Origin of the sequence: Aeromonas sp. s6, assembly GCF_040907815.1 — a bacterium.
GTDB classification, from domain to species: domain Bacteria; phylum Pseudomonadota; class Gammaproteobacteria; order Enterobacterales; family Aeromonadaceae; genus Aeromonas; species Aeromonas caviae.
Genome location: NZ_JBFOCN010000095.1, coordinates 188968 through 243842 on the forward strand (window position 1 = coordinate 188968; position 54875 = coordinate 243842).

Below are 54875 nucleotides of genomic sequence, written 5' to 3' on the forward strand. Positions count from 1 at the left end.
TGCCCCGGCCCCGGCGCCGCTGCCCAGGGCGACGACGCAGGCATCCGCTGCTGCGGGAGAGTTGCAGGCCGTGCCGCTCTATCGCCAGGACGAACTGCTCAACTGGATAGAGCAGGGGCGCCATCTGGCCCGGGTGAAACAGGACAGGTGCCAGCTCACCCAGGATATCGAGGCGCGGGCCTCGGTGATGAAGATCCCTGCCTATCAGTTCCTCTGGGGGGACATGCTGGCCTGGGGAGTTTGCACCAAGCCGGACGCCCAGATCGGGGTGCAGTACATGTGGGAGGCCGCCAACCAGGGGCTGGCACCGGCGCTGGAACAGCTTGGCCGCTATTACTGGAAGGGGATCCTGGTCCAGAAAGATCTGGTGCGGGCCGAGACCCTGATGCGGGAAGCCGCGAGCCTCGGCTTCTTGCGGGCACAGATGGAGTGGGTGGAGATGTTGCTGCAGGGCATGGGGAGTCCCCTGGATTACGAGGAGGCGTATCACTGGCTGCACGGCGCCGTCATCGGCGACAAGGCCATGCACCAGAAGGCGGCGAGCCTGCTCAGCCGGCTCGGCAACCGGATGCCCGCCAATGCCATCGCCCGTGCCAAGGCGATGCACTGAGTGCTGGTAGCCCGCTTTGATATTACAAGGCCCACGAAGCTGTGCTTGTGGGCCTTGTGCATTTTCCCGGTCAGGGGAGGGATCAGAGGCCCTGATGGGGGCCGAAGACCTCGTAGTGCATCCGCTCGGCAGGCACGCCCACATTCTCCAGCTGAGCTTTGACTGCCTTCATGAACGGGACAGGGCCGCAGAAATAGTAGTGGGCGTCGGCCGGAATGAGGTCGGTGACCTGCTCCAGTGCCAGAGTGCCACTGAAGTCGTAATCCTCTCCTTTGACATCCTGCTCCCCCGGCTCCCGATACCAGATCCGGCTCTCCAGTTTCCCGTGTTGCCTGCTCTTTGCCCGGATCTCGTCCCTGAACGCGTGGTGGGCGCCATGTTCGCAGGCGTGAAGCCAGCGAATATCCATATCCGGGCCATCGGCCAGCAAGTGGTTGAGCATGCTCAGCATGGGGGTGAGGCCGACCCCGGCGGAGATCAGCACCACAGGCGTGTCTGTCTCCTCTTGCAGGAAAAAGTCGCCGGCCGGCGGCATGATGTCGAGCGTGTCACCGATGTGAAGATGATCATGCAACAGGTTGGAGGCCTGACCCCTGGGTTCTCGCTTGACGCTGATGCGGTAGTCGCGGCCATTGGGGGCGTCCGAGAGGGAATACTGGCGGATCTCCTGATGCTCGAGGGCGGGATGAACCAGCTTGATACTGAGATATTGCCCCGGTTTGAAACGCAACACGGGGTTGCCATCGAGGGGGGCCAGGACGAAAGAGGTGATGAGTTCACTCTCCTGACGCTTCTCCTTGATGATGAAAGAGCGGGTTCCCTGCCAACCACCGTCCTGGCTTGCCTTCTCCCGATAGAGCTCGCTCTCCCGGCCGATAAAGATGTCGGCCAGCACACCGTACGCCTTGCCCCAGGCGGTAAGGACCTCCTCCGTGACAGCGTTGCCACCCATTTCTTTGAGCGTGGCCAAGAGATGACTACCCACAATGTGATATTGTTCCGGCTGGATCAGGAAACCCGTGTGTTTGTGGGCGATGCGTTCAACGGCTCCGGCCAGGGCCCCCAGATTGTCGATGTTCCTGGCATAGGCCGCCACCGCACTGAACAGTGCCAAGGGTTGCCCCCCGCTACGCTGGTGAGCCAGGTTGAAGACATCCTTCAACTCGGGATTGTGGCTGAACATGCGCTGATAAAAGTGCCGTGTGAGGTCAGGGCCCGCCGATTCGAGCAAAGGAATGGTGCTCTTGATGACGGCGATGGTGGCTTGGTCTAACATAGGAGGTCCTTTCTAATTGAACATCTGGAATGTCATTTATTAAGTTGCATCCTAAATGTTTAATTGATCTGGATCAATCATCAATTCTTCGCGCTAGGCGCTACAGGCACTATGAGACTAACGAGCTATACCGATTTTGGATTGAGAGCCCTGCTCTATCTGGCCACCCTGCCGGAGGGGGAACTGTCGAGCGTGGCCAAGGTATCCGCCTTGTACGACGTATCCCGCAACCACATGGTGAAGGTGGTGAACCAGTTGGTAAAACTGGGCTATCTGCAGTCACAACGCGGCAAGAATGGTGGCATCCGCATGGCGCGCTCCCCCGACGAGATCAATATCGGGCAAGTGATCCGGGCGTTGGAAGGCAATCTGGACGGGATCGACTGCAGCTCCCCGGTCTGCCATATCGTCTCCGTCTGTCTGCTCAAGAGTGCCTTGAAGGAGGCGATGAACGCCTTCCTCGCGGTGATGGATGGTTATACGCTGCAGGATTTGCTGGCAAACCGTGACGAGTTGCAGCAGGTGTTCGGTGAGCTCATCCCCACTCTGGTGCTGGAGCCGGATGACGAGAGCGAGTGAAACAAAAAGGCTGCCATTGGCAGCCTTTTTTCAATCCTCGTACCCTGAATCGTCCCGGTACAGGTGCGGCATGATCCTCGCCATCTTCACCATGTTGTTCTCCACTTCGAGAATCTCGATAGGGTAGCCCGCCAGCCTGACACTGATGTTGGGTTGGGGGATCTCCTCAAGGTACTCCAGGATTGCGCCATTGAGGGTCCGTGGGCCGTCCATGGGCAGGTGCCAGTCCATCTCCTTGTTCAGCTCGCGGATGCTGGCGGAGCCTTCGACCAGGAAGGAGCCGTCCGGCTGGGGATGGATCTCGTCACTCGGGGTCGGTGTCATGGAGGTGGTGAAGTCACCGACAATCTCTTCCAGGATGTCGTCCAGGGTGATCAGCCCCTGAATATCGCCATATTCGTCGACGATAAGGCCAATTCGCTCCTTGTTGCGCTGGAACTTGGCCAACTGCACGTTGAGGGGGGTCCCCTGGGGGATGAAATAGATGGGGTCGACTTCCCGCAGCAGGCTGGACTTGCTGAACTGATCCCGGGCGACCAGTCTCAGGGCATCCCGTGAGTGCAGGAAGCCGACGACGTCATCGATGTTGTCGCGATAGAGCAGGATCTTGGTGTGGGCGCAGTGGGCCAGCTGGCGCAGTATGATCTTCCAGTCGTCATTGATGTCGATGGCGGAGATCTCGCTGCGCGGGACCATGATGTTCTCCACCGTCATCTTGTCGAGATCCAGGATGCTTATCAGCATCTCCTGGTGGTGCTTGGGAATGAGATTGCCCGCCTCGTTGACGATGGTGCGCAGCTCTTCGGAATTGAGGGAATCATCCTTGTTGTGCTCGAGACGCAAGAGTTTCAGCAGCAGGTTCGTGATGCTGTTGATGAGCCAGACAAGGGGGGCGAACGGCACCATCAGCCCCTTGAGGATCCAAGAGGCAGGGTAGGCTATCCGCTCGGGGAACATGGCCGCCAGTGTCTTGGGGGTGACTTCCCCGAATACCAGCACCACCAGGGTCAGCCCGAAGGTGGCAATGGCGACGCCGAGATCCCCGAACAGCCGGATGCAGACGATGGTCGCGATGGCGGAGGCCAGGATGTTGACCAGATTGTTGCCGATGAGAATGAGGCCAAGCAGGCGGTCCGGCCTGGCCAGCAGCTTCTCGACCCGGCGGGCAGCCTTGTGCTTGGTCTGGGCCAGATGCCGCAGCTTGTAGCGGTTGAGCGACATCAGACCTGTTTCGGAACTGGAGAAGAAGGCTGACAAAAGGATCAAGATAACGAGAACAATCAGCAATGTACTCGTTGAGATACTGTCCAAGAAGGGCTCCTGTAAGGATGGTTGGGGAATGTTCGTGTGTCAGCTAAGCAGCACTTCCTTGACGAAACGGCTGCCAAAATAGGCCAGTGTCAGGATGAAGCTGCCGATGAGGCTCAGCATGATGACCTTGCGGCCGCGCCAGCCACGGGTATGGTGACCCCAGAGCAGCAGAGCGTAGACGCACCAGGCCAGGATAGAGAGGATGGCCTTGTGGGACTTGCCCTGGGCAAACATGTCTTCTAGGAAGAACAGGCCGGATGCGATGGAGAGAGTCAGCAGCAGCAGACCTGCGGAAATGAGCTGAAACAGACGCTTCTCCACCGTCATCAGGGGTGGCATGGCTGGCAGGTGGCTGATCTTTCTGGATTTCAGTTGCCTGTCCAGGCAGGCAAGCTGGAGGGCAAACAAGCAGGCGATCATCAGTACCGAATAGGCCATCAGCGCGAGGCCTATGTGCAGCAGTAACTGGGGGTGCGCTTCCAGATGGGTGATGTAGCGCCCGGGAATGAGCGCGCTGGCTGCCAGCAGCAGGGCTGAAAAACTGTAGACGACGGGCAGCAGGATCCAGCCGTTGAAGCGTCGGGTGACGCAGGTCATGAAGCAACTGATGATAAGGCTGACCAGGGACGCCACGTTCAACATGCTGAGATTCTGGCCGGAATGGGTGGCCAGCACTTCGCTGCCCACCGCCATGCCATGGGCGGTCAGGGCCAGGCCGACACAGGCGAACAGCGATACTTGCCCGACGGGCTTGGCGCTGAGCAGCAGGTGCAGTGAGGCGATGATGGCCAGCAGGTAAAACGCCAGGGCCAGAACAGAGATCACGATCATAACCAGGTCGTTGTCAAACAAGCTTTATGGATAAGAGGGGCAGTATACCTTGCACAAGATATGCTCGCCAGTTGTGCCAGAGGCTAACTGCCCACATATAAGTAGGCGTTGATGGTCACCGTGCGGCGAATAATCGTCCTCCGGCGTTGACTGGGGTATACTGCCCTCCATTTGTTGACCTGCCCGTTCGATGGCAGGCCGCCGCGGCAAGCGGCGAGTAATCGTCCCTAGAGTGCTGACCGGGGTATAATGCCCCCAGTGTCACGCCAAGAACCGGAAAGCGTCATGTTTGAGAATTTGACTGAACGACTCTCGCGCACCCTGCGCAACGTCAGCGGCCGCGGCCGTCTGACCGAAGAGAATATCAAGGATACCCTGCGCGAAGTCCGCATGGCGTTGCTCGAGGCGGACGTCGCCTTGCCGGTGGTGCGCGATTTTGTGGCGCGCGTCAAGGAACGAGCCGTGGGCCAGGAAGTGGCCAAATCCCTGAGCCCGGGCCAGGCCTTCATCAAGATAGTCCATGGCGAACTGGTCACCGTGATGGGGGAGGCCAACGAACAGCTCAACCTGGCTGCCCAGCCGCCGGCCATCATCCTGATGGCAGGTCTTCAGGGGGCCGGTAAGACCACTACGGTCGGCAAACTGGCCAAACTGCTCAAGGAGCGCAGCAAGAAGAAGGTGCTGGTGGTCAGTGCGGACGTCTACCGTCCGGCGGCGATCAAGCAGCTTGAGACCCTTGCGGGCGACATCGGTGTCGACTTCTTCCCGAGTGATGCCAGCCAGAAACCGATCGCCATTGCCACTGCCGCCATCGATCAGGCGCGCAAGAAGTTCTATGACGTGGTGATCGTCGATACAGCCGGTCGTCTGCACGTCGATGGCGAAATGATGGCGGAGATCCAGGATCTGCACGCCACCATCAAGCCGGTCGAAACCCTGTTCGTGGTGGATGCCATGACAGGCCAGGATGCTGCCAATACCGCCAAGGCCTTCAACGAGGCGCTGCCGCTCACCGGTGTGATCCTTACCAAGGCAGACGGTGATGCCCGCGGTGGTGCCGCACTGTCGGTGCGCCACATCACCGGCAAACCGGTCAAGTTCATCGGTATGGGCGAGAAGACCGACGCGCTGGAGCCGTTCCATCCGGATCGTCTCGCCTCCCGCATCCTCGGTATGGGGGATGTGCTCTCTCTCATCGAAGAGGTGGAGCGCAACGTCGATAAAGAGAAGGCGGCCAAGCTGGCCAGCAAGGTCAAGAGTGGCAAGGGCTTCGATCTGGAAGACTTCCGTGAGCAGCTGGCCCAGATGCGCAACATGGGTGGCATGATGGGGATGCTCGACAAGCTGCCTGGCATGTCCGGCCTGCCGGACAACATCAAGGATCAGATGGATGACAAGCTCACCGTGCGGATGGAGGCCATCATCAGCTCCATGACGCCGAAAGAGCGTGCCCATCCCGATCTCATCAAGGGCTCCCGCAAGCGCCGCATCGCTGCGGGCTCCGGCATGCAGGTCCAGGATGTGAACAAGCTGCTCAAGCAGTTCACCGAGATGCAGCGCATGATGAAGAAAATGTCCGGCAAGGGCGGCATGCGCAAGATGATGGGCCAGATGAAGAACATGCTGCCCCCCGGATTCGGTGGTGGCGGTCGCGGTCCGTTCTGATTTTCCTGCTGGTCAGGTAGAAAGGCTCACCCTGGTGAGCCTTTTTCATGCCAATTCCTGCGCAAAAAATAGCTGGCTTGGTTGCAATTATTACGAATCCAAGTAGAATTACGCGGCTTATTTTAAGCTAGGGTCTGCGTATTTGCAGGCCTTGTTCATTAGATGTTTATGAGGACGATATGGTAACCATTCGTTTACAACGTGGTGGCGCGAAAAAGCGTCCGTTCTACCAGGTAGTAGTTGCTGACAGCCGTAACGCCCGTGACGGTCGTTTCATCGAGCGCGTCGGTTTCTTCAACCCGGTTGCTGCTGGTAACGCTGAAAAGCTGAACCTGGACCTGGCTCGTATCGAGCATTGGGTTGCTACTGGTGCCGCTGTTTCTGACCGCGTTGCCAAGCTGATCAAAGACGCTGCCAAAGCTGCTTAATCAGCCAAACGGTAGGGAGTTAAGGTGGAAAAACCTGTAGTTCTGGGCACCCTGGGAACCGTTTACGGGATCAAGGGCTGGCTTAAAGTGAACTCCTTCACCGATGTTGCCGAAGCGATTTTCGATTACAACCCCTGGCTGATCAATCAGAACGGGGCGTGGCGTGAAATCCGGGTGTCATCCTGGAAGCGTCACAACAAGGGTCTGATCTGCAAACTCGATGGTATCGATGTGCGTGAGGATGCCCTGGCATTGACCAACGTCGAGATTGGCGTCCCCGCCGATCTGTTGCCTGCGTTGCCCGAAGGGGAGTTCTACTGGCGTGACCTCATTGGTTGCACCGTGGTAACCACCAAGGGATACGACCTGGGCAAGGTGACCGAATTGATGGAAACCGGCTCCAACGATGTGTTGGTGGTTGAGGCCAATGTAAAAGATGCCTTTGGTGCAAAGGAGCGGTTGATACCGTTCCTGGAAGAGCAGGTGATCAAGAATATTGATCTGACTGCTCGAACAATCGAAGTTGATTGGGATCCTGGTTTCTAGTTTCCCGCGCTAACACGGGTGCCGGAGGTTTCTTATGTGGATTGGGGTCATTAGCCTCTTCCCGGAAATGTTCCGAGCCATTACCGAGCACGGGGTAACGGGTCGGGCCGTCAAGAGTGGCCTGCTGCAGATTGAGTGCTGGAACCCTCGGGACTTCACCCACGACAAACACCGTACGGTCGATGATCGTCCTTATGGTGGTGGGCCCGGCATGTTGATGATGGTTCAGCCGCTGCGTGATGCCATTCATGCAGCCAAGCAAGCGGCGGGAGACGGGGCGAAAGTCATCTATCTCTCTCCTCAGGGACGCAAGCTGACTCAAGCGGGCGTGACCGAGTTGGCGATGAATCAGAAACTGATTCTGGTCGCCGGTCGATACGAAGGTATCGATGAGCGCGTGATACAAACCGAAGTCGACGAAGAGTGGTCTATCGGGGATTACGTGTTAAGTGGTGGCGAGTTGCCTGCCATGACCCTGATCGATGCGGTTTCGCGTCTGGTCCCGGGGGTCTTGGGTGATCAGGCCAGTGCCGAGCAGGACTCCTTCACGGATGGGCTGCTGGATCATCCCCACTATACTCGGCCGGAGGTGTTGGATGGGCTGACGGTGCCCGAGGCGCTGACAAGCGGCAATCACGAAGTGATTCGGCGCTGGCGACTCAAGCAATCGCTCGGACGAACCTGGCAGAGAAGGCCGGAACTTATTAACAACCTAGCTCTGACTGACGAGCAAGAATCACTTCTTGCCGAGTATGTCCGCGAAGTGCGTGACAGCGTTAAGTAGAGTTTTCAGTTTATCCTAGGTAAGGAAAGACAATGAGCAAGATTATTCAGCAGCTTGAACAAGAGCAACTGCGTACCGACATCCCGGCTTTTGCCCAGGGCGACACCGTACGTGTTCAAGTTCGTGTTAAAGAAGGTGGTAAAGAGCGTCTGCAGGCTTTCGAAGGCATCGTGATTGCCAAGCGTAACCGCGGTCTGCACTCTGCTTTCACCGTTCGCAAGATCTCCAACGGCGAAGGTGTTGAGCGTGTATTCCAGACTCACTCTCCGCTGATCCACAGTGTAGAACTGAAGCGTCGTGGTGATGTTCGCCGCGCCAAACTGTACTACCTGCGCAACCTGTCCGGCAAAGCTGCTCGTATCAAAGAGAAGCTCAACTAATTCGATTCGAATTGGTGTCGGTATGTCGGCGAAAAGCTCGACAGGTAGTGAAAAGGCTCGCCAATGGCGAGCCTTTTTTGTATCCGTGTGCGGGGTATTGGCTCAACCGGGCTGGCTGACCCGCACCACCGAGTTGTCACGCCCGAAGGGGCCAGGCACATAGTCGTCCGCCTCCCAGTCGTTGTCATAAAGGGTTTCACCATCGGGTTGCACTAGCTGATAGCAATACTCGAAATGGCTGGGGCCATCGGTCGGCAGGTTGAGTGTCGCCTTGAACTCCCCGTTTTTCATCCTCTTCAGTTCAATGGGCTGCCACTGGCTGAATTCACCCAGCAGCAAGACCTGCTCGGCATCACCGGCGGCCTCCTTTTCGACGGCAAAGGTCACCTTGACCTCGGGACGGGATTTGAGGAATTGCTTGTTGATCGGCATATGGACTCCTTGTCACTGGCTGCGAAGAAAGTAGCGCTGGTTATTTTTATATCACTTTATGACAAGGATGTTGATAAGCAGGATCAAAGGGGGAGGGCAAAATGGCGCTGCAGGAGTTGATGGGTGAACTCGATCTTGAGGTAGAAGCCCCGTGGTAGCGTCATGATGGGTTGGCCATTGCGGCCGATGGCGCGGGTCAGCGCCTTGCTGTTGGCCGCCTTGGGGCGCAGCTGCAATACTTGGCCGTGGCGGGCGCTGATCTGCTCCACTTCCCCCAGCACTATCATGTCCATCAGCTCTTCCCAGTCCTGGCGCAGCAGTCCTTCTTCCTCTTCATTCGGGCTCCATAGCAGCGGCATGCCGACGCGACGGTCGCCGACAGGGATGTCGCGGCTGCCTTCCACCGGGATCCAGAGCACCCGCGACAGCTTGTTGCGCACGTTCGACTCCTCCCAGCGCTGGCCGCTGACCCCGATGAGGGGGGCCACGCAGACAAAGGTGGTTTCCAGCGGGCGCCCTTGAGGATCGACGGGGATCGTCTTGAGCTCGATACCGAGATCCGGAAAATCCTGCTCGGGACGGCTACCTGCACTGGCCCCCAGCTGCCACTCGATCAACTGCCCTGTCCAGCCCTTGTCACGTCTGAGATCCCGCGGTACGGGGATGCCCGCCGTTGCGGCAAGCTGGGCCAGAGTGAAGCCAGCCATGGCGTAGGCTCGACTGAGCAGCTCTTGTTCTGACTGGGGATTGGCAGGCATGAGGGCTCCTCTGGAGATAATAGACATCGCAATACGGATCCTTGCATGGTATCGCTGATTTTATAACCGATCCTCGCCCGACTATACACAGGGAGACATGGATGGCCAAATTCAACATATCCAAATGATTTTAAAGGGATTTACTTTCTTTATCCAGTATATCGACACGCCGGATCCCCGCATTAACGAGTTGTCCAAGGGTTTGTGCGAGCTGTTGCACACAGTTATCCACAGAAATCTTGGATAACTGGCGTAAAGTGGTGAAAGGAAGCGTGGCACCAGAAATAAATGTGAGAGTACGCCGATTTTCAGCGCCATTTCGGTGCAGATAATGCGCCATATCTGTGGATAAATCCGTCTTGGTGGATCTTTGAGCAGTCGAACTTGTTCACAATTGACAGGCTGGATCCTCTTAGGCAAAAGACATGGATCTTGATCCAGCAATCAAACTATAACCTTATGTATTTAAATGTATATTTTGTTTTTAAGTGAATCGGGTATGATATGCTTCCGTGCAATGCCACAGTATAAAACTACTGTATATACCTGCTTGATCACAGGTTTATGCACAGTCTGGGTGGGCAACTTGCCTAGCATGAACCTTCAATTTGTTTATAACTTTGCTTGAAATGCCAAGTTATTCATGAATGGAAGATGACAGTCCCTGTTTGCCGCCACGGGGTGAATGTGGAACAATCTCGTTATAGATTCAGCCTTTATAAGGTGATCACGTGATAGATGGTGACGGATTTCGTCCCAATGTCGGCATCGTGATCTGTAACCGTGACGGACAAGTATTGTGGGCTAAGCGCTATGGGCAGCACTCCTGGCAGTTTCCGCAGGGGGGGGTTGATGATGGTGAATCGCCGGAACAGGCCATGTATCGTGAGCTGTATGAGGAGATAGGCCTCAAGCAGGACGATGTGACCATACTGGCGACCAGTCGCAACTGGCTGAAGTATCGCTTACCCAAACGACTCGTCCGCTGGGACAGTTCACCGGTCTGTATTGGCCAGAAGCAGAAATGGTTTTTGTTGCAGCTCGATCCTGGCAAAGAGTCCAGGATCCAGTTTGGCTGTCATGGTCACCCGGAATTTGATGATTGGCGTTGGGTCAGCTTCTGGTACCCGGTTCGTCAGGTCGTCTCCTTCAAGCGGGAGGTTTACCGCCGGGTGATGAAAGAGTTTGCCCCGCTGGCCATGCCAGTCCCCGTGGTGCAGGCTAACCGAAAAGATGGGCGGCGCAACCGCTCGCGTTAAGGAGCATAACTAGTTGCTGACGGAACTCAGACGCATCGTGGAAAGCATGGCCGAGGCCAACACCCTCGAACAGGCCTTGCAAGCATTGGTGAGCCAGACCCGGCTCGCCATGACGGTGGACTGCTGCTCCGTCTATGTGGCCGAGCCGGACATGCGCCGCTATCGACTGGCTGCGACCGATGGTCTGGCCGAATCGGCCGTGGGCAAGGCCACCCTGCCGTTCGAGCAGGGTATCGTCGGCCTGGTGGGTCAGCGTGAAGAGCTGATCAACCTGGCCGATGCCCCCTCTCACCCCAGTTTTAAGTTCCTGCCCGATGTGGCGGAAGAGGCGTTTCGCTCCTTCCTCGGCGCTCCCATCATGCATCAGCGTCAGGTGGTGGGGATTCTGGTCGTGCAGCAGAAGGAGAGCCGCCTCTTCGATGAGGGGGAGGAGTCCTTCATGGTCACCCTGGCGGCTCAGCTGGCTGCCCGCATCGCCCAGGCCCAGGCCAAGGGGTGGCTGCAGAAGACCGACTGGAGCAAGCCGCTGCGCGGTATTGCCGGGGCGAGTGGCATCGCCATCGCCAAGGCCTGGGTGTGGCGTCCGCGCAAGGCGCTCAATACCATCACGCCGCGCAAGGACGAGGATCATGCCAAGCAGCTTGCCCGTCTCGAGCTGGCGGTGGAGGAAGTGCGCCACGATCTGGAGAGCTTGGCACTGCGCTTTCGCGAGAGCTACAGCCAGGACTCGGTCGCCATCTTCGACATCTATCTGCACCTGTTGAACGATCCCGGCTACATCAAGCCCATCCGCAACAAGGTCAGCAAGGAACACTGGACCGCCATCTCCGCGGTCAAACTCATCAGCGATCGGCTGATAGAGCAGTTCAAGGGGATGAAGGATCCCTATCTGCGGGAGCGTTCCACCGATGTGAAAGACATCGCCCAGCGGCTCATCAGCCGGCTGGTGCAGGACGAACCCGAGCAGCTCACCATCGGCGAACCCGTGGTGCTGGTCGCCGATGAAGTGACGGCCACCATCCTTGCGGAGATCCCGAGGGAATTTCTGAGCGGTGTGGTGTCGCTCAAGGGCGGGACCAACTCCCATGCCGCCATCCTGGCCCGTGCCATGGGGGTGGCGGCCATCATGGGGGTGGATCTGCCTCTCGGTGACATCGGCGGTCGCACTCTGGTCATCGATGGCTACAGCGGCGATCTCTTCATCGAACCCAACCAAGTGATCCTGACCGAGTACCGGCAACTGCTGAGTGAGGAGCGGGCACTCGACACCCTGGTGCGCAGCGTCGACAACCAGCCCTCCGAGACTGCCGACGGCACCAAGGTCTCTCTGCTGCTCAACGCAGGGCTGAGTGCGGATACCGAGATCTCCCTCAATCATCTGGCGGACGGGGTCGGGCTCTATCGCACCGAGATCCCCTTCATGCTGCAGGACAGCTTCCCTTCGGAGTGGGAGCAGACTGCCCGCTATCGCGGGATCCTGGAAACCTATCGGGATCGCCCGGTTTGCATGCGGACTCTGGACGTGGGGGGGGACAAGCAACTGCCCTATTTCCCCATCGTGGAGGAAAATCCCTTCCTTGGTTGGCGGGGGATCCGGCTCACCCTGGATCACCCCGAGCTCTTCCTGGTTCAGCTCAAGGCCATGTTGCGGGCCAGCGAAGGGCTGGACAATCTGGCCATCATGCTGCCGATGATCAGCAGCGTCAGTGAAATCAAGGCCTCCCGTCGTCTGCTGGATCAGGCGTGGCGCGAGGTGTCGGAAGAAGCGGCCAGCCGCGATGCGGTGATCCGCTACCCCAGTCTCGGGGTGATGATCGAAGTCCCCTCCGCGCTGTACATCCTGCCGGAGATGGCGCCGCTCATCGACTTCTGGTCGGTGGGCAGCAACGACCTGACCCAGTACCTGCTGGCGGTGGATCGCAACAATGCCCGTGTCGCCAGCATCTACGATGCCTTCCATCCCGCTGTGATCCGCGCTTTGCAACTGCTGGTCGATGCCTCCCGGCGCTATCACAAGCCGGTCTCTGTTTGTGGCGAGCTGGCTGGCGATCCGGTCGGTGTGCTACTGCTGCTGGCCATGGGCTATCGCCGTTTCAGCATGAATACCCACAACATCTCCCGTATCAAATACGTGCTGCGGCAATCCGACCTTGGTGAGTTGAAGGCGCTGATGGCGGATGGTCTCAAGCATGACAATCCTCACGTGCTGCGCGGCCTGTTTGCCCGCTATCTGGAAGAACACGGTCTGGGCGGATTGCTGCGGGCTGGGCACAAGGTCAGGCTGCCCGATTGATATTCCACCTTGTTACTGCGTAAGAATGATCGGAGAATGCGGCTTTTCTTATGATTGGGGCCGCCTATGCAGCACGACGGATATTGGGTTTTCTCGCAGATTGATCCCGTAGCATTCAGTTTGGGACCATTATCGGTACGCTGGTATGGTCTCATGTACCTGTTCGGTTTTGCCTTCGCCATGTGGCTGGCTGGTCGCCGTGCCGATGCACCCAATAGCGGCTGGACCCGCAACGAGGTATCCGACCTGCTGTTTTATGGCTTCCTCGGGGTGATCCTGGGCGGGCGCATCGGTTACGTGCTGTTCTACAACTTCGATCTCTTCCTCGCCGACCCGACCTATCTGTTCAAGATATGGACCGGTGGCATGTCGTTCCACGGCGGTCTCATCGGGGTGATCACCGCCATGATCTGGTTTGCCCACAAAACCCAGCGCCACTTCTTCACCGTGGCGGATTTCGTGGCGCCGCTGATTCCGTTCGGCCTCGGTGTTGGCCGCATCGGCAACTTCATGAACGGCGAGTTGTGGGGGCGGGTCACCGATGTCCCCTGGGCCATCATCTTCCCCGAGGCGGGTCCCGAGCCGCGTCACCCGTCCCAGCTCTATCAGTTCGCGCTGGAAGGGGTGGTGCTCTTCATCATCCTGAACCTGTTCTGGCGCAAGCACCCACCCCGTGGCGCCATTTCCGGGATGTTCCTGCTGTTCTACGGTCTGTTCCGCTTCCTGGTGGAGTTTGTTCGTCAACCAGACAGCCAGCTGGGTCTCTACTTCAATGAGATCAGCATGGGTCAGATCCTTTCTACCCCGATGATAGTGGCGGGGGGGCTCATGGTCTGGGCCGCCTACAAGCAGCCCCGTCTGTTCGGCAATGCACCGAAGGAGGCGAAGTAATGCGTGCCTATCTCGACCTGATGCAGAAAATTCTGGATGAAGGGACCGTCAAATCCGATCGCACCGGCACCGGGACAGTCTCCTTGTTCGGTCATCAGATGCGCTTCAATCTGGCGGAAGGATTCCCGCTGGTGACCACCAAGAAGTGCCACCTGCGCTCCATCATTCATGAGCTGCTCTGGTTCCTCAATGGCGATACCAACACCGCCTATCTGAAAGAGCACGGTGTCAGCATCTGGGATGAGTGGGCCGACGAGCACGGTGATCTGGGGCCTGTCTATGGTGCCCAGTGGCGCTCCTGGCCAGCGGCCGATGGATCTGTCATCGACCAGATCCAGAAAGCGGTGGATGACATCAAGCACAACCCGGATTCCCGCCGCATCATCGTCTCCGCCTGGAACGTGGGCGAGCTGGACAAGATGGCGTTGGCACCCTGTCACGCCTTCTTCCAGTTCTATGTGGCGGATGGCAAGCTCTCCTGCCAGCTCTACCAGCGCAGTTGTGATGTCTTCCTTGGCCTGCCGTTCAACATTGCCAGCTATGCGCTGCTGACCCACATGATGGCGCAGCAGTGCGATCTGGAAGTGGGGGACTTTGTCTGGACCGGTGGTGATGTGCACCTCTATTCCAACCACATGGAGCAGACCGCACTGCAACTCACCCGTGAACCGCGCCCTTTGCCGCAACTGGTGATCAAGCGCAAACCTGACTCCATCTTCGATTACAGATTCGAGGATTTCGAGATCCAGGGCTATGATCCCCATCCTGGGATCAAGGCGCCTGTCGCTATTTGAGTAAGTAATGAGCCTGGGGCGAGTCCCGCCTCTCAGGTGACGATGAATTGACACTCAGCTGTTAGAGGCGCCTGCGGGCGCCTTTTGCATTTTATGTGAATTTATATGCGATGTTCCGGGTGGAGAGAAGGCTCTTGAAAGAGGGTAGTAACCGGCTTATAGCAGGCATGATATGTTTTGCTTTCGGTTTTTCCGTTGTTATCGGCCGTTAGAAACGATTTTTCATTGAGCTACTCGGGCCCTAGACTGAAAAAATGGAATCTTATGGGTAGTTAGATATGAGCGATGTATTCAAGCGTTTTCTCAAACTGGAGTCTGCTTCCGGGATCATTCTGATCCTGGCCGCCCTGCTTGCCATCGGCCTGGCCAATTCGGCACTGGCGCAACACTATCAGAGCTTCCTCAATACCGAGGTGCAGGTTCGCATCGCGGCGCTCGACATCAACAAGCCGCTGCTGCTCTGGATCAACGATGGCTTCATGGCGATCTTCTTCCTTCTGGTGGGTCTCGAGGTGAAGCGAGAGATGCTGGAGGGGGCGCTTTCCTCCCGGGTGCAGGCAACCTTCCCGGCCATTGCCGCCGTGGGTGGGATGTTGGCACCGGCCCTCATCTATAGCTTCTTCAACTACGGAGACGAGGCTACCCGTGCTGGCTGGGCGATTCCGGCCGCAACCGACATCGCCTTCGCTCTCGGGGTCATGGCGCTGCTGGGCAAGCGGGTACCGACCAGCCTCAAGGTCTTCTTGCTGGCGCTGGCCATCATGGACGATCTGGGGGTCATCATCATCATTGCCCTCTTCTACACCCAGCAACTGTCGCTGACTGCGCTGGCGATAGGTGTGGTGGCCACCCTGACCTTGCTCTGGATGAATCGCCGTGGTGAGGACAGGATTGGACTCTATATGCTAGTCGGCCTGGTGCTCTGGGTTGCCGTGCTCAAGTCCGGTGTCCATGCGACCCTGGCGGGGGTCATCGTGGGCTTCATGATCCCCCTCAACGGCAAGCGTTACGCATCGCCACTCAAGCATCTGGAGCATGTGCTGCACCCCTGGAGCGCCTTCCTGATCCTGCCGCTGTTCGCTTTCGCCAACGCCGGGGTATCGCTGGAGGGGGTCTACTTCTCGGCTCTGCTCAATCCGCTCCCCATGGGGATCATCCTGGGGCTCTTCGTCGGCAAGCCGCTCGGGATTTTCACCATCAGCTGGCTGGCAGTGAAATCAGGCATTGCCCAATTGCCGCAAGGAGTGAACTTCAGACAGATCTTTGCCGTCAGCATCCTGTGTGGCATCGGCTTCACCATGTCGATGTTTATCGCATCGCTGGCATTCGAGCATGGCGGACTGGACTACGGCAGCTACTCGCGCCTCGGGATCCTGGCAGGTTCCACACTCGCGGCCGTGATCGGTTACATCGCTCTGCGGATATCGCTGCCCAATCGGGAGGCGAATCAAAGTACGGAGGGGTTATGAGAAAACTAGGATGGTTAGTCATGCTGGCAAGCCCTGCACTCTGGGCAGATAGTCTGGCCGATTGTCAGCAGGATGCCACCTCGGCAAGTTGTTCTGCCTATCTCAACGGGGTGGTCGACAGCGCACTCATGCTGGGGGACTCACAGGTAAAAGCCCGGTTCGGAGAGACCTTCGCCGAACGGGCACTGAGCAGTCGTGCCGGCGAGCGAGTCAAGCTGTCCAACAAGCGCTACTGCACCGAGCGAATGCCGGATGCCGGTCGTCTCAAGGCCCATCTGCAGGCACAGTTCGACGCGAACAAGGTTGACTCGATCAGCGACATGTATGACATTCTGGCGGTTGAACTCAGCTGCTACCGGAGCCCGCCTGGCGCGGGAACCCCATCGGATGTCACACCTTAACTACAACCATCTCTACTATTTTTGGATGACTCAGAAGAAGGGCTCCGTCACGCAGGCGGCGGAAGCCCTCTTTTTGACCCCACAGACCGTGACCGGTCAGATCAAGCTGCTTGAGCAGCGTCTTGGCGGCAAGTTGCTGATCAGAAAGGGGCGCTCCCTTGAGGCCACCGAGCTTGGCCAACTGGTATTTCGCTATGCAGACAAGATGTTCAGCCTCTCCTACGAGATGCTGGATATCGTCAACTACCGCAAGGAGAGCCAGATCCTGTTCGACGTCGGCATCGCCGATGCACTCTCCAAGCGTCTTGCCAGCCGGGTGCTGCTCTCCGTGATCCCCAATGATGGTTCCATTCACCTGCGCTGCTTCGAGTCGACCCATGAACTGCTCCTGGAGCAGTTGAGCGAGCACAAGCTCGACATGATCCTCTCTGATTGCCCGGTGGACTCCAGCCAGCATGCCGGGTTGCTGTCCAAGCGTCTGGGGGGATGCGGCGTCAGTTTCTTCTGCAAGGCGCCTCTGCCCTCCCAGCCTTTCCCTGCCTGCCTGGAAGAGCGCAAGCTGCTCATCCCGGGCCGTCGCACCGCCATGGGTCGTCAACTGACCCAGTGGTTCGAGCAGCAGGGAATTTCCCCCAGCATTCTGGGAGAATTCGACGATGCGGCGCTGATGAAGGCGTTCGGCTTCTTTAACCAGGGCATCTTCATGGCACCGACCATTTATCGGGAGGAGATCCTGGAGGGGGAGGAGGTGATGCTGCTGGGTGAAACCCAGGATCTGATGGAGGAGTATTACGTCATCTTTGCCGAGCGGATGATCCAGCATCCTGCGGTCAAGCGGGTATGCGAGAGTGATTTCTCCTTCCTTTTTGCGGGGCAGGAGGATTTCACGGCCATTCAGCCGGCAAGCCTCTCGTTTTAAATCGAGGGTGACGGCGCTATGATGCCAGTCTTGGAAGAGGAGGGTGAGATGCGATTGGAAGAGATGGAAGCGAATGCCGGGCGTGCCGTCACCCTGCTCAAGGCATTGGCCAATGAGCGACGGCTGTTTATCTTGTGCCAGTTACTGGATAGGGAGCTGTCGGTCGGCGAGCTGAACGAGGTCTTGGGATTGAGCCAGTCAGCCATGTCGCAGCATCTGGCGGTGTTGCGCCGGGATGAGCTGGTGGCGACGAGGAAGGAAGCCCAGACGGTCTATTACTCCCTGCGCAGCCATGAGGTGCGCGAGATGATCGGATTGTTGCACAGACTGTACTGTAGCGACCCCAAATAAAAAACCGGCACTAGGCCGGTTTTTTCAGCTTTCATCAGCGGATGCTGATTAAGCCATGGCTTTGATCTGGGCAGACAGGCGGCTCTTGTGACGAGCAGCTTTGTTCTTGTGGATCAGGCCTTTGGTCGCCATACGATCCATGATCGGCTGAGCAACAGCGAAAGCGGCAGTGGCAGCAGCCTTGTCACCAGAGGCGATGGCAGCGATCACTTTCTTCAGGTAGGTACGGGTCATGGAACGACGGCTGGCGTTGTGCTGACGACGTTTCTCTGACTGAAGAGCACGCTTCTTAGCAGATTTGATGTTAGCCAAGGTAAAACTCCTAAAACTGTCTTAGCGAGTGTATTGAAAAGGCCCGGAAATATGCCTTCCCAACCACATATTGTCAAATGATTTGTGCAAATAAACACCGCCCCCCGGTGGTGTGTCAGATGGGAGACGGTTAAACTGTCGGCCGATTCTAACAGCATTCTTTTCTTTCCGACAGTTCCAGAGGCCTCGTCTTGAGTAAGAAATTGATCAAATCCGGCATGATAGTGTCCGGAATGACGCTGGCATCCCGTGTGATGGGCTTGGTGCGCGATGTGGTCATCGCCAATTTGCTCGGTGCCGGGGTGGCCGCAGACGTCTTCTTCTTCGCCAATCGCATTCCCAACTTCTTGCGCCGGCTCTTTGCCGAAGGGGCATTCAACCAGGCCTTCGTGCCCGTGATGACGGAGTACAAGAAAAACGGTGACGAGCAGGCGGTTCGCGAGTTGCTGGCGGCGGTGGCGGGCACCCTGGGTGGTATCGTCACCGTGGTCACCTTGCTCGGGGTGCTGGGTTCCGGTGTCCTGACGGCCCTCTTTGGCTGGGGCTGGTTCTGGGACTGGCTGCACGGCGGACCGGCGGCGGAGAAGTTCGAGCTGGCCAGTCTGATGCTCAAGATCACCTTCCCCTATCTCTGGTTCATTACCTTTACCGCCATGGCGGGGGCCATTCTCAATACCTTTGGCCGTTTTGCCGTGTCCTCCTTCACGCCGGTGTTCCTCAACATCACCATGATTGCAGCGGCCTGGTGGATCGCGCCCTTGATGGAGCGCCCCGAGATCTCCCTGGCGATCGGTGTCTTCCTCGGCGGTCTGGTCCAGTTTTTGTTCCAGTATCCTTTTCTGCGCCAGCTCAACATGCTGGTCTGGCCCAAGTGGGGTTGGCACCATCCCGGGGTGGTGAAGATCCGTACCCTGATGATCCCGGCCCTGTTCGGTGTGTCGGTCAGCCAGATCAACCTGCTGATCAACACCATGCTGGCCTCGTTTCTGGCCACCGGTGCCATCAGCTATCTCTATTACTCGGACAGGTTGCTGGAGTTTCCCCTCGGTCTCTTTGCGGTGGCCATCAGCACGGTGATACTGCCTGCCCTGGCCAGGAAACACGTGGATGCGGATCCGGCGGATTTCTCTCGCACCATGGATTGGGGAGTACGCATGGTGATGCTGCTCGGCTTGCCAGCCATGGTCGGTATCGCCGTGCTGCGCGAGCCCATACTGCGGGTGCTTTTCATGCGCGGTGAGTTTGGTCTGCACGAGGTGAGCATGTCGAGTGCCAGCCTGCTGGCCTCCACCACGGGGCTGCTCTCCTTGATGCTCATCAAGGTGCTGGCCCCCGGTTATTACGCCCGCCAGGACACCAGGACGCCGGTGCGTATCGGCATCATGGCCATGGTAGCCAACATGGTGTGCAACCTTATTTTCATCTATCCGCTCGGCTACGTCGGGCTGGCGCTGGCGACCGCCTGCTCCGGCACGCTGAACGCCGTACTGCTGTTCAAGGGGCTCTATCAGCAGGATGTCTATCGCCCTTCCCGCAACACCGGGCTGTTCTGCCTCAAGCTCTTGGCGGCAACGGTCTTGATGGGGGGGCTTCTGGCCTATCTGTCACCGGAGCTCGCCCAATGGGGTGCCTGGAGCATGGGCAAGGCCAGCCTGGAGTTGACCCTGCTGCTCTGCCTGGGCGGAGCGTTGTATGGCATTGTCCTCTTGGCATTGGGGATCCGGCCACGGCACCTGAGAGCCGGTCAGCAATAAGGAGCCAGCTGCAAGGGAGGGGGACAGTACAGGGGAGATGGGGGAGCGGTCTCAGGGGCTGTCGAGTTGGCCCGCCAACGAGGTGCGATGCTCCTGGCCGAGTCCGAGAAGCGAGCGGGATGGCTAAATCGGGTCAACGGCAGGGCTGACCCTGCCTGCTGCCTGATATATAATCCGCCGATTTCCATGGCAGCAACGTACAAGGCACTGATGGAGCTTATTCGCGGCATTCACAATATCAAGCCCCGTCACCGGGGCTGTGTATTGACCATAGGCAACTTCGATGGGGTTCATCAGGGGCATCACGCGGTGTTGGCCCGTTTGCAGGAGAAGGCCGCCCAACTTGGCCTGCCGGCCTGCGTCATGTTGTTCGAACCCCAGCCGCTGGAGCTGTTTGCGGGCAGTGCCGCGCCCGCCCGCCTCAGCCGCTGGCGGGAGAAGTACGAAGCCCTCAAGGGAATGCAGATCGATCGCATGCTCTGCGTGCGTTTCACCCATCGTTTTGCTGAGCAGGCGGCCAGCACCTTCATCGAGCAACTGCTGGTGGAGAAACTCGGCGTGCACTATCTGGTGGTCGGCGACGATTTTCGCTTCGGCAAGGGGCGGGAAGGGGACTTCCACCTGCTGGAGGAGGCCGGTCGGCGCTTCGGGTTCGAGGTGATCAGCACCCAGAGTTTCCAGCTTTCCCGCCAGCGGGTCAGCAGCACCCTGGTGCGCGAGGCCCTGAAAGCGGGCCGCATGGCGGAGGTGGAGTTGATGCTCGGTCGCCCCTATGCCATCAGCGGCCGGGTGGCCCATGGCGACAAGCTGGGGCGCACCATAGGTTTTCCCACCGCGAATCTGGCCCTCAAACGCCAGGTTGTCCCGGTCGGTGGCGTGTTTGCGGTGGAAGTGATATGTTCCGGCAAGACTTTCCCCGGTGTCGCCAATGTGGGTGTACGTCCGACCTTGAGCGGTACACAAGCCAGATTGGAAGTACATCTATTTGATTTTTCTGGTGATCTATATGGTCAGCAGGTCAAGGTGCTGCTTCGCCACAAGCTGCGCGAAGAGCAGAAATTTGACTCTTTCACCGCCTTGAAAGAGCAGATCGAACGAGATGCCCTGGCGGCCCGAGCCTGGTTCGGGCTGCCACAATTTCATTTACCCAGCACTCTTTTAGAAAAGAAGGGAACCCAGGACTGATGAGCGACTATAAACACACCCTGAATCTGCCGGAAACCGAGTTTCCGATGCGTGGCGATCTGGCCAAACGCGAACCCAACATGTTGAAACGTTGGTACGATCAGGATCTTTACGGCGCCATTCGCCGCGCCAAAGCGGGTAAGCCTTCTTTCATTCTGCACGATGGCCCCCCCTATGCGAACGGCAGCATTCACATCGGTCATTCGGTCAACAAGATCCTCAAAGACATCATCATCAAGTCCAAGGGCCTCTCTGGCTTCGATTCCCCCTATGTGCCGGGCTGGGATTGCCACGGTCTGCCCATCGAGCTGAAAGTGGAAGGCATGGTCGGCAAGCCGGGCGAGAAGGTTTCCGCCGCCGAGTTCCGCGCCGAGTGCCGCAAATACGCCAAGACCCAGATCGAAGCGCAGAAGACCGACTTCATCCGTCTGGGCGTGCTGGGTGACTGGGAACACCCCTACCTGACCATGGATTTTGGGACCGAAGCCAACATCATCCGTTCCATGGCCAAGATCGTTGAAAACGGCCACCTGCATAAAGGCTCCAAGCCGGTGCACTGGTGTACCGATTGCGGCTCCGCGCTGGCTGAAGCAGAAGTGGAGTACTACGACAAGAACTCCCCCTCCATCGACGTGCGCTTCAAGGCCGTCGACGAGGCTGCCGTTGCCGCCAAGTTTGATTGCGCCGAAGGCCACACCGGCAAGGGCGCGCTCTCTGCCGTGATCTGGACCACTACCCCGTGGACCCTGCCAGCCAACCGCGCCATCGCCATGCATGCCGATCTCGACTACGCGCTGGTGCAGGTTGAGGGCGACAATCCCGAGCGTCTGATCCTGGCCGCCGAGCTGGTGAAGGATGTGATGGATCGCGCAGGCATCGATCACTTCCACAACCTGGGTTACGCCAAGGGTGCCGCACTCGAGCTGCTGCGCTTCAACCACCCCTTCTACAGCTTTGACGTACCTGTGGTGCTGGGTGACCACGTTACCCTGGACGCCGGTACCGGCGCGGTGCACACCGCCCCTGGTCACGGTCAGGAAGACTTCGTGGTCGGTCAGAAGTACGGTCTGGAAGTGGCCAACCCGGTTGGCAGCAACGGCGTCTATCTGCCGGATACCGAACTGTTTGCCGGCCAGCACGTGTTCAAGGCCAACGCCTCCGTGGTCGAGGTGCTGACCGAGCGCGGTGCCCTGCTGCACCACAAGGTATTCAACCACTCTTACCCGCACTGCTGGCGTCACAAGACCCCGATCATCTTCCGTGCCACCCCCCAGTGGTTCATCAGCATGGAGCAGAAGGGTCTGCGCAAGCGTGCTCTGGAAGAGATCGAGCGTATCGAGAAAGAGGGCATTGCCGAACACGGCCAGAGCGGCTGGGTCCCGGCCTGGGGCAAGAATCGCATCCAGGCGATGGTCGAGAACCGTCCCGACTGGTGTATCTCCCGTCAGCGTACCTGGGGCGTGCCCATCTCCCTGTTCGTTCACAAGGATACCCAGGCGCTGCACCCGGATTCCGTGCGCCTGATGGAAGAGGTGGCCAAGCGGGTCGAGCAGTCCGGCATCCAGGCCTGGTGGGATCTGGACAAGGCCGAGCTGCTGGGCGTCGATGCCGACAACTACGAGAAGGTGCCCGACACCCTGGACGTCTGGTTTGACTCCGGCTCTACCCATGCCTCCGTGGTCGATGCCCGTCCCGAGTTCAACGGCAAGCCGGCCGACATGTATCTGGAAGGCTCTGACCAGCACCGTGGCTGGTTCATGTCATCCTTGATGATCGGCGTGGCGATGAAAGACAAGGCTCCCTACAACCAGGTGCTGACTCACGGCTTCACCGTGGATGGTCAGGGCCGCAAGATGTCCAAGTCCATCGGCAACGTGGTAAGCCCGCAAGATGTGATGAACAAGCTGGGTGCCGACATCCTGCGTCTGTGGGTAGCGAGCACTGACTACACCGGCGAGATGACCGTCTCCGACGAGATCCTCAAGCGCTCCGCCGACGCCTATCGTCGTATCCGCAACACTGCCCGTTTCCTCTTGGCCAACCTGAACGGCTTCAATCCGGCGACCGACATGGTGGCGCCTGCCGACATGGTCGTGGTGGATCGCTGGGCCGTAGGCCGTGCCAAAGCGGTACAAACCGAGATCGTGACCGCGTTCGATGAGTACAACTTCCACGGCGTGACCCAGAAGCTGATGCAGTTCTGCTCCATCGAGATGGGTTCCTTCTATCTGGACGTCATCAAGGATCGTCAGTACACAGCCAAGGCTGACAGCCTGGCCCGTCGCTCCTGCCAGACCGCCCTCTATCACATCGCCGAAGCCATGGTGCGTTGGATGGCGCCCATCATGAGCTTCACTGCCGACGAGATCTGGGCCCTGCTGCCGGGCGAGCGCGGCGAGTTCGTGTTCACCGAGGAGTGGTACGACGGCCTGTTCGGGCTGGAAGCGGGCGAAGTGCTGAACGACGAGTTCTGGGCCGAGATCCTCACCGTGCGCGGTGAAGTGAACAAGGCGCTGGAAGTGGCCCGTGGCGAGAAGCGCATCGGCGGTTCTCTGCAGGCCGAACTGACCCTGTTCGCCAAGCCTGAGCTGGCCGCGCGTCTGAACGCATTGGCCGATGAGCTGCGCTTCGTGCTGCTCACCTCCAAGGCCAAGGTAGTCAGCGTCGATGCCGCACCGGCAGAGGCCGTGGCAACCGAGCGCGATGACCTGTGGCTCTGCGTGGCCCAGTCTGCCGCCGCCAAGTGCGATCGCTGCTGGCACCATGTGGAAGACGTGGGCACCATCGCGGGGCACGAAGAGATCTGTGGCCGCTGCGTCACCAACGTCGAGGGTGACGGCGAAACGCGTCAATTTGCCTGATGAACATGACTCAACATAAAAGTGGCCTGCGTTGGCTGTGGCTGGCGGTGCTGGCCTTCGTACTGGACCAGGCGAGCAAGCTCGCCGTGGTCAAGCTGCTGCCGTTTGGCTACCCGGGGGTGGAGATCACCCCCTTCTTCAACCTGGTCCATGTCTACAACAAGGGAGCGGCTTTCAGCTTCCTGGCAGATCAGGGAGGCTGGCAGCGTTGGTTCTTCGCCGTGCTGGCGTTCGCCATCTGTGGCCTGCTGATCCACTGGCTACGCAAGCAGTCGGTCACCCAGCGCTGGAGCGGTATCGCCTACAGCCTGATCATCGGCGGGGCGCTCGGCAACGTGTTTGACCGGCTGGTGCTGGGCCATGTGGTCGACTTCCTCGACTTTTACTGGCAGCGCGCCCACTGGCCGGCGTTCAATCTGGCCGACAGCTTCATCTTCATCGGTGCCGCCATGATCGTGCTGGACGGCTTCCGTGGCGAGAAAAAACAGGACGCGACCTCATGAGCCAGCTGATTGCTGCGGACAGCAGTGTGCTGTTCCATTTCTCTATCAAACTGGAAGATGGCTCGGTGGCCGACAGCACGGCGCTGCACGGCAAGCCTGCCCGTCTGCGGATGGGAGACGGTAGTCTGACGCCGAGCTTCGAGCAATGCCTGCTGGGGCTGCGCGAAGGGGAGAGCAAGAGCTTTACCCTGGCGCCGGAAGAGGCGTTCGGCCTCTCCAATCCCGACAACATCTACCATCTCGATCGCGCCAAATTCGGTAACGAAGTTGAGCCCAAGGTGGGTACCATCATTCTGTTCGACCAGCCCAACGGCAGCGAACTGCCCGGGATCATCCGGGCGGTGGAAGGGATGTCGGTCACGGTCGATTTCAACCACCCCCTGGCCGGTCACACCGTCACCTTCGAGGTGGAGATCCTGGGAGTTGATGACGAGGAGAAGGTGCACTGATGGATATTCTGCTGGCTAACCCCCGTGGCTTCTGTGCCGGTGTCGACCGGGCCATCAGCATCGTCGAGAGCGCGCTGGAGAAGTTCGGTGCCCCCATCTATGTCCGTCACGAAGTGGTGCACAACCGCTACGTGGTGAACAAGCTCAAGGAGGCGGGTGCCGTTTTCGTCGAAGAGCTGGACGAGGTGCCGGATGACAGCATCGTCATCTTCTCCGCTCACGGTGTCGCCAAGGTCGTGCGCGAGATGGCCAAATCCCGCGCCCTCAAGGTGTTCGATGCCACCTGTCCGCTGGTGACCAAGGTGCACATGGAGGTCCATCGCGCCAGTCGCAAGGGCTCCGAAGCCGTGCTCATCGGCCATGCCGGCCACCCCGAGGTGATCGGCACCATGGGACAGTACGAGAACAGTGAGGGTGGCATGTATCTGGTGGAGACGCCGGAAGATGTGGCCAAACTCAAGGTGAAGAACCCGGACGACCTCTGTTTCGTCACCCAGACGACACTCAGCGTGGATGAGACGTCAGACGTCATCGATGCCTTGCGTGCGCACTTCCCCAAGATCCAGGGGCCGCGCAAGGATGACATCTGCTACGCCACCCAGAACCGCCAGGATGCGGTGCGGGAGATGGCCGGGCTGGTGGATGCCATGCTGGTGGTGGGATCGCGCAACTCTTCCAACTCCAACCGACTGCGGGAGCTGGCCGAGAAGGTGGGCGCCAAGGCCTACCTCATCGACGACGCCTCCATGATTGAGCCGCAATGGCTGGACGGAGTTGCCCGTATCGGGGTCACGGCGGGTGCGTCAGCCCCCGATGTGCTTGTTCAGAATGTCATTGCCCGTCTGCGCGAGCTGGGAGGCAAGATAGTGACCGAGCATCCTGGCCGGGAAGAGAATGTGGTGTTTGAAGTGCCGCCCGAGCTTAGAATTATTTAAATGTGGCCAGGATGGCCTGAGAATAAAGAGTTATGTTCCTGATGCCGGATTTGTCGTTGCGACCTATCCGGCATTAGACTATATGAACCGCCAGTCACCAAGGATGGGATATGATTGGGTTCTATCGAGGCTTTTCTCTCATTGAATTGATGATTGTCGTCGCAATCGTGGCGATTCTTGGCACTATTGCCTATCCCTCCTATCAGCGTTACCTGCTGTCCAGCCACCGAATTGATGCCAAAAAAATGCTGTTGGACGCCGCCAACAGACAAGAAACCTATTTTATGGATTTCAATCGGTATACCTCATCCGCAGCCGACTTGAATATCTCGGAGAACTCCGAATCCGGCTTCTATCACCTGGTCATCTCGGCCGGGGTCAATACATACATCCTGTTTGCCACGGCCTCTGGTGCACAGGGGTCAGACAGCGACTGCATCATTTTCTCCATCGACCAGGATGGTACCCGGAGTGCCACGCGGCTCGGGGATACTGTCAACAATGCTTGCTGGGACTAGGCGATGAAACCACTGCGTCATCGACACATAAGGGGATTCAGCCTGCTGGAGGTGCTGATTGCGGCCGTGGTGCTCTCCTTCGGCTTGCTGGGATTGGTTGCCATGCAGGTCACCGCCAAGTTTTCCAGCTACGAAGCGCGTCAGCGCACCATCGCCATCTGGCTAGCCAATGATCTGGTGGAACGCGCCAGGATCAACAAAGACAGCTGGGCTGGTCAGGGAACGACAGTGGTATCCGGCAACGCGATCCTGGATATGCCGAGCTGTGCCAACAACAATGGCACCATGTCGGATTGCAGCAGGACAGAGCGGCAGGCACTGGACCTCTTCTACTGGCAGCAGTCCCTGCTGGGAACCGCGGTATCCGGTGCCGCGTCACCTCTGCAATCTCCGGTAGGCTGCGTGATTCGTGGCGCCAACAACAGTTTGACCATAGGGATCTTCTGGCAGGGGCGGGAGTCTTTGTCCGATGGTGCCGGTGCAGTTGCCGCGGTGCGCAACAGTTGTGGGCTGGGCAATGCGGCAGACAGACAGAGGCGTCAGTTCGTACTGACGACCACACTATGAATGCCCGCGGCTTCACCCTGATTGAATGGTTGATTGCCATGTTGATCGGCGTATTTCTGGTGGGCGGGGGCCTCAGCATCTTCGTGGCTTCCCGTGCCACAACGGAGGATGCTTTCGATCAGAGCGAGTTGCAGGAGAATGGGCGTATTGCGATGCGTCTGGTGACCCAGGACCTGAAGTGGGCGGGCTTCTGGGGGGACTACACCGGTTCCCCCATGGCAACGGGGCAGGGTGTGACGCTTTTAGGCGGTATTACAAGTACTTGTGGGAGTCTGCCTTCAAATACTGGTGTTCGTGCATTGTTAGTCATGAGAGTTAATGACTCAGGAGGTTTGACTGGAGGAGATGCAAGCTGTATTCCTACGGATAGTTCGAAATGGTCATTTATAAAAAACACAGATGTAATTAGTATTAAGAGATTAGTCGGCCGCCCGCAGACTATAGATTCAGAGTTAGATGGCAATCGTTATTATTTGGCGACTACTACTCAGCTAGCTAACTTATTCGCCATGGTTGATGAATCTGACCCAATTCCAAGTGAGGTAATCGAAATGCCTGATCCTCAACTATGGGAGTATCAGCATTTCATGTATTACACTGTGCTCAATAAATCAAATAATATTCCAGAGTTAAGGAAGCGTATTCTTACTCCAAATGGCGGGTCACTACTTATTAGTGGTCCTATTGCTGAAGGAATTCAAGGATTAACTGTATTGCTTGGCATTGATGAGAGTACGATCCCTGATGGTGTGATAGAGCGCTATACCAATACCAATAATGTGACCGAACAAGACTGGAGCGAAGGGCGTGTCGTAGCGGCTCGTGTCTTTATCTTGGTGCGTTCACTGCAAGCGTCTAGTAGTTATGTAAATAACAATATCTATCAAGTTGGTGATGTACCAGTTTTTGGAAATGGCGATGGTTATCGTCGCTTGCTCTTGGAATCCAGTGTCTCATTACGTAATCCAGCGGTGATTGCAGGAGGAGGGAAATGAAATCCCAGAGCGGTGTGGCTCTGATCATAGCCCTGATCATTCTGGTGCCCCTGACCCTGATTGCCGTGGTGGTGATGCAATCTTCGGGGCAAGACCTCAAGATGGCAGGCTCGTCTGCCAGCTTCCGCCAGGCAGAGCACCGACTCGAAGGCATCATCGAAGCCGCGATGCAGAGCAACAACATATCGACTGTGATTGCTGGCATGGGCTCCACTCTGGGGGCCAGTGCGGCGATCAGCGTCAATAGCAGCAATGCTTCGGCGGCTGTCGATCTTACCAATCGCACCGAAACCGTCTGCAAGCGCAAGGTTGACGCCAGCAGCAGCAATGTGATTCCTGCGTGCAAATATGTCGAACTGCAGGCCAATGTGAATTATGGAAAATATGTTCGTCCGCTGACTTGGACCGCGGGCGTAGAACAGCCACTGCTCACAAAATAGGAGCGAAGGATATGTGGTTACGACAACTGGGAGTAATTTTATGCTGGTGTAGCCTTGTATTGTCGGTGACATCGACAAGGGCTGATGACACCGAGCTGTTTATTTATGACTTCAACAAGGCGGGGGATTTTCGCCCCAAGGTGCTGCTGATATTTGATAACTCGGGCAGCATGAGAGACACCATGGAGCAGATCAAAGAGGCCTATAATCCGGCTACGGTATATCCGGCCCTGAGTAATGACCCAGATTCCAGTAATAGCAAAAAATATATCTATTTTTCAACGGATGGAAGTGTTCCTACAATCAACACCAACAGGCGATTCTCCGACAAGCTGAATGCCTGTGCGACGTCAAAAATGCCATTGTCGAATATTGGTTATTTTCAGTCGCAAATGTGGAGTTATGAGGTTACGAGTGGTAACCCTCCAGGAGACGGTCGGGGTGAATGGAATTCGCTCAGCGGTGATCAAGAGAACGATATCAATCTGGTCGATTGCAAGCAGGATATTACGGCAAGCAACCCGGATAACCCTTATACAGGGAATTGGTCGGTAGGAGCTGGCTATCCGGTAGACAAGACAAGGCGCAATAGGGGGGAATGGTTTTATACGACGAACAAGAGCAATGCAGTAAATGCCAGCAATACGGCTGTGACCATTTATTCCGCCAATTATATTCGCTGGTATCATGGCCCAACTGGATACTCAGTGGAGTCTCGACTCCGTATTGCCAAAGATGCAGTGAAAGGCTTGATTTCATCCACGCCAGGGGTGGACTTCGGTCTGGCTATCTTTAATAGAAATGATGATAGCGATAATAATGGTGGACGCATTGTCAGGGATATATTAGGCAGTGAGATTACCTTGGCAAATGGCAAGACGGGGGAGCAGGACCTGCTGGACCGGGTTGAAGGTTTGACCGCCAGTACCAATACACCGCTATGCGAGACGTTGAGTGAGGCATATCAATTCTTTGGGGGACGAAGCGTTGTTTATGGCTTGCAAGGAGGCACGCGAGATACGACAGCCGAAAGCCCGACAGGCACCTATCAAGCCCCCTATGATAACTGCTCAAACAACGGTTATGTCATCTATATCACCGATGGAGAGCCGACCCAGGACGGTGATGCGAATACCCTTGTCCAGGGACTGATAACTACATTGTCCAGCGATGAAAAAGCGGCTTACGGGACTGCCGTTTCTTATGGTTCAGGGAACAGGTCCAGCAGCTATCTGGCTGCCTTGGCCGGTTATATGAAGCACAAGGATGTCAATGCTGTTTCACCAGGGACCCAGACTGTGACCACCTTTACCGTCGGATTCGGTGATGAAGCCATCTCGGGGGCGGGTAATCTGCTGGCGGAGACGGCCAGACGGGGAGGTGGTGAGTACTACCCAGCGACCGATGCCTCAGCCTTGACCGACGCGCTAAAGGCCTCTTTGCTGGCGATCCTACGTATCAATACCTCACTGGTGTCCCCTGCGATTGCCAGCAACAACTTTGACCGGACTCGCAGTCTCAACAACATCTATTACGCCATGTTTGAGCCGGATGATGGTCCCAGATGGCGGGGCAATCTGAAAAAACTGATCTTTTCTCCTGACGGTTATGTGGCTGACAGCCGAGGTCTGCCCGCTATCAAGTTTGATGGCACCATCATCGACAGCGCCCAGACCTTCTGGTCATCCGGCCGTGATGGCAACAAGGTGGCTGAAGGGGGGGCCCAAGAGATGCTGGCGGCAAAAAGCAGTCGCAGCCTCTATGTCATCAACAATGCCCAGAATCACCTCGATCCGTTGACCAAGGCCAATCTGGTGACGCAGGCGGGCAGTGAGGCCGCGCTCATGACTTTCATGCAGGCCGATACGACGACTGAACTCGATTCCCTGATCAACTGGACCAAGGGGCTGGATGTCGACGACGAAGATTTTGATACGTCGACCCTGATCCGCAGCCACATCATGGGAGACCCTCTGCACTCCCGACCCCTGGTGCTGAATTATGGCCCTCAATCCGGCAACCCGGCCGATGCGCCCGACTTGCGGATCTTGTTTGGGACTAATGCGGGCTTCCTTCATATGTTTAAGGATATGGGGAGCACCATAGACGAAAGCTGGGCTGCGATACCTTATGAGTTCATGGCCAATCAGAGGGCATTGCGTATCAACGCCGAATCTGCGGACCATATTTATGGTGTTGACTCCTCTCCTGTCGCCCTTGTCAAAGATGCCAATCGCAATGGGGTGTTGAAATCTTCCGAGAATGACTTCGTTTGGGTGTTCACCGGATTGAGGAGCGGTGGCAAAGCCTATTACGCCTTCGATATCTCCAGCCCCAATACGCCGACGCTGAAATGGCACCTGAACTCCCAGACGACGGGCTTCGGCGAACTGGGTTTGACCTGGTCGGTGCCTGAAGTCGCGTTTGTGCCTGGAGTTAATGATGGAGAAGGCAATCCCATTCCTGTTCTGATTTTTGCGGGAGGCTATGACACCAACAAGAGTGTCGAGGGGTTGGGGACGAATGACAGCATGGGCAGAGGTATTTACATCGTCAATGCCGACACGGGTGCCTTGATATTTAGCGCAACGCCAGCGAACACCCCGACCTCAGATCATTTACAGGTCAGCGGCATGACAGACAGCATGCCGGGCTCCGTCGCAACGCTGGATAGTGATGGTGATGGCAAGACTGACCGCATCTATGCGGGGGATACCGGAGGCAATATCTGGCGCATGGATCTCCCTAATGCCACCAAATCAGATTGGCGGGTATTCAAATTTGCCAGTCTGGGGTCCGACAGCACTCAGGCCGCTGATCGCCGCTTCTTTACGCAGCCCATAGTGGTGCGCACCATCAACAAGGAAGTGACGAGTACGGTGGTGGGGGGAAATACGGTCTATTCCTATCAGGATCGCCCCTTTGATGCTGTGCTGATCGGCAGTGGTGATCGCAATCGTCCTTCCTCGGAAGCGACTGTCCGCAATGGCTATTTCATGTTGCGTGATTATGATGTCGTGCCGCGTGCCGCCAATGCGCAGGCGAGAAGCCCCATCTTGATTACTGACCTCTATGATGTGACCTCTGATCCTTTGTCTGCCCAGACAAATACGGATGGAATATTGGCGACCAAGGCGGGAATTACCACTGCCAAAGGGTGGGTCAATTGGTTGAACGAACCGGGTGAGAAATCCATGGGGGCCGGGGTCGTACTTCAGGGCAAGCTTTACTTCACCTCGTTCCTGCCGCAAGTGCAGTCGTTCCAGCAATGCACCATTCAATCCATCGGGGCTGCACGCCAATACATGGTAGACATGCATTATGGCAGTTCCTTCCGTTATGTGGTTGATCTTGAAGGCAACCAGACACCTGAGCGTTATGTCGAAGTACAGAACAAGGTTGCCGACGATTTGGTGGTGCATGCAGGAGACGATGCCAAGATCCGCATTATTGGAGGCGGTGTCGGGGAAGAGGTCATCCTGAAAGATGAAGGGGATGGTGAGCCTGAGCGTTGTACCGGAGCGGGAGAGTGCAACCAGGGGGCAGAGGAGGCTGAGATGGATATGTCGCCCAAGAAAATTTACCTCTACGAAGGAGAGGCGCAATGAAAACACGCAGCGGGGTGTTGGGTTTGTGCCTCTTGTTATCCGGGTCCGTCTTGGCAGATGACATAAAATGTTATGTCGAGCTGGTTAACGGCCAGAAGGTTGTCCTGCACGGTACTGTGGCAGACAACACGCCAAAGGCGGTGCAGGATAAATTCAAACAAAGAGGATACGAGGTGGATGGTGCGGTACAGCCTGTGAAGAAAATCCTGGAATGCCGCACTGCGGAGGAAAATTTCCAGTCAAAAGAGGGTCAGCAACAGGATGCCCGTCAACTGCGATAGCGAAGGACTTCATTCAGAGGCAGATATTTGCCTGGGTAGATTGGGTGGTGCGGCCGGAGGGAGAGATGACCAGATTTATCTGGGCATTTCCTGAACGACACAGCGTGATGGTGGCATTGGTACCCAGGCTGGTGCCATCAGGGCTGAAGGTAGTGGAAGTTCGATTGTTTGCAGCAGTCAGCGAGTCAGATAGCTGAGGGCTTCTTGCCAGAATCTGCTCACCGTTATTGAAAATGTCATTGCCATTACCGTCGACGAACACGAGGAATTGGGTCGGATTGGCGGTGACACAATTGTCACTGGCATTGGCAAGGCACACAGTGACAGATTGCTGGTTGTCGATGGCTTGGCTACGAGCAAAACGCAGATATTTCAAGAGTGTGCGAGATTCAAATTTCAAGGCATTCTCATTGAGCAGGCTCGACATGGCCGGTGCACCAATACCAAGCAAGATGACCCCCAGACTGACGGCGATCATCAGTTCCAGCAGGGTGAATCCTTTCTCGTCCTTGATCATGGCAATATCTCCCTCGATTAGTTACATCTTATCTCCAGACAGCCAGAACACCAGCGCAAAGCCCAAGTGTTGAGCTGGCACAGCCAGCGCCTTTTCTTTATCATTCCCCATCATTTTCGAATTCAAGATGCATCGCCATGGCAAAAGCCCTCTCTCTGATGCTTGCCCAGTTAAATCTGACGGTAGGCGCCATCGAAGATAACTGTGACAAGGTACTGGCGGCAGCAGCCCTGGCCGATCAGCAAGGGGCCGATCTGCTGGTTTGCTCCGAGCTGGCCTTGACAGGATACCCGCCTGAGGATCTGCTGTTGCGCGCCGACCTGATGATCCGGGTCGAGGCCGCTCTGTCCCGCATCGCGGCATGGCAGGGACAATGTGCCATTCTGGTGGGCCATCCCTGGCGCGAAGAGGGGGCGCTTTACAATACGGCGTCTCTCTATGAGCTCGGTCAACTGCGGGCACGTTATTTCAAACAGGACTTGCCCAACTACGGGGTGTTCGACGAGAAGCGCTACTTCACTGCGGCGACCGATACCTGTGTGGTGTCGTTCCGTGGCCATCAGCTGGGTTTGCTCATCTGCGAAGATCTCTGGCAGCCGGGTCCGGCGCTGGCCGCCAAGGCGGCGGGGGCCGAGCTGCTGCTCACCATCAATGCCTCTCCTTATGATCAGGAAAAACCCTGGATCCGCCGCGAACTGATGGCGGAACGCTGCGATCAGACCGGCCTACCGCTCATCTACCTCAACCAGGTATGCGGCCAGGACGAGCTGATCTTCGATGGCTGCTCCAAAGTGTTCAACAGCCAGGGCGAGCTGACCCACAAGCTTGCTCCGTTTGCCGAAGAGCTGGCGCTGGTGCGCTTTGCCGATGGTCAGCCGGTGAAGGAGCGGGAACCCGCCGCGCCGCTGGAGCCGTTGGCCGAGACCTATCAGGCCCTGGTGCTGGCGGTGCGCGACTATGTCACCAAGAACGGTTTTCAGGGCGCCGTGCTGGGCCTCTCCGGCGGCATCGACTCGGCGCTGACCCTGGCCATTGCGGCCGACGCCATCGGGGCGAACAAGGTGCAGGCGGTGATGATGCCGTTCCGCTACACCGCCCAAATGAGCGTGGAGGATGCCAAGGAGCAGGCCGAGCGGATGAGGGTGGAGTTCAACATCATCTCCATCGAACCCATGTTCGAAGGCTTCATGACCCAGCTGGCACCTCTGTTTGAAGGCACCGCCCGCGACACCACCGAAGAGAACCTGCAGGCCCGCTGCCGCGGTGTGCTCTTGATGGCGCTGTCCAACAAGCGCCGCCGTATCGTGCTGACCACTGGCAACAAGAGCGAGATGGCCGTGGGATACGCCACGCTGTATGGCGACATGGCGGGTGGCTTTGATGTGCTCAAGGACGTCCCCAAGACCCTGGTCTTCAAGCTGTGCGAATATCGCAACAGCGTGGAGTACGTGATCCCGCAGCGGGTCATCGATCGTCCCCCGTCGGCCGAACTGGCACCGGATCAGGTGGACCAGGACAGCCTGCCCCCCTATGACATTCTGGATGCCATCCTCAAGCGCTACGTGGAAGAGGATGCGTCTGTCGCCGACATGGTGGCGGAAGGTTTCGAAGAGGCGGTGGTACGCAAGGTGATCCGCCTGGTGGATCTCAACGAATACAAGCGCCGTCAGGCCGCCGTCGGCCCCCGCATCACTGCTCGCAACTTTGGTAAGGACCGCCGCTATCCCATCACGTCCGGGTTCGGCAAACAGAACTGGTAAGGAGTCACCATGAAGAAGATTGAAGCCATCATCAAACCGTTCAAGCTGGACGATGTACGCGAGGCCCTGGCCGAGATCGGCATCAACGGCATGACAGTGTCCGAGGTCAAGGGGTTCGGCCGCCAGAAGGGCCATACCGAGCTCTATCGCGGTGCCGAGTACATGGTCGACTTCCTGCCCAAGGTCAAGGTGGAGCTGGTGGTGCAGGACGAGGATCTCGATGCCTGCCTGGAAGCCATCCAGAACACAGCGCGTACCGGCAAGATCGGCGATGGCAAGATCTTCGTCTGCGAGGTGGAACGCGTCATTCGTATTCGTACTGGTGAAGAGAACGAAGACGCGATCTGATGTGGTGGATGTGCCCTGTGATGAACAGCAAGAGTCTGTCGTTCTGATGTCGTTGTACCGTATCGGGGTCGTGGCGGCGTGCTTGATGGCACTCACCGCGTGCAGTACCCGGCCGCCGGCCCAGCCGGAAAACCTGTGCCAGATCTTTCGGGAGAAACCCGAGTGGCACGAGGCGGCGCTCAAGATGAACGAGAAGTGGGGGACACCTGTCCAGGTAGTGATGGCCATGATGTACCAGGAATCTTCCTTCGTGCATGATGCCCAGCCGCCGATGCAGTATTTCCTCTTCATCCCCACCGGGCGGGCCAGTTCAGCCTACGGCTATGCCCAGGTGAAAGACGAAACCTGGGCCGACTACCAGCGGGAAACCGGCAACAGCTGGAGCGATCGCGACGACTTTGCCGACGCCATCGATTTCATGGGCTGGTACACTCACAAGGCACAGCGGCTCAACGGCACGTCCAAGTGGGATGCCTATGGCCAGTATCTCAATTATCACGAAGGCTGGGGGGGCTACCGACGTGGCAGCTACCGCAGCAAGGGATGGCTGATGAAGGTCTCCCGCAAGGTGGAGGCCCGTGCCCAGCGCTACGGTGCCCAGTATCGACAATGCAAGGATCAGCTCTCCAGCGGGGGCTGGTTCTGGTAACCAAATCAGGAGTCAGAAATGCCGTTATTGGACAGTTTTACCGTCGACCATACCCGCATGGCCGCCCCGGCAGTGCGAGTGGCGAAGACCATGCAGACCCCGAACAAGGACACCATCACCGTGTTCGACCTGCGTTTCTGCGTGCCGAACGAGGAGATCCTCTCCGAGCGCGGCATCCATACCCTGGAGCATCTTTTTGCCGGCTTCATGCGTGATCATCTCAATGGGAATGGGGTGGAGATCATCGACATCTCTCCCATGGGTTGCCGCACCGGCTTCTACATGAGCCTGATCGGTGCGCCGGATGAAGCCCGTGTTGGCGCTGCCTGGCAGGCCGCCATGAGCGACGTGCTGACCGTGCAGGATCAGGGCAAGATCCCCGAGCTGAACGAATACCAGTGCGGTACTTACAGCATGCACTCGCTGGAAGAGGCCCATGCCATCGCCCGCCATGTGCTGGAGCGCGGTATCGGTGTCAACCACAATGACGAGCTGGCCCTGCCGGAAGAGAAGCTGAAAAGCCTCTGATCCCGAGAAGGGAAGCTTGAAAAAGGCCGGTCAATGACCGGCCTTTTTGCATCTGGTGGGATCAGGAGGGCAGTGGCATCACCCGATTGCGTCCCAGCTCCTTGGCCTTGTAGAGCAGCTTGTCGGTACGCTCGATCAGGGTGTCTGCCGTCTCCTGAGGGATGTATTCCCCCACGCCGAACGAGGCGGTGATGTGATCGATGCGTCGCCCGGATTTGCGATCCAGAATCGACATCCGCTCGATGACGCGACGCAGGCTCTCGGCCATCTGGCGGGTCAGCGCCAGGGCGCGGTTTGGCACCAAGAGGGCAAACTCCTCACCCCCCAGGCGATAGGCGGTTATGCCCTCCTTGCTGGCCTCTCGCAGCCGCTTGCCGACGATGCGCAGCACCTGGTCCCCCAGCAGATGTCCGTATTCGTCGTTGAAGTTCTTGAAGCGATCGATATCGGTCAGGATCAGCGAGAAGGGCTGCTTGCTGCGGATGAGGCTGTCCATCTCGAGATCGAAGGCGCGTCGATTGAGCAGAGACGTGAGCGGGTCCTCGGTGGCCAGCTTTCTCGTCTCGTTCAGGGCCTGTTTCAGCTCCTTTATCTCTTTCTCGGCGCTGCTGAGCTGGTTGCGAAAGTGGAGGGTGGACATGCGTACGTCACGCGATTCGCGCACGAGATCCCGCAGGATCCCCATGGTGTCTTCCAGGCTGAGCCCCTCGTCGTCTATCTTGCTCAGCTTGTCGAAACTCTTGTCGAGCATCTCCTGAAACAGCCCGGTATCGGAGATGGCATCCTGCATCGAGTGACTCAGCTCGCTGGCCATGGCGGCCAGATTGAGTTTCATCGCCTCCATCTGCTGCTCGTCCTGGGCCGCAAGGTGCTGGTGGTAGAGACGCTCACAGGTGGTCAGGGAGAAGGTTCCCTGCTGTTTTATCGCCTGATCGACGGCATGGTTGAGTTCGGGCATGTCGCCGGAGACATAGCTGTACCAAAGGTGATAGTTGTTCGGCGTGGTGGGAATTTGATACTTGATCATCAGGGGAACCGCCTGTTTCAAATAGGCGGCAGATTGGGCGAACGAGTCCTTGCTCATGAGTTCCGAGTCTCACATACCTGCAAACTGTGTCCAGTATGACAGAGAGAATGGCCAAAAGGCAGTCGATGGATGCCATTAGCTCCCCCCTCCGATATAATGTCTGCGTTATTACCTACCCTAAGGCCTGCTTATGTCTCAAAAAGATCCTTTCCTCCAACGCGAGGCCGAAAAATACGAAAACCCCATCGCCAGTCGCGAGATGCTGCTGGAGCTCATCAAGGGCCATGAAAAACCCATGTCCCGGGAAGAGCTGGCCAAGGTCCTCAAGCTGACCGATGAAGAGCCGTTGGAAGCCTTGCGACGTCGTCTGCGCGCCATGGAGCGCGACGGGCAGCTCGTGTTCACCCGCAACCAATGTTACGCCCTGCCGGATCGCCTGAATCTGGTCAAAGGCTATGTGCTTGGCCACAAAGATGGATTCGGTTTTCTGCGCCCCGAGGGTGGTGGAGCGGATCTCTTCCTGAACAACCGCGAGATGCAGCGCCTGATGCATGGCGACTATGCCCTGGTGCAGCCGACCGAGATCGATCGCAAGGGTCGTCAGGAAGCGCGTCTGGTGCGCCTGCTCAAATCCCGCGAGGCGGACATCGTCGGTCGTTACTTCGTCGAGAACGGCGTCGGTTTTGTTGTACCCGATGACAGCCGCATCGGTCAGGACATCATCATCCCGGAAGGGGAGAACAAGGGGGCTCGCCAGAGCCAGGTCGTGGTCGTGCGCATCAACCAGCGCGCCACTGCCCGCTTCAATGCGGTCGGTACCGTCTTGGAAGTCCTGGGTGAGAACATGGCTCCCGGTATGGAGATCGAGATCGCCCTGCGTACCCACGGCATTCCGCACACCTGGCCGGAAGAGGTGACCAAGGAGGTCGCCGGTCTCGGCGAGCAGGTACCGGAGAAGGCCAAAGAGGGCCGCATCGACCTGCGCGCCCTGCCGCTGGTGACCATCGACGGGGAAGATGCCCGTGACTTCGATGACGCCGTCTTCTGTGAAGCCAAGCGCGGAGGCGGCTGGCGCCTGTGGGTCGCTATTGCCGACGTTTCTGCCTATGTGAAACCGGGCACGGCCCTCGACACCGAAGCCTATCAGCGCGGCAACTCGGTCTATTTCCCCGAGTTCGTGGTGCCCATGCTGCCGGAGGTGCTCTCCAACGGTCTGTGTTCCCTGAACCCGCAGGTTGACCGGCTCTGCATGGTGTGCGAGATGACCATCTCCGCCGCCGGCCGCATGTCCGGCTACAAGTTCTACGAAGCGGTAATGAACTCCCACGCTCGCCTGACCTACACCAAGGTAGCGGCGATCCTGGACGGGGATCCCAAGCTGCGTCAGCAGTATGATCCGCTGGTGGGCCACATCGAGGAGCTGAGCAACCTCTACAAGGCGCTCAAGCATGCCCGTCATCAACGCGGTGCGGTGGAGTTCGAAAGCGAGGAGACCCGCTTCATCTTCAACGCCCAGCGCAAGATCGACCGTATCGTACCGCTGGTGCGCAATGACGCCCACAAGATCATCGAAGAGTGCATGATCCAGGCGAACGTGGCTGCCGCCCGCTACATCGAGAAGAACGAGGCCGCCGCCCTGTTCCGGGTGCACGACCGCCCGGGCGAGGAGCGTCTCACCGGCTTCCGCGACTTCCTGGCCGAACTGGGTCTGGAGCTCAAGGGGGGCCTGGAGCCCGAGCCGAAGGACTTTGCCGACCTGGCCGCCAAATTCGAAGGGCGCCCGGATGCGGAATTGCTCTCCACCATGCTGCTGCGCTCCATGCGCCAGGCCATCTATCAGGCCGACAACATCGGTCACTTCGGCTTGGCCCTGAAGTCCTACGCTCACTTCACCTCGCCGATCCGTCGCTACCCGGATCTCATCCTGCACCGGGCGATCAAGTACCAGACCGCCAAGGAGCAGCAGGCCAACCTGCGTCACAAGTGGACTCCGAGCGGTGGCTACCACTACCAGCTGGAAGAAGTGGACCCCATGGGCGAGCACTGCTCCATGACGGAGCGCCGTGCCGATGATGCCACCCGCGACGTGGCAGACTGGCTCAAGTGCGAGTACATGCTGGATCACGTGGGTGACGAGTTTGACGGCGTCATCGCCAGCGTCACCGGTTTTGGCTTCTTCGTGCGTCTGGCGGAGATCCACATCGACGGTCTGGTGCACGTCAGCACCCTCACCAACGACTACTACCAGTTCGACCCGCTGCACCAGCAGCTGATCGGCGAGAACTTCCGCCGTCGCTATCGTCTGGGTGACAAGGTGCGGGTCAAGGTGATGGGCGTGAACCTGGACGATCGCAAGATCGACTTCGTGATGGTGGAAGAGCCCCTCAAGGCCACCGGCAAGAACGCCAAGGAGATGGCGCGCAAGCAGGCCGAGATCAAGAAAGAGAAGGCCAAGAGCGCCCAGCGCCACGAGAAACGCAAAGAGGGCAAGGAGAGCGGCAAATCCGACAAGGGTGGCCGTGCCAAGCCCAGCAACAGACGACCGAGCAAAAAGGCTCGCGACAAGGCCAAGAGCACTAAATGAGTACTGAACTGATCTACGGCATTCACGCCGTCTCCGCGCTGCTGGAGCGCACCCCCGAGCGCTTCATCGAGGTGTGGGCTCTCAAGGGCCGCGATGACGAGCGGCTGCATCCCCTGCTGGCCGAGCTGGAGTCCCTCGGTATCAGGGTGCAGAGCGTGAACCGCAAGACGCTGGATGACAAGGCGGAAGGCAACAATCACCAGGGCATCATGGCCAAGGTGATTGAAGCGCCCAAGCTGGCCGAGCACGACCTGGCCAGCCTGCTGGACGGTCTGGCGGCGCAAGAGACAGCGCCCTTCCTGCTGGTACTGGACGGGGTGACCGACCCGCACAATCTCGGCGCCTGTCTGCGCAGTGCCGATGCGGCCGGGGTACATGCGGTGATCGTGCCGCGGGACAAGGCCACAGGCCTCACGTCCGTGGTGCGCAAGGTCGCCTGTGGCGCTGCCGAAGTGGTGCCGCTCATCCAGGTCACCAACCTGGCCCGCAGCCTGCGCGAGCTGCAGGAGCGCGGCGTCTGGATCGTGGGTACCGCCGGCGAGGCGGATCACGATCTTTATCAGGCCAAACTCACCGGTCCCATGGCGCTGGTGATGGGGGCCGAAGGCAAGGGGATGCGCCGCCTGACCCGCGAACATTGCGACGAGCTGGTGAGCATCCCCATGGCGGGGGCGGTATCCAGCCTCAACGTCTCGGTGGCGAGCGGTGTCTGCCTGTTCGAAGCCGTGCGCCAGCGCCGCGTCTGACAAGACGATGACCGACAGACCCCCCTTTGTCTGGGAACGGGTTGCAGATGAGCAGGAGGCCGAGCGCCTCCTCTCTTTTGTCCGCTCCCTGACCTTGCCCCCTCGCACCTGCCTCTGGCATGCAGGTGACAGTCCGGCGCTGCTGGTCAGGGTGGAGGAGGGGTTGTTGCGGGCCAAGGTGGTGCTGGCGGATGGCCGCGAGTACATCAAGGAGTTCTATTGGGAGGGGGACGAGTTTATCGACTTCCACCACCTGCTCAGTGGTGAGCCCGCCCGCTACAGTGTGGAGGCGCTGGAGCCTTGCCGATTGCAGCTTCTTCCGCTGGCGGATCTGCGCCGACTCCCTTGCTGGCCCGCCTGGTATCACCATCTCCTTGAAGTGCAACTGCGCATCAAGGAGGAGAAAGAGCTGTTGCTGCTGACCGGGGGCCCAGAGGCGCGCTATCAGCATTTTCTGCGAAGCTTCCCCGCGCTGGATGCCAGGGTACCGGATCACCAGATTGCCGCCTATCTGGGGATCACCCCCATCAGCCTGAGCCGCATCCGCAGGCGGCTGAAAACGCGCGTTCAGGGTTGAGCCAGAAGGGATCGCCGATGAACCTGGGCAGAGATCGGCTCTTTGTCGACCATGTCCGCATTGGATGAGAAGGGGGCCAACTTAACCAAGGTTAATGCCCCTCGTCGGGAGCAAGATTATGCTGTCAGACCCCATTAAACAGGAGTCATTCATGAACTGGAGTATGAAATCCTGGTCCGAGCTGACCACGGATGAATTGTATGAGCTGCTTGCCCTGCGCGCTGAGGTGTTCGTGGTGGAGCAGACCTGTCCCTTCCAGGATCTGGACGGGCTGGATCGCCGTGACGGCGTGCTGCATCTGCTCGGTCGTGAGGGGGATCACCTGGCGGCCTATGCCCGCATCATGGCACCCGGCATTGGTGATGACAGCGGCGCTGCCATCGGCCGCGTGGTCACCTCTCCCACGTCGCGGGGGGGCGGACTGGGTCACCGCCTGCTGGCGCAAGCGGTCAGAGAGTGCGAGGCACGCTGGCCTGCACACAGCATCTGGCTCGGTGCACAGGCTCACCTGCAAGGTTTTTACGGCCAGCATGGTTTCGTGGCCGAAGGGGAAGGGTATCTGGAAGATGACATCCCTCACATGGGGATGCGAAGGGAGCCTGCCTGACATCGTCAGGCGCCAGGAAAGGGGCAAGTGGCCCCTCATACGTGGTGCATCGCATGGTTTTTTGCTACCCCGTGGCCATGTGGTCGTCAGACCGGGGTGAGATATCGCCGCGCTGATCTGCCTGCGGTCTCTCTGTCGGGACACCGCCCCGGTCAGGGCGGTGCGGCATCAGGAGGGCTGGGGTGGTTCAGGGGGTGACCCGGGTGGTGAGGGTAAATCCCTCTTCACTGGAGGCCAGCGTCACCTGAACCTGGCCCAACTCGGTCAGAGTGCTCACATGGGTGCCGCCACAGGGAATGGTGATCTCCCGACCGTCCACCATGCCATGCCAGTAGCGGGAATCGACGATGGCCTCACCGGCCCGGCTGCGGCGGATCTCGCCTCCCTCTTTGAGCCAGCGCATCAGTTGCTCGTTGACCTGGAGCGCTATCCTGTCGAGGTCGGCCAGCAATGCCTCGCTGTTGATTCCCTTTTTCCGAAGGCTCTTGCCGATCCGGTACTGCTCCTTTGATCCTCTGGGCTCGACCCGGGAGTGCTGGATGGCGAGGCGGTCGAAATCCGGCTGCCCGAGAGCGTCCAGCTCGCTCGTCTCCTTTCGCCAATAGGGCGTGAGCGCCCGATTGAGGGCCAGTGCCACCAGGTGGCAGGCGCTGTGGCCCAGGCTCAGAGCATGGCGTGCCTCGGCATCCACTGTCAGTTCCACAGGCGAGCCAATGGCAAGGTGATGGGAACCGGCGAGGGGATGCACCACCACGAAAGCCCACCCATCCGCCCCCCGCTTGACCGGAATCTCCGTATCCACGAACAGCTCGCCCTCGGGACTGATGGCGCCCATGCGGCAGGGGCCCACGGCCGCTTCCCCCCCTTCCCAGCGCACAGTGCCCACGTCACCGGGTTGATCGGGCCAGAGGTGGCTCTGGGGATGAAAGGGGGTGAGGTCGGTGACCAGCAGGGTCGGATCCCCCTGTTTGCAACAGACGACGCTGGCCTGTTCCTGATGGTGGCCCAGTACGAAGCTGGCTCGGGTATGTTCCATGGCAGGGCTCCCGCAACGAGATGATGAGAAGGGAAAGGGGCAGCATACGCGAAAGTGCGAAGAGGCTCATCAACCCGGGTCAATGAGCCTCAAGATGGCGTTAGAGGGTGGTGACCAGCAGATAGGCATTGAGGCCGATCACCAGGGCGACGATGAGGCGCCCCACGGCCTGGGTGACGGGGTGATTGCGATGTGCCCCCATCAGGGCGCGATCACCGGTCAGGATCAGCAGCGGAATAAGAGCGAGGGCGATGCCGAAGCTCAGCACTACCTGGCTCAGTACCAGAATTTCCGTGGTGTTGAGGCCCATGGCGATCACCACGAAGGCGGGAGCCATGGTGATGGCTCGGCGCAGCCAGAGCGGAATGGTGAAGCGCACGAAGCCCTGCATCACCACTTGCCCCGCCAGCGTTCCCACCACGGTGGAGGAGATGCCGGAGGCGACCAGGGAGAGGCCGAACAGGGTGGCGGCTGCCGGGCCCAGCAGGGGCGTGAGGGTCTGGTAGGCCGTTTCCAGCTCGGCCACCTGCTGATTGCCGGAGCTGTGGAAGGCGGCCGCCGCCATGGCCATCATGGCCAGGTTGACGAAGCCGGCGATGGTCATGGCGATGGCCACGTCGATCCGGGTGCTGTGCAGTCGCTGGGTCACCGTGCCCTGCTCCTGGGTGTGCTGGGTCAGGGCCGAGTGGAGATAGATGACATGGGGCATCACGGTGGCACCAAGCACGCCGGCGGCAAGATAGACAGCATCACCATTGGGGAGACCGGGGAAGAGTGCCCCTGCCAGCAGACTCGGCAGATGGGGGCGCGAGAACACCAGCTCGACGATGTAGGCGGCGGCCACGAACAGCAGCAGGCCCCCCACCACGAACTCCAGCGGCTTCTGGCCGCGGGATTGCAGCATCAGGATCCCCCAGGTGACCACGGCGGTGATGCAGGCCCCTTCCAGCAGGGTGATGCCGAGCAGCAGCTTGAAGCCGACCGCAGCGCCGATGAACTCGGCGAGATCGGTGGCCATGGCGATGATCTCCGCCTGTACCCAGTAGGCCCAGACCGCCGGCTTGGGCAGCCGGTCGCGAATGTGCTCCGCCAGGTTCTTGCCGGTGACGATGCCGAGCTTGGCCGAGAGGGTCTGCACCAGCATGGCCATCAGGTTGGCCCACACCACTACCCACAGCAGTTGATAGCCGAAGGTGGAGCCGGCCTGGATATTGGTCGCAAAATTGCCCGGGTCGATATAACCGATGGCGGCGATGAAGGCGGGGCCGAGCAGGGTCAGCTTGAATTTGCGGGCCGGGATGGCCGTGGTGAGCGCAGGTTGCATACTGTCATCCTCCGTGGGGATATGAGGAGAGTATGGATCTAAATGATAATTGTTATCAATTAAAGTTTTGTATCGGGCTCATCGAGAAAAACATCTTGCTTCGCCAGTTGCAGTGGGAGAGGTGATTTCGTACAATACGCCGCCCTAGAAAGCAGCGTCTAAACATCACTATGTTCCTTGCCTCCGAGGTCTGGCTGCACCTGGGCGGAGGCTGAATTAATCCGTAAGGAGCTAAAATGCGTCATTACGAAATCGTCTTCATGGTTCATCCGGACCAGAGCGAGCAAGTACCTGGCATGATCGAGCGTTACACCGGCGCTATCACCACCGCTGGTGGTACCATTCATCGCCTGGAAGATTGGGGCCGTCGTCAACTGGCTTACCCGATCGACAAGCTGCACAAGGCTCACTACGTTCTGATGAACGTAGAAGCTGAACAGGCCGTTATCGATGAGCTGGAAACCAACTTCCGCTTCAACGATGCCGTTATCCGCAACATGATCATGCGCACCAAGCACGCCGTGACTGAAGTTTCTCCGATGGCCAAGGCCAAGGAAGAGCGCTTCACCCGTCGTGACGACGAGCGTCGCGAAGATGCTGTTGAAGCGTCTTCCGAAGAGTAATTCTTAGATCACCGCATTAGAGGATAAAGGCCATGGCACGTTATTTCCGTCGTCGTAAGTTCTGCCGCTTCACCGCCGAGAACGTTACCGAGATCGACTACAAAGATATCGTTACTCTGAAAAACTACGTCACTGAATCTGGCAAGATCGTACCGAGCCGTATCACCGGTACCCGCGCCAAGTATCAGCGTCAGCTGGCACGCGCCATCAAGCGTGCTCGTTACCTGGCTCTGCTGCCGTACACCGATCTGCACAACAAGTAAGAATCGGCCCGGCGCTTACGCCTAACTCAACGAAATTTATAGAGGAAAGGTAATGCAAGTTATCCTGCTCGATAAGATCGCCAAACTGGGCGGTCTGGGTGACCAAGTTTCCGTAAAAGCTGGTTATGCCCGTAACTACCTGATCCCGCAAGGCAAAGCTGTTATGGCCACCAAGGCCAACATCGAAGCCTTCGGTGCTCGTCGCGCTGAGCTGGAAGCCAAACTGGCTGCCAACAAGGCTGCTGCCGAAGAGCGCGCTGCCAAGCTGGGTGAGCTGGCTGCCGTTGTCATCGCCTCCAAGTCTGGCGACGAAGGCAAGCTGTTCGGTTCCATCGGTACCCGTGACGTGGCTGAAGCCATCACTGCTGCCGGCGTAGCCGTTGCCAAGAGCGAAGTCCGCATGGGCAACGTTCTGCGTAACACCGGTGAGTACGAAGTTGTTGTTCAGCTGCACGCTGACGTCAAAGCAACCGTACAAATCCAGGTTGTTGCTCTGTAATAGCGTTCCGCTCTTGCAGAAAAACCCGCGCACATGCGCGGGTTTTTTATTTTCAGATCAAGGGGTAAAGTGAAGGTCTGTTCCTCTGGAGGAGAACCTTTATGGCTGCCTGGGTTGAAGGTCGGGTCATCGAGCGCATCGAGTGGACACCCACCCTGCTCTCCCTGCGTGTGGAGGCGGAACTTGCCCCCTACAAGGCGGGTCAATTCACCAAGCTGGCCCTGGAGCAGGGCGAGAGTCGAGTCCAGCGTGCCTACTCCTTCGTCAATCCTCCCGGCACGCCCTATCACGAATTCTATCTGGTGAAGATCCCCGGCGGTGAACTGAGCCCCTCTCTCGGTTCCCTGCAGGTGGGCGACGGCCTGCTGGTGCAGTCCCAGGCCACCGGTTTTCTGACCCTGGATGAGATTCCCCCGGGACGGGATCTCTGGCTGCTCTCAACCGGCACCGCCATCGGCCCCTTCCTCGCCATGCTGGCAGAAGGACAGGTCTTCGACCGCTTCGAGCATCTGGTGCTGGTACATGGGGTGAGAAAAGGGGAAGAGCTCAGCTATCAGCCGCTTATCGCCAGTTTTGCCGAGCAGCATGGCGAGCGTTTTCGCTATGTTCCCTTCGTCAGTCGTGAGACCTGGCCGGAGGCGATGGCAGGGCGCATCCCGGCAGCCATCGTCGATGGCAGCTTGCAGGCGAGGGTGGGGCTGAACTTCTCCCCCGAGTTGAGCCAAGTGATGATCTGCGGCAACCCCGCCATGGTGAAAGAGACTCAGCAGACCCTGCTCGGGCTGGGGCTTGCCAAGAACCTGCGTCGCGCCCCCGGCAATATCAGCATGGAAAACTACTGGTAGGGGACATGACTCCAGGGGCCACAGGCCCCTCAACCATGTCCATGGGCATGCTGGTCAGTGTTTTTGGTGGCCGTTGCCGCCGTGCTTGTTTCCGGGCTTGTCATGGCCCTGACCCGGGTTGTTGCCACTGTGAATGCTGCGGTTGTAATGGTCGCGGTATTTTCCATCCATGTTGTCGCAGTTGAGCTGGATGCGGCTGGTCCGGGTGCTGACATCCAGGCAGTTGTGCTGCCACCACTCGTACTCCTTGTCGTCCCAATCTAGGCTTACCCGGCCCTGGTCGGTGGAGATCCGGATGTCGTCATCGTGTTTGGAAGGGGGGGCAGCAAAGGCCATTCCCTGAACCAGAAGCAGGGAGAGCAGCAGTGCGCCGCGGGAAGTCATGGTCATGTGGGTCATCGCATCAAGGCTCCTGTCAGGGGGATCATTGATCCGGTTGCGTGCTGATCTGGTTGGTGCTGGGGGGCTGGTTGCGCTGCGTCTCGTCCTCCAGACTGAGGTTGATCCTCTTGCAGTCGGCGGCGGCCGTGTCACCGCTCCCGAGATCGAAGCAGTTGCTCTGGGACCAGTCAAACTGCGTGTCATTCCAGTCCAGATTGAAGGTCAGCGCATCCACGGAGAAGGTCTGGCTCCCTTCGTCCTGTGCCAGGGCGCTACCAGTGATCAGAAAAAGAGAGAGCAACAAAGCCGTCGTTCTGTTCATGATGTCCTCGAGTCGTGTTCGGTGGAAATGAGTGTAATGCGGCGGGCTTAACCCGAGCATAACCGCAGATGTCCTTCAGGTACGGGGTCGATTGTAGTGTTTTTCTGCTGCCGATTTGCACGTTTTGGTCGCACTCTGGGCAGCTGATCGTCCATCGGCGGGAATTCGGGGATTTGCCCTTCTCTCCGGGGGAGTGGCGACTATAATCGGCAGCCAACTTTTCCTGCAGATGTTTCCCGCTTCATCATGACTACACAGGCTTGCGCCGCATTGCGTTACCCCAAGGGATGGTTCGCCCTCACGACAGTCTACAGTTTTACCGGGCTGGCCATTCTGGCTTCCATCGTCTTCTCCCTGCTGCTGTTTCTCTCCATCGACGAAAACCCCCTGATGAAGTGGCTGTTCGGCGGGCTGGCCATCATCTTCGAGCTGGGCAAGTTCTACGTCTGGTACGAGTACGGCGAGTGCAAGGCGAGGCGGGATCTGGGCGGCGCCTTCTGGTCGCTGCTGTTCTACAGCGTGCTGGCCGCCATCTCCATCGGGGGCAGTATCGGCGGCATCAACAGCGCCACCAACACCATCCTGAGCCAGCAGGCGCGTCACGAGCGGGAGATAGCCCGTTTCGACGAGCAGATAGCCAGCATAGAGCGGCAGATCCAGCTCAACGAAGAGGCGGCCCGCAAATACATCGAGATGGCGCGTATCTCGAGCGGCGTCAGCGGTCTGCAGCAGGCCAACACCAAGCTCAGGCTGCGTCAGGACGAGCTGCGCCAGGAGCGGGACGCCAAGCCGCTGGGGGAGCAGTCCTCCATGCTGGGGCTGATGAGCAGTCTGGCGGACGGGGTGGGCATGAGCATCGGCCAGGTGCAGTTCCTGCTGGTCTGCTTCCTGTCTATCCTGCTCGATGCGTTTGGTGCCTTTTTCGTCAGCCTGATCGGTGAGGAGAACCGCTTCCGCCGTCAATGGATGTGGCAACGGGAGAAGGCGCAAGCCGAGGCCCGGGTCGCAGTGCCGACCCCGGAGCCGCCAGCCATCAGCAGACCCATGCCCGAGCCAGCCGTGGTCGCCCAGGTGCGCGGCGCGCTGGAGAGCGGCGAGCTCAAATGCAGCAAACGCAAGGTGGCAGAGGCATTGTCACTGTCTCTGGAGGAGGTGGACCGGGTGTTCCAGCATCTGTTGGCGCAGGGCGTGCTGGGGCAGGGCAGCAATCGTCACTACCATCTTCGTGCCGAGCAGGGGTGAATTCGGCTCAGTCGAACCAGATAAGACCCTCATAGGGTTGCTGTCTGAGAGAGGCGAGGCGGCTATCCAGGTTGCCTGCATGGATTTCCAGTCGGTGCCCGTCGGGATCCAGCAGATAGAGTGAATCCCCTTCGCTGCTGTTCTTCTTCCACTCCACGACGCCCGCCGCGCGCAGACGGGCGCAGAAGGCTGGAAACTGTTCAGGCGAGATGCCAAACGCGACATGGCTGTAATCTCTGGCCGGTTGGGGAGGATCGCAGGAGAGACAGAGCCAGAGATCGCCGAGGGTGAGATAGGCTCCCCGTGCCCATCTCACCCTGGGGCGACATCCCAGCAAGTCGACATAAAAGGCAACGCTGCTGTCGAGATCGCCGGTTGTCAGCGTGAGATGGTTCAGTCCATGCAGCATCTTCTCTTCTTCCCCCTTGTCCCCGAACCCTAGTGAGTGAGCACCATCATCAGGCTGAGGAAGGCGGCAAGCCCGCCGCCGATGCCGATGATCCAGTAAAAGCCCTTGGCCCCCTGTTTGAGCGGAATGCGGAAGTAGAGCAGAAACGCCCACCACCCCAGGGCCAGCAACAGAGGAATAAGAAACATTCGAGCCATGGTGTCCTCGCTGTTATTCTGTTGACCCTTGATCAATCAACAGGATGGATTGTGCAATGACGCAGCTACAGATTACCGCATTCGGCGACCCCTCGGTACTCAGGCTCAACCCTTCCCTGGACAAGGTGCCCGCGGAGGGAGAGGTCCGGGTGCGCATCTGCTTTGCGGGGGTCAACCCCATCGATGCCAAGACCCGGGCCGGTCTCGGCTGGGCGGCCGCCCAGAACAAGGACAACCTGCCCTGGACGCCGGGTTATGACGTGGCCGGCGTGGTGGAAAAGGTGGGGCCCGGCGTGACCTCCCTGGCCGAGGGGGATCAGGTGTGCGGCATGGTGGGTTTCCCCCTCGCCGCCGGTGCATATGCCGAATCCGTGGTGGCCCGCGAGGAGGAGCTGGTCAAGCTCGATGGGGTGAGCCTCAGGCAGGGAGCGGCCCTACCGCTGGCGGGTCTCACCGCCTGGCAGGGGCTGCTGGAGCACGGTGGCCTGCAGTCGGGGCAACGGGTACTGATCCTGGCCGGTGCCGGTGGCGTCGGCCACCTGGCGGTGCAGTTTGCCGCCGCCTATGGTGCCCACGTGGTTGCCACGGCAAGCGGCGACAATCACAGCTTCCTTCATAGTCTCGGGGCGAGCCGGATGGTGGATTACCACCAGGCCGGGTGGTGCACCGAAGCGATCACCGATGGTCCGTTCGATCTGGTGCTGGATCTGGTGGGGGGCGAGAGCGGCAAGGCGGCGCTGGCCTGCGTCAAGCCGGGCGGCCGTCTGGTGACGGTCCCCACCATCACGGCCCAGCAGATCAAGGACGCGGGGGCCGAGCTTGGCGTCGAGGTTGTCGGCATGCTGGTCCATCCCGATCGAACGCAGCTGACCCAGATGCTGACGCTGCTTCGCCAGGGGGAGGTGAAGATCACTGTCTCTGGTGAATACACGCTGGCAGAAGGGGCGCTGGCCCATCAGGCCATCGAGCAGGGCCATGTGCGCGGCAAGCTGTTGCTGCGCATGTCCGCCGCAGACGGCCAGCCCGGATGATAGACTTCACCGGGATGGGGCTGGGAGGGTTGTTTCTGAGCGCCTTCACCTCCGCCACCCTGTTGCCCGGCAGCTCGGAAGTGCTGCTGGGCGCCATGGCGGCCAAGGGGGAGTGGAGCATGACCAGCCTGCTTTTCTGGGCGACGCTGGGCAATACCCTGGGTTCCATGACCACCTGGTGGCTCGGCTGGCTCGCCACCCACAAGAAAAAACCGGAAGATTTTCAAGACCGTGGGGAACAAAAAGCCCTTGGTTGGCTCAAACGTCATGGCCACTGGTGTCTGCTGCTTGCCTGGACGCCTGTGGTCGGCGATGGTCTCTGTCTGCTGGCTGGTTGGCTGCGCCTCTCCTTCTGGCGCTCCCTCATCTTGATCGGGCTCGGCAAATTGCTTCGTTATGCCCTGGTGTTTCTGCTGGCCAGTCAGATCTTCTAGCCCTTTTGTCACTCACGAGGTACCCGTGAACAAACTCATTCCATTAAGCATGCTGCTGGGCTTTTCCCTTCCCGTGCTGGCGGCCCCGACCCTGGTGTCCGAGCAGGTCAAGCAGGAGGGCAAGCTCGGCATTCCCTACCAGATGTACAAGCTGGACAACGGTTTGACCGTGATCCTGGCCCCCGACCACTCCGATCCCCTGGTGCATCTGGACGTCACCTATCACGTCGGTTCCTCCCGGGAAACCGTGGGCAAGTCGGGCTTTGCCCACTTCTTCGAGCACATGATGTTCCAGGGCTCCAAGCACGTTGGTGATCAGGAACACATGCGGATCATCAACGAGGCGGGCGGTGACATGAACGGCACCACCAACAAGGACCGTACCAACTACTACGAAACCGTGCCGGCCAACCAGCTGGAGAAGGTGCTCTGGCTGGAGGCGGATCGCATGGGCTTCCTGCTCGATGCGGTGAGCCAGAAGAAGTTCGAGATCCAGCGCGCCACCGTCAAGAACGAACGGGCCCAGCGTATCGACAACCAGCCTTATGGCCTGGTGGGCGAGCGGGTGGGGGAGGCACTCTATCCGCGCACCCACCCCTACTCCTGGCAACCCATCGGTTATGTGGAGGATCTCGACCGGGTCGACGTCAACGACCTCAAGCAGTTCTTCCTGCGCTGGTACGGCCCCAACAACGCGACCCTGACCCTGGGCGGCGACTTTGATACCAAGCAGGCGCTGGCCTGGATTGAACAGTACTTCGGTTCCATCCCGCGCGGTCCGGACGTGGCCGAACCGACGCCTCAGCCTGCCACCCTGCCGGCAACCCGCTACGTGACGCTGGAAGACAAGGTACATCTGCCGCTCCTGTATATCAGCTATCCGACCGTCTCCCTGGGTGACCCGCAGGAGCCGGCGCTGGACATCTTTGCCGATGTGTTGGGGGGCTCTGCCAGCTCCATGCTCTACCAGTCCCTGGTGAAAACCGGCAAGGCCATCGAGGCGGGCGCCTCCCACTCCTGCGAAGAGCTTGCCTGTACCCTGACGGTCTATGCCTACCCCAATCCGGCGGCGGATGGCAGCCTCAAGACCCTCAAGGGCGAGGTGGACAAGGTGATCGGCGAGTTCGCCCAGCGCGGCATCAAGCCCGCGGATCTGGAGAAGGCCATCAGCAGCTATCGCGCGTCCGCCATCTGGGGACTCGACAGCATCGAGGGCAAGGTCAGCCAGCTTGCCATGGGGCAGGTGCTGGCCCGGGATCCCGACTATGTGTTCAAGAATCTGGATGCCATCGCCCGGGTCAAGGGGTCTGACGTCAAGGCTGCCTACGACAAGTTCATCCAGAACAAGCCTGCCGTGGTGCTGAGCGTGGTGCCCAAGGGCAAGAGCGACTGGCAGGCCGCGACCCCGAACTTCACTCCCGCCAAGCGGGAGCTGCCGGATTACAGCAAGCATGACAAGGTGCTGGCCGAGCGGCCGGTGAAAGATGACTTCGATCGCAGCGTGCAGCCCAAGGCGGCCGATGCGGTGAGCGTCAAGGTGCCCGCCATCTGGCGTGGCAAGCTCGACAAGGGGATCGATATCATCGGCACCCACAGCGACGAGATCCCGGCCGTCTCCATCATGATCGCCCTGCCGGGTGGCATCCGGGCCGAAGGCAAGGGAGAGCTGGGGCTGGCCAGCCTCACCGCCGCCATGCTGGAGCAGGGGACGACGCGCCTCTCCGAGGCCGAGCTGAGCGACGAGCTGCAAAAACTCGGCGCCAGCATCAGCGTCTCCAGCGCCCAGTACAACAACCTCATCACCATCAGCAGTCTGGCGGACAAGCTGCCTGAAACCCTGGCGCTGGTGCGGGAAGTGCTGCTGCAACCCGGCCTGCGGGAAGCGGACTTCGAGCGGCTCAAGACCCAGATGCTGCAAGGCATGAAACAGAGCGAGCAGCAACCCGAGTGGCTGGCGGGTCAGGCGTTCCGCGAACTGGTCTATGGCAAGCAGAACCGCCTCGGCCAACCCTCTGACGGGGTGCTGGCGGACGTGGAGAAGCTGACCCTGGCGGATGTGAAGCGCTTCTATGAGGCCTATTACAATCCGACCAATGCCAAGGTGGTGGTGACAGGTGATGTGACTGCCCAGCAGGTGGAATCCGGTCTCGCCTTCCTGACCCAGTGGCAGGGGGCCGCCCCGACCCTGGGGGATCTCAAGCCCAGGGGAGAGCAGGCCAAGCCAGGCATCTATCTGGTGGACAAGCCGGGAGCCCCCCAGTCGGTGATCCGCATCGGCCGCCGCGCCATGCCGTTTGACACCACGGGAGACTATTTCATCGCCAACCTGATGAACTTCAACCTGGGTGGCAACTTCAACAGCCGCATCAACCTCAACCTGCGGGAAGACAAGGGCTACACCTATGGTGCCAGCTCGGGCTTCCAGGCCAACCGCGAGGCGGGTATCTTCGCGACCGGCGCCAATGTGCGCACCGATGCGACCGTGGATGCCATCCGCCAGTTCCTCAAGGAGATGGACGGCTACCGCAAGAGCGGGCCGACCCCGGTGGAGCTGGCCTACATGCGCAGCGCCGTCTCCCAGCAGGATGCGCTCTCCTACGAGACCCTGGGGCAGAAGGCTGGCTTCCTGCTGCAGATGATCATGTACGACCTGAAGCCGGACTATGTGCAGGCCCAGAACAACCTGATCAAAACGGTGTCACCCGAGACGCTGAAGGCCAGTGCAGCCCGCTGGCTGGATCCGGCCGAGATGGTGATTGTGGTGGTGGGAGACAAGCAAAAGCTTGAAAAACCCCTGAGCGAGCTTCATCTTCCCATCTATCCACTGCAACTGCCCTGAGGGGCGTCGCAACAATAAGTGCCGCCCCGGGTGGGGCGGCCACACATGAGCCGTGAATATGACTACTACTAGCTTGTCGCTCACCGAGTTGCTGGCTGCGCTGGGCACCCCGGAACGGGTGACCGCCCTCAAGGGGATCCGGCGCGGGATCGAGCGCGAATGTCTGCGCATCACCCCCGAAGGGACCCTGGCCCAGACCGATCACCCCAGAAGCCTGGGGTCGGCCCTGACCCATGCCAACATCACCACCGATTACTCCGAGAGCCTGCTGGAGTTTATCACGCCGGCCACCGACTCCATCGAGAGCCTGATCGAGCAGCTCGGCGACATTCACCGCCACACCATTCATCATCTGGGAGAGGAGCGGATCTGGCCCCTCTCCATGCCCTGCTTCGTCGGTGACGAGGAGAGCATCCGCCTGGCCCAGTACGGCAGTTCCAACATCGGACGGATGAAGACCCTCTATCGCCAGGGGCTGAAGAACCGCTACGGCAGCCTGATGCAGGTGATCGCCGGGGTGCACTTCAACTTCTCCATGCCGGACAGCTTCTGGTGCGAGTGGCAGGATCTGGTGGGAGAGGGCTGCTGCAGCCAGCGCTTCATCTCCGACAAGTACATGGGGCTTATTCGCAACGTCTACCGCTTCGGCTGGCTGGTGCCCTATCTGTTCGGCGCGTCTCCTGCCATCTGCGACTCCTTCCTCAAGGGGCGCAAGAGCAGCCTGCCGTTCCAGAAAACCGGCAAGGGCACCCTTTACCTGCCCTATGCCACGGCTCTGCGCCTGTCCGATCTCGGTTACACCAACAGCGCCCAGGCGGGGCTCAAGATCAGTCATGACAGCCTGCCGGCCTATGTGAGCAGTCTGCGCCGAGCCATCAACACCCATGATCCCGACTTCGCCAGGATAGGGGTCAAGGTAAACGGCGAGTACCGCCAGCTCAACGACAACGTGCTGCAGCTGGAGAACGAGCTCTACGCGCCGATCCGCCCCAAGCGTACTCCCCGCAGCGGCGAGAAGCCCTCGGATGCGCTGGAGCAGCGCGGCATCGAATACATCGAGCTGCGCACGGTGGACGTCAATCCCTTTACCCCGTTCGGTATCGAGGTGGATCAGATCCGCTTCTTCGATCTCTTCCTGGTCTGGTGCCTGTTGCGCCCGTCCCCCGTGCTCTCGGATGACGAGGTTGCCCGCAACCGCCGCAACCAGAACAAGGTGGTGCTGGAGGGGCGTCGCCCCGGCCTGACGCTTGAAGATGAACAGGGCAATGCCATCGGCCTCAAGGAGTACGGCCTCAAGCTGTTCGACGAGCTGGCCGAGGTCGCAGCGCTGCTGGATCGCTGCTGTGGTCGCAACCGCTATCGCGAGACGCTGGCGATGCACCGTGAGAAGCTGCTCGACCCCGAGCAGACCTACTCCGCCCGCCTGCTCAAGCAGTTGCTTTCAAGCGGCCAGGACAACGGCTGCTTCGGCGATGCGCTGGCGAGCCGCTACCGGGAAGAGATGCTGGCCGGCGATCTGCAGTACTGGGACGAGGCCTATTTTGCTGGCGAGGCACGGGACTCCCTGGCCAAGCAGCGGGAGCGGGAACGCAGTGACAGCCTGTCGTTCGACGACTTCCTGGCTGACTATTTCGGTACCCGCCAGACCACGGCCTGAGGATGCCGCCAAGATGACGAAAGCCGCTCCCGGGAGCGGCTTTTT

At 59.0% G+C, this 54875-nt stretch carries 58 protein-coding genes (1 of these 58 running past the window's edge); 44 read left to right on the plus strand and 14 right to left on the minus strand.

Going from position 1 to position 54875, the window contains the following annotated elements; genetic code table 11:
• Nucleotides 1–610 carry the 3' portion of a tetratricopeptide repeat protein gene (locus AB5Y50_RS15390; protein ID WP_223931817.1) on the plus strand. Its footprint begins 44 nt before the window's first position, so the window shows 610 of its 654 coding nt (coding positions 45–654); its start codon lies off the left edge, out of view; it ends in the stop codon at nt 608–610.
• 82 nt (nt 611–692) lie between these two features.
• On the opposite strand, the gene hmpA is transcribed toward AB5Y50_RS15390, so the two are convergent.
• The gene (hmpA, locus tag AB5Y50_RS15395; protein WP_049636463.1) at nt 693–1886 is read right to left on the minus strand and encodes an NO-inducible flavohemoprotein; all 1194 of its coding nucleotides are present in this window, start codon (nt 1884–1886) and stop codon (nt 693–695) included.
• Between the two features lie 111 nt (nt 1887–1997).
• Between hmpA and AB5Y50_RS15400 the strand changes: the two genes are divergently transcribed.
• Nucleotides 1998–2465 (plus strand): Rrf2 family transcriptional regulator, encoded by a 468-nt coding sequence (locus AB5Y50_RS15400; RefSeq protein WP_039039978.1) that lies wholly within the window; start codon nt 1998–2000, stop codon nt 2463–2465.
• A gap of 30 nt (nt 2466–2495) precedes the next feature.
• Here AB5Y50_RS15400 and AB5Y50_RS15405 read toward each other — a convergent pair whose 3' ends face one another.
• Together AB5Y50_RS15405 and ccsA are read right to left on the minus strand one after the other, a co-directional pair.
• The gene (locus AB5Y50_RS15405; RefSeq protein ID WP_010673081.1) at nt 2496–3776 is read right to left on the minus strand and encodes an HlyC/CorC family transporter; all 1281 of its coding nucleotides are present in this window, start codon (nt 3774–3776) and stop codon (nt 2496–2498) included.
• 39 nt (nt 3777–3815) lie between these two features.
• Nucleotides 3816–4607, minus strand: a complete 792-nt coding sequence (gene ccsA, locus AB5Y50_RS15410; RefSeq protein WP_039040017.1) for an inner membrane protein YpjD — start codon at nt 4605–4607, stop codon at nt 3816–3818.
• Nucleotides 4608–4892: 285 nt separating this feature from the next.
• Here ccsA and ffh point away from each other — a divergent pair, with 285 nt between their 5' ends.
• The 5 genes from ffh (at nt 4893) to rplS (ending at nt 8410) form a co-directional block, all read left to right on the plus strand.
• Entirely contained in the window at nt 4893–6272 is a 1380-nt protein-coding gene (gene ffh / locus AB5Y50_RS15415; protein WP_010673083.1) for a signal recognition particle protein, read from the plus strand.
• A gap of 179 nt (nt 6273–6451) precedes the next feature.
• On the plus strand, nt 6452–6700 hold the full coding sequence (rpsP, locus tag AB5Y50_RS15420; RefSeq protein ID WP_010673084.1) for a 30S ribosomal protein S16: 249 nt from the start codon (nt 6452–6454) through the stop codon (nt 6698–6700).
• Between the two features lie 24 nt (nt 6701–6724).
• A complete protein-coding gene (gene rimM, locus AB5Y50_RS15425) occupies nt 6725–7246 on the plus strand; it encodes a ribosome maturation factor RimM (protein ID WP_039039979.1) in 522 nt (173 codons plus the stop codon).
• Nucleotides 7247–7280: 34 nt separating this feature from the next.
• Nucleotides 7281–8030, plus strand: a complete 750-nt coding sequence (gene trmD, locus AB5Y50_RS15430) for a tRNA (guanosine(37)-N1)-methyltransferase TrmD (RefSeq protein WP_049636462.1) — start codon at nt 7281–7283, stop codon at nt 8028–8030.
• A 32-nt stretch (nt 8031–8062) separates the two neighbouring features.
• A complete protein-coding gene (gene rplS / locus AB5Y50_RS15435; RefSeq protein ID WP_005313505.1) occupies nt 8063–8410 on the plus strand; it encodes a 50S ribosomal protein L19 in 348 nt (115 codons plus the stop codon).
• Nucleotides 8411–8512: 102 nt separating this feature from the next.
• Here the strand turns inward: rplS and AB5Y50_RS15440 are convergent, their stop codons facing one another.
• Complete coding sequence (locus tag AB5Y50_RS15440) at nt 8513–8842, minus strand: isoamylase early set domain-containing protein (protein WP_010673087.1); 330 nt, start codon at nt 8840–8842, stop codon at nt 8513–8515.
• An 83-nt stretch (nt 8843–8925) separates the two neighbouring features.
• Nucleotides 8926–9600: a DNA mismatch repair endonuclease MutH gene (gene mutH, locus AB5Y50_RS15445; protein WP_042014896.1), complete on the minus strand. Its 675-nt coding sequence runs from the start codon at nt 9598–9600 to the stop codon at nt 8926–8928.
• A 731-nt stretch (nt 9601–10331) separates the two neighbouring features.
• Here mutH and rppH point away from each other — a divergent pair.
• The 8 genes from rppH (at nt 10332) to AB5Y50_RS15485 (ending at nt 17977) form a co-directional block, all read left to right on the plus strand.
• Nucleotides 10332–10859, plus strand: coding sequence for an RNA pyrophosphohydrolase (rppH, locus tag AB5Y50_RS15450; RefSeq protein ID WP_010673089.1), 528 nt, complete (start codon nt 10332–10334; stop codon nt 10857–10859).
• A gap of 13 nt (nt 10860–10872) precedes the next feature.
• Nucleotides 10873–13152 carry a phosphoenolpyruvate--protein phosphotransferase gene (ptsP, locus tag AB5Y50_RS15455; protein ID WP_041214477.1) on the plus strand — a complete coding sequence of 760 codons (2280 nt, stop codon included), beginning with the start codon at nt 10873–10875 and terminating at the stop codon, nt 13150–13152.
• Between the two features lie 66 nt (nt 13153–13218).
• A complete protein-coding gene (gene lgt, locus AB5Y50_RS15460; protein WP_043153049.1) occupies nt 13219–14043 on the plus strand; it encodes a prolipoprotein diacylglyceryl transferase in 825 nt (274 codons plus the stop codon).
• Nucleotides 14043–14837, plus strand: a complete 795-nt coding sequence (thyA, locus tag AB5Y50_RS15465; protein ID WP_039039983.1) for a thymidylate synthase — start codon at nt 14043–14045, stop codon at nt 14835–14837. Before lgt ends, thyA begins: the two co-directional genes overlap by 1 nt.
• 278 nt (nt 14838–15115) lie before the next feature.
• Nucleotides 15116–16306, plus strand: a complete 1191-nt coding sequence (nhaA, locus tag AB5Y50_RS15470) for a Na+/H+ antiporter NhaA (protein WP_049636461.1) — start codon at nt 15116–15118, stop codon at nt 16304–16306.
• A 20-nt stretch (nt 16307–16326) separates the two neighbouring features.
• Nucleotides 16327–16707 carry a hypothetical protein gene (locus AB5Y50_RS15475; RefSeq protein ID WP_174219042.1) on the plus strand — a complete coding sequence of 127 codons (381 nt, stop codon included), beginning with the start codon at nt 16327–16329 and terminating at the stop codon, nt 16705–16707.
• Nucleotides 16694–17626, plus strand: a complete 933-nt coding sequence (gene nhaR / locus AB5Y50_RS15480) for a transcriptional activator NhaR (protein WP_010673095.1) — start codon at nt 16694–16696, stop codon at nt 17624–17626. Before AB5Y50_RS15475 ends, nhaR begins: the two co-directional genes overlap by 14 nt.
• Nucleotides 17627–17674: 48 nt before the next feature.
• Nucleotides 17675–17977, plus strand: coding sequence for a metalloregulator ArsR/SmtB family transcription factor (locus AB5Y50_RS15485; RefSeq protein ID WP_042878863.1), 303 nt, complete (start codon nt 17675–17677; stop codon nt 17975–17977).
• A 48-nt stretch (nt 17978–18025) separates the two neighbouring features.
• Here the strand turns inward: AB5Y50_RS15485 and rpsT are convergent, their stop codons facing one another.
• Entirely contained in the window at nt 18026–18289 is a 264-nt protein-coding gene (gene rpsT / locus AB5Y50_RS15490) for a 30S ribosomal protein S20 (protein ID WP_005308808.1), read from the minus strand.
• A gap of 191 nt (nt 18290–18480) precedes the next feature.
• Between rpsT and murJ the strand changes: the two genes are divergently transcribed.
• The 12 genes from murJ to AB5Y50_RS15550 all read left to right on the plus strand — a co-directional run bounded on the left by murJ (nt 18481) and on the right by AB5Y50_RS15550 (nt 32385).
• Nucleotides 18481–20043, plus strand: a complete 1563-nt coding sequence (gene murJ, locus AB5Y50_RS15495; protein ID WP_049636460.1) for a murein biosynthesis integral membrane protein MurJ — start codon at nt 18481–18483, stop codon at nt 20041–20043.
• 210 nt (nt 20044–20253) lie between these two features.
• Nucleotides 20254–21228, plus strand: coding sequence for a bifunctional riboflavin kinase/FAD synthetase (gene ribF / locus AB5Y50_RS15500; RefSeq protein ID WP_010673098.1), 975 nt, complete (start codon nt 20254–20256; stop codon nt 21226–21228).
• Nucleotides 21228–24089 carry an isoleucine--tRNA ligase gene (ileS, locus tag AB5Y50_RS15505; RefSeq protein WP_049636459.1) on the plus strand — a complete coding sequence of 954 codons (2862 nt, stop codon included), beginning with the start codon at nt 21228–21230 and terminating at the stop codon, nt 24087–24089. The genes ribF and ileS overlap by 1 nt, the downstream gene beginning before the upstream one ends.
• Nucleotides 24089–24592: a signal peptidase II gene (lspA, locus tag AB5Y50_RS15510; protein WP_010673100.1), complete on the plus strand. Its 504-nt coding sequence runs from the start codon at nt 24089–24091 to the stop codon at nt 24590–24592. Before ileS ends, lspA begins: the two co-directional genes overlap by 1 nt.
• A complete protein-coding gene (gene fkpB, locus AB5Y50_RS15515) occupies nt 24589–25041 on the plus strand; it encodes an FKBP-type peptidyl-prolyl cis-trans isomerase (RefSeq protein ID WP_041210958.1) in 453 nt (150 codons plus the stop codon). The genes lspA and fkpB overlap by 4 nt, the downstream gene beginning before the upstream one ends.
• Nucleotides 25041–25976 (plus strand): 4-hydroxy-3-methylbut-2-enyl diphosphate reductase, encoded by a 936-nt coding sequence (gene ispH / locus AB5Y50_RS15520; RefSeq protein ID WP_039039990.1) that lies wholly within the window; start codon nt 25041–25043, stop codon nt 25974–25976. The genes fkpB and ispH overlap by 1 nt, the downstream gene beginning before the upstream one ends.
• 110 nt (nt 25977–26086) lie before the next feature.
• Nucleotides 26087–26494, plus strand: a complete 408-nt coding sequence (tppA, locus tag AB5Y50_RS15525; RefSeq protein WP_039039991.1) for a type IVa pilus pseudopilin TppA — start codon at nt 26087–26089, stop codon at nt 26492–26494.
• Between the two features lie 3 nt (nt 26495–26497).
• Entirely contained in the window at nt 26498–27061 is a 564-nt protein-coding gene (pilV, locus tag AB5Y50_RS15530; protein WP_049636458.1) for a type IV pilus modification protein PilV, read from the plus strand.
• Nucleotides 27058–28056, plus strand: a complete 999-nt coding sequence (locus AB5Y50_RS15535) for a PilW family protein (RefSeq protein ID WP_223919958.1) — start codon at nt 27058–27060, stop codon at nt 28054–28056. The genes pilV and AB5Y50_RS15535 overlap by 4 nt, the downstream gene beginning before the upstream one ends.
• Complete coding sequence (tppD, locus tag AB5Y50_RS15540) at nt 28053–28496, plus strand: type IVa pilus pseudopilin TppD (protein WP_223919959.1); 444 nt, start codon at nt 28053–28055, stop codon at nt 28494–28496. The genes AB5Y50_RS15535 and tppD overlap by 4 nt, the downstream gene beginning before the upstream one ends.
• Before the next feature lie 11 nt (nt 28497–28507).
• Complete coding sequence (locus AB5Y50_RS15545) at nt 28508–32104, plus strand: PilC/PilY family type IV pilus protein (RefSeq protein ID WP_319882797.1); 3597 nt, start codon at nt 28508–28510, stop codon at nt 32102–32104.
• Nucleotides 32101–32385 carry a TapY2 family type IVa secretion system protein gene (locus AB5Y50_RS15550; protein WP_041210962.1) on the plus strand — a complete coding sequence of 95 codons (285 nt, stop codon included), beginning with the start codon at nt 32101–32103 and terminating at the stop codon, nt 32383–32385. Before AB5Y50_RS15545 ends, AB5Y50_RS15550 begins: the two co-directional genes overlap by 4 nt.
• A 13-nt stretch (nt 32386–32398) precedes the next feature.
• On the opposite strand, the gene AB5Y50_RS15555 is transcribed toward AB5Y50_RS15550, so the two are convergent.
• Complete coding sequence (locus AB5Y50_RS15555; RefSeq protein ID WP_010673109.1) at nt 32399–32902, minus strand: GspH/FimT family pseudopilin; 504 nt, start codon at nt 32900–32902, stop codon at nt 32399–32401.
• Between the two features lie 137 nt (nt 32903–33039).
• Between AB5Y50_RS15555 and AB5Y50_RS15560 the strand changes: the two genes are divergently transcribed.
• From AB5Y50_RS15560 to luxS, 4 genes are read left to right on the plus strand one after another with little or no spacing between them, the layout of a single operon-like run.
• Nucleotides 33040–34662 (plus strand): NAD+ synthase, encoded by a 1623-nt coding sequence (locus tag AB5Y50_RS15560; protein ID WP_049636456.1) that lies wholly within the window; start codon nt 33040–33042, stop codon nt 34660–34662.
• 9 nt (nt 34663–34671) lie between these two features.
• Nucleotides 34672–35010 carry a nitrogen regulatory protein P-II gene (gene glnB, locus AB5Y50_RS15565; protein ID WP_005308848.1) on the plus strand — a complete coding sequence of 113 codons (339 nt, stop codon included), beginning with the start codon at nt 34672–34674 and terminating at the stop codon, nt 35008–35010.
• A gap of 46 nt (nt 35011–35056) precedes the next feature.
• Entirely contained in the window at nt 35057–35659 is a 603-nt protein-coding gene (locus tag AB5Y50_RS15570) for a transglycosylase SLT domain-containing protein (RefSeq protein WP_049636455.1), read from the plus strand.
• Between the two features lie 18 nt (nt 35660–35677).
• Nucleotides 35678–36187: an S-ribosylhomocysteine lyase gene (gene luxS / locus AB5Y50_RS15575; RefSeq protein WP_010673112.1), complete on the plus strand. Its 510-nt coding sequence runs from the start codon at nt 35678–35680 to the stop codon at nt 36185–36187.
• A gap of 61 nt (nt 36188–36248) precedes the next feature.
• Here the strand turns inward: luxS and AB5Y50_RS15580 are convergent, their stop codons facing one another.
• Complete coding sequence (locus tag AB5Y50_RS15580; protein ID WP_041214487.1) at nt 36249–37271, minus strand: GGDEF domain-containing protein; 1023 nt, start codon at nt 37269–37271, stop codon at nt 36249–36251.
• Nucleotides 37272–37404: 133 nt separating this feature from the next.
• Here AB5Y50_RS15580 and rnr point away from each other — a divergent pair, with 133 nt between their 5' ends.
• The 4 genes from rnr (at nt 37405) to AB5Y50_RS15600 (ending at nt 41728) form a co-directional block, all read left to right on the plus strand.
• Nucleotides 37405–39798, plus strand: coding sequence for a ribonuclease R (gene rnr, locus AB5Y50_RS15585; protein ID WP_049636454.1), 2394 nt, complete (start codon nt 37405–37407; stop codon nt 39796–39798).
• Nucleotides 39795–40544 carry a 23S rRNA (guanosine(2251)-2'-O)-methyltransferase RlmB gene (rlmB, locus tag AB5Y50_RS15590; RefSeq protein ID WP_041214488.1) on the plus strand — a complete coding sequence of 250 codons (750 nt, stop codon included), beginning with the start codon at nt 39795–39797 and terminating at the stop codon, nt 40542–40544. Before rnr ends, rlmB begins: the two co-directional genes overlap by 4 nt.
• Nucleotides 40545–40551: 7 nt before the next feature.
• Nucleotides 40552–41121, plus strand: coding sequence for a Crp/Fnr family transcriptional regulator (locus AB5Y50_RS15595; RefSeq protein WP_049636453.1), 570 nt, complete (start codon nt 40552–40554; stop codon nt 41119–41121).
• Between the two features lie 151 nt (nt 41122–41272).
• Nucleotides 41273–41728 carry a GNAT family N-acetyltransferase gene (locus AB5Y50_RS15600; RefSeq protein WP_049636452.1) on the plus strand — a complete coding sequence of 152 codons (456 nt, stop codon included), beginning with the start codon at nt 41273–41275 and terminating at the stop codon, nt 41726–41728.
• 187 nt (nt 41729–41915) lie between these two features.
• On the opposite strand, the gene AB5Y50_RS15605 is transcribed toward AB5Y50_RS15600, so the two are convergent.
• Nucleotides 41916–42764: a hypothetical protein gene (locus AB5Y50_RS15605; protein WP_049636451.1), complete on the minus strand. Its 849-nt coding sequence runs from the start codon at nt 42762–42764 to the stop codon at nt 41916–41918.
• A gap of 100 nt (nt 42765–42864) precedes the next feature.
• On the minus strand, nt 42865–44088 hold the full coding sequence (locus AB5Y50_RS15610; protein ID WP_049636450.1) for an Nramp family divalent metal transporter: 1224 nt from the start codon (nt 44086–44088) through the stop codon (nt 42865–42867).
• Nucleotides 44089–44324: 236 nt separating this feature from the next.
• On the opposite strand from AB5Y50_RS15610, the gene rpsF reads away from it, so the two are divergent.
• The 4 genes from rpsF to AB5Y50_RS15630 all read left to right on the plus strand — a co-directional run bounded on the left by rpsF (nt 44325) and on the right by AB5Y50_RS15630 (nt 46318).
• Entirely contained in the window at nt 44325–44711 is a 387-nt protein-coding gene (gene rpsF, locus AB5Y50_RS15615; RefSeq protein ID WP_005331771.1) for a 30S ribosomal protein S6, read from the plus strand.
• 32 nt (nt 44712–44743) lie between these two features.
• Complete coding sequence (rpsR, locus tag AB5Y50_RS15620) at nt 44744–44974, plus strand: 30S ribosomal protein S18 (protein ID WP_005313392.1); 231 nt, start codon at nt 44744–44746, stop codon at nt 44972–44974.
• Between the two features lie 52 nt (nt 44975–45026).
• Nucleotides 45027–45473, plus strand: a complete 447-nt coding sequence (rplI, locus tag AB5Y50_RS15625) for a 50S ribosomal protein L9 (RefSeq protein WP_010673120.1) — start codon at nt 45027–45029, stop codon at nt 45471–45473.
• A 101-nt stretch (nt 45474–45574) separates the two neighbouring features.
• Nucleotides 45575–46318: a ferredoxin--NADP reductase gene (locus AB5Y50_RS15630; RefSeq protein ID WP_049636449.1), complete on the plus strand. Its 744-nt coding sequence runs from the start codon at nt 45575–45577 to the stop codon at nt 46316–46318.
• Nucleotides 46319–46372: 54 nt separating this feature from the next.
• Here AB5Y50_RS15630 and AB5Y50_RS15635 read toward each other — a convergent pair whose 3' ends face one another.
• Together AB5Y50_RS15635 and AB5Y50_RS15640 are read right to left on the minus strand one after the other, a co-directional pair.
• Nucleotides 46373–46717, minus strand: coding sequence for a hypothetical protein (locus AB5Y50_RS15635; RefSeq protein ID WP_080988613.1), 345 nt, complete (start codon nt 46715–46717; stop codon nt 46373–46375).
• Between the two features lie 25 nt (nt 46718–46742).
• Nucleotides 46743–47021, minus strand: coding sequence for a hypothetical protein (locus AB5Y50_RS15640; RefSeq protein WP_174722078.1), 279 nt, complete (start codon nt 47019–47021; stop codon nt 46743–46745).
• A 246-nt stretch (nt 47022–47267) separates the two neighbouring features.
• Here AB5Y50_RS15640 and AB5Y50_RS15645 point away from each other — a divergent pair, with 246 nt between their 5' ends.
• Nucleotides 47268–48263 (plus strand): hypothetical protein, encoded by a 996-nt coding sequence (locus tag AB5Y50_RS15645; protein ID WP_049636447.1) that lies wholly within the window; start codon nt 47268–47270, stop codon nt 48261–48263.
• 7 nt (nt 48264–48270) lie between these two features.
• On the opposite strand, the gene fos is transcribed toward AB5Y50_RS15645, so the two are convergent.
• A complete protein-coding gene (fos, locus tag AB5Y50_RS15650; RefSeq protein WP_049636446.1) occupies nt 48271–48672 on the minus strand; it encodes a fosfomycin resistance glutathione transferase in 402 nt (133 codons plus the stop codon).
• A gap of 29 nt (nt 48673–48701) precedes the next feature.
• Complete coding sequence (locus AB5Y50_RS15655; RefSeq protein ID WP_005308905.1) at nt 48702–48869, minus strand: hypothetical protein; 168 nt, start codon at nt 48867–48869, stop codon at nt 48702–48704.
• A 56-nt stretch (nt 48870–48925) separates the two neighbouring features.
• Between AB5Y50_RS15655 and AB5Y50_RS15660 the strand changes: the two genes are divergently transcribed.
• From AB5Y50_RS15660 to gshA, 4 genes are read left to right on the plus strand one after another with little or no spacing between them, the layout of a single operon-like run.
• The gene (locus tag AB5Y50_RS15660; protein WP_049636445.1) at nt 48926–49900 is read left to right on the plus strand and encodes an NADP-dependent oxidoreductase; all 975 of its coding nucleotides are present in this window, start codon (nt 48926–48928) and stop codon (nt 49898–49900) included.
• Nucleotides 49897–50334 carry a YqaA family protein gene (locus tag AB5Y50_RS15665; protein ID WP_049636444.1) on the plus strand — a complete coding sequence of 146 codons (438 nt, stop codon included), beginning with the start codon at nt 49897–49899 and terminating at the stop codon, nt 50332–50334. Before AB5Y50_RS15660 ends, AB5Y50_RS15665 begins: the two co-directional genes overlap by 4 nt.
• A gap of 25 nt (nt 50335–50359) precedes the next feature.
• Nucleotides 50360–53173 carry a pitrilysin family protein gene (locus tag AB5Y50_RS15670; RefSeq protein ID WP_049636443.1) on the plus strand — a complete coding sequence of 938 codons (2814 nt, stop codon included), beginning with the start codon at nt 50360–50362 and terminating at the stop codon, nt 53171–53173.
• Nucleotides 53174–53231: 58 nt separating this feature from the next.
• Nucleotides 53232–54830: a glutamate--cysteine ligase gene (gshA, locus tag AB5Y50_RS15675; protein WP_049636442.1), complete on the plus strand. Its 1599-nt coding sequence runs from the start codon at nt 53232–53234 to the stop codon at nt 54828–54830.
• Nucleotides 54831–54875 lie beyond the last annotated feature (45 nt).

Excerpts from the sequence above, each read along its gene's own strand:
- hmpA (WP_049636463.1), bottom strand. The coding sequence starts at position 1,886 with ATGTTAGACCAAGCCACCATCGCCGTCATCAAGAGCACCATTCCTTTG.
- AB5Y50_RS15400 (WP_039039978.1), top strand. The coding sequence starts at position 1,998 with ATGAGACTAACGAGCTATACCGATTTTGGATTGAGAGCCCTGCTCTAT.
- ccsA (WP_039040017.1), bottom strand. The coding sequence starts at position 4,607 with ATGATCGTGATCTCTGTTCTGGCCCTGGCGTTTTACCTGCTGGCCATC.
- ffh (WP_010673083.1), top strand. The coding sequence starts at position 4,893 with ATGTTTGAGAATTTGACTGAACGACTCTCGCGCACCCTGCGCAACGTC.
- rpsP (WP_010673084.1), top strand. The coding sequence starts at position 6,452 with ATGGTAACCATTCGTTTACAACGTGGTGGCGCGAAAAAGCGTCCGTTC.
- trmD (WP_049636462.1), top strand. The coding sequence starts at position 7,281 with ATGTGGATTGGGGTCATTAGCCTCTTCCCGGAAATGTTCCGAGCCATT.
- rplS (WP_005313505.1), top strand. The coding sequence starts at position 8,063 with ATGAGCAAGATTATTCAGCAGCTTGAACAAGAGCAACTGCGTACCGAC.
- AB5Y50_RS15440 (WP_010673087.1), bottom strand. The coding sequence starts at position 8,842 with ATGCCGATCAACAAGCAATTCCTCAAATCCCGTCCCGAGGTCAAGGTG.
- mutH (WP_042014896.1), bottom strand. The coding sequence starts at position 9,600 with ATGCCTGCCAATCCCCAGTCAGAACAAGAGCTGCTCAGTCGAGCCTAC.
- lgt (WP_043153049.1), top strand. The coding sequence starts at position 13,219 with ATGCAGCACGACGGATATTGGGTTTTCTCGCAGATTGATCCCGTAGCA.
- thyA (WP_039039983.1), top strand. The coding sequence starts at position 14,043 with ATGCGTGCCTATCTCGACCTGATGCAGAAAATTCTGGATGAAGGGACC.
- nhaA (WP_049636461.1), top strand. The coding sequence starts at position 15,116 with ATGAGCGATGTATTCAAGCGTTTTCTCAAACTGGAGTCTGCTTCCGGG.
- AB5Y50_RS15475 (WP_174219042.1), top strand. The coding sequence starts at position 16,327 with ATGCTGGCAAGCCCTGCACTCTGGGCAGATAGTCTGGCCGATTGTCAG.
- nhaR (WP_010673095.1), top strand. The coding sequence starts at position 16,694 with ATGTCACACCTTAACTACAACCATCTCTACTATTTTTGGATGACTCAG.
- AB5Y50_RS15485 (WP_042878863.1), top strand. The coding sequence starts at position 17,675 with ATGCGATTGGAAGAGATGGAAGCGAATGCCGGGCGTGCCGTCACCCTG.
- ribF (WP_010673098.1), top strand. The coding sequence starts at position 20,254 with ATGGAGCTTATTCGCGGCATTCACAATATCAAGCCCCGTCACCGGGGC.
- ileS (WP_049636459.1), top strand. The coding sequence starts at position 21,228 with ATGAGCGACTATAAACACACCCTGAATCTGCCGGAAACCGAGTTTCCG.
- lspA (WP_010673100.1), top strand. The coding sequence starts at position 24,089 with ATGAACATGACTCAACATAAAAGTGGCCTGCGTTGGCTGTGGCTGGCG.
- fkpB (WP_041210958.1), top strand. The coding sequence starts at position 24,589 with ATGAGCCAGCTGATTGCTGCGGACAGCAGTGTGCTGTTCCATTTCTCT.
- ispH (WP_039039990.1), top strand. The coding sequence starts at position 25,041 with ATGGATATTCTGCTGGCTAACCCCCGTGGCTTCTGTGCCGGTGTCGAC.
- tppA (WP_039039991.1), top strand. The coding sequence starts at position 26,087 with ATGATTGGGTTCTATCGAGGCTTTTCTCTCATTGAATTGATGATTGTC.
- pilV (WP_049636458.1), top strand. The coding sequence starts at position 26,498 with ATGAAACCACTGCGTCATCGACACATAAGGGGATTCAGCCTGCTGGAG.
- AB5Y50_RS15535 (WP_223919958.1), top strand. The coding sequence starts at position 27,058 with ATGAATGCCCGCGGCTTCACCCTGATTGAATGGTTGATTGCCATGTTG.
- tppD (WP_223919959.1), top strand. The coding sequence starts at position 28,053 with ATGAAATCCCAGAGCGGTGTGGCTCTGATCATAGCCCTGATCATTCTG.
- AB5Y50_RS15545 (WP_319882797.1), top strand. The coding sequence starts at position 28,508 with ATGTGGTTACGACAACTGGGAGTAATTTTATGCTGGTGTAGCCTTGTA.
- AB5Y50_RS15550 (WP_041210962.1), top strand. The coding sequence starts at position 32,101 with ATGAAAACACGCAGCGGGGTGTTGGGTTTGTGCCTCTTGTTATCCGGG.
- AB5Y50_RS15555 (WP_010673109.1), bottom strand. The coding sequence starts at position 32,902 with ATGATCAAGGACGAGAAAGGATTCACCCTGCTGGAACTGATGATCGCC.
- AB5Y50_RS15560 (WP_049636456.1), top strand. The coding sequence starts at position 33,040 with ATGGCAAAAGCCCTCTCTCTGATGCTTGCCCAGTTAAATCTGACGGTA.
- glnB (WP_005308848.1), top strand. The coding sequence starts at position 34,672 with ATGAAGAAGATTGAAGCCATCATCAAACCGTTCAAGCTGGACGATGTA.
- AB5Y50_RS15570 (WP_049636455.1), top strand. The coding sequence starts at position 35,057 with ATGTCGTTGTACCGTATCGGGGTCGTGGCGGCGTGCTTGATGGCACTC.
- luxS (WP_010673112.1), top strand. The coding sequence starts at position 35,678 with ATGCCGTTATTGGACAGTTTTACCGTCGACCATACCCGCATGGCCGCC.
- AB5Y50_RS15580 (WP_041214487.1), bottom strand. The coding sequence starts at position 37,271 with ATGAGCAAGGACTCGTTCGCCCAATCTGCCGCCTATTTGAAACAGGCG.
- rnr (WP_049636454.1), top strand. The coding sequence starts at position 37,405 with ATGTCTCAAAAAGATCCTTTCCTCCAACGCGAGGCCGAAAAATACGAA.
- rlmB (WP_041214488.1), top strand. The coding sequence starts at position 39,795 with ATGAGTACTGAACTGATCTACGGCATTCACGCCGTCTCCGCGCTGCTG.
- AB5Y50_RS15595 (WP_049636453.1), top strand. The coding sequence starts at position 40,552 with ATGACCGACAGACCCCCCTTTGTCTGGGAACGGGTTGCAGATGAGCAG.
- AB5Y50_RS15600 (WP_049636452.1), top strand. The coding sequence starts at position 41,273 with ATGAACTGGAGTATGAAATCCTGGTCCGAGCTGACCACGGATGAATTG.
- AB5Y50_RS15605 (WP_049636451.1), bottom strand. The coding sequence starts at position 42,764 with ATGGAACATACCCGAGCCAGCTTCGTACTGGGCCACCATCAGGAACAG.
- AB5Y50_RS15610 (WP_049636450.1), bottom strand. The coding sequence starts at position 44,088 with ATGCAACCTGCGCTCACCACGGCCATCCCGGCCCGCAAATTCAAGCTG.
- rpsF (WP_005331771.1), top strand. The coding sequence starts at position 44,325 with ATGCGTCATTACGAAATCGTCTTCATGGTTCATCCGGACCAGAGCGAG.
- rpsR (WP_005313392.1), top strand. The coding sequence starts at position 44,744 with ATGGCACGTTATTTCCGTCGTCGTAAGTTCTGCCGCTTCACCGCCGAG.
- rplI (WP_010673120.1), top strand. The coding sequence starts at position 45,027 with ATGCAAGTTATCCTGCTCGATAAGATCGCCAAACTGGGCGGTCTGGGT.
- AB5Y50_RS15630 (WP_049636449.1), top strand. The coding sequence starts at position 45,575 with ATGGCTGCCTGGGTTGAAGGTCGGGTCATCGAGCGCATCGAGTGGACA.
- AB5Y50_RS15635 (WP_080988613.1), bottom strand. The coding sequence starts at position 46,717 with ATGACCCACATGACCATGACTTCCCGCGGCGCACTGCTGCTCTCCCTG.
- AB5Y50_RS15640 (WP_174722078.1), bottom strand. The coding sequence starts at position 47,021 with ATGAACAGAACGACGGCTTTGTTGCTCTCTCTTTTTCTGATCACTGGT.
- AB5Y50_RS15645 (WP_049636447.1), top strand. The coding sequence starts at position 47,268 with ATGACTACACAGGCTTGCGCCGCATTGCGTTACCCCAAGGGATGGTTC.
- fos (WP_049636446.1), bottom strand. The coding sequence starts at position 48,672 with ATGCTGCATGGACTGAACCATCTCACGCTGACAACCGGCGATCTCGAC.
- AB5Y50_RS15655 (WP_005308905.1), bottom strand. The coding sequence starts at position 48,869 with ATGGCTCGAATGTTTCTTATTCCTCTGTTGCTGGCCCTGGGGTGGTGG.
- AB5Y50_RS15660 (WP_049636445.1), top strand. The coding sequence starts at position 48,926 with ATGACGCAGCTACAGATTACCGCATTCGGCGACCCCTCGGTACTCAGG.
- AB5Y50_RS15665 (WP_049636444.1), top strand. The coding sequence starts at position 49,897 with ATGATAGACTTCACCGGGATGGGGCTGGGAGGGTTGTTTCTGAGCGCC.
- gshA (WP_049636442.1), top strand. The coding sequence starts at position 53,232 with ATGACTACTACTAGCTTGTCGCTCACCGAGTTGCTGGCTGCGCTGGGC.